We start from the raw sequence: 57671 nt of genomic DNA on the forward strand, positions 1-57671 counted from the left end.
TGCGAACGCAGGTCTCATAGCTTTCCCATGATCTTCCGCTGAAAGCCGTAAACCTCGCGTTTGCCGCCGAACGGCACGAGACGCACCTCGCGCGTCTGGCCCGGCTCGAAACGGACAGCAGTGCCCGCAGCGATGTCGAGCCGCATCCCCCGCGCCGCCGCGCGGTCGAACTGCAACCCCTCGTTCGTCTCGAAGAAGTGGTAATGCGACCCCACCTGGATCGGCCGGTCGCCCGTATTGGCGACCCTGACCGTCACGGCTTTTGCCCCCTGGTTGAGCAGTATGTCGCCGCCTGCCGGAAAGATCTCGCCGGGTATCATGGTCACGCCCCCGCCACGAGCCACAGGCCGGCAAGCGCCGTCAGCCCGCCGCCGATGCGCGCCGCCGTGCGGCCGGCAGCGCCGCCGATCATGGCCGCAAGCCCGATGCCAAGCGCCATGCCGACCGCATGCAGGAGTGAAGTCGCGAAGGCGAAACCGACCGAGAATGGCCATGCGCCCGCTTCGCCGAGTTCACCGCCATGCGCATAGCCGTGGAAGAAGGCGAAGAAACCGACCATCGCCATGCCGGCCGACGCCGGCACCTGAAGGGCGATCATCGCCAGCAACCCGATAACCACGACCGATGCCGCGATCACCGGCTCGACGAAGGGCAGGCCGACACCCAGCATAGCTGCCGCGAAGCCTATGAGCATCGTGCCTACGAACGCAACGGGCACGAGCCAGACCGAGCGCCCACCGAGCAATGCCGCCCAGAGGCCGACCCCGACCATCGCCAGAATATGGTCCGCGCCGAAAAACGGATGCGAGAAGCCCGCAGCGAAGGAGCCGTGCTCCACAGGATCGAGATGGGCGAAGGCCGGCAGCGCGGAGGCCGCGAAAAACAGGGAAACAAGCGAAAAGCGTCTGAGCATGAAAATCCTTTCCCTGATCGAATAAAGTCACGCGGCATCGGGCCAGGGCTTGCAGCCTCCGGCCTTGAACACGCGCACGATGGATGCCGGGTATTTCTCCAGCATGGCCGGCGTGCGGATCGGCCGCGTCACCAGTCCGCCGCCGCAATTCGGACAGATGCCGCCAAGCACATGGCGCGCGCAGTCAGCGCAGAAAGTGCATTCGAACGTACAGATCAGAGCCTCCACGCTGTCGTCCGGCGGCAGATCCCTGTCGCAGCACTCGCATCCCGGTCTGAGTTCCAGCATCGCGTCCTCTCAGCGTATCGGCTGATGAACGGTGACGAGTTTGGTGCCGTCCGGAAACGTGGCCTCGACCTGCACGTCGTGGATCATCTCCGCGATGCCCTCCATCACCTGCTCCCGGCTCACCACATGTGCGCCGGCCTCCATCAGGTCGGCGACCGAACGTCCGTCACGCGCCCCCTCCACCACGAAATCCGTGATCAGCGCGATCGCCTCCGGATGATTGAGTTTTACGCCGCGTTCCAGCCTGCGCTGCGCCACCATGGCGGCCATGGAGATCAGCAGCTTGTCTTTTTCGCGCGGCGTCAGATTCATGCGTTCACGATCAGATTTGCCAGACTTTCGGAAGCGGCCGTCCGTCCATCAGGACCGAGAGGGCCGGGATGAGTTTGGAGCGTAGTTCAAGACCGTCCGTCGCCGCAATCCTCATAAGCAGCTTTCCGCCCCATGCACTGGCGCCGCCGTCGTCGCCGATCGCTTCGCGCACCGGTTCCAGCAGGCATTCGCACTGCTCATCGGCATAGATCGCGGTCGCCATCGCCGCCTGCCCGGCGAGCACGGCGGGCCTGCGCAGTTGCCGGGCAATATCGCCCTCCAGCCGAAGATCGTCGGCGAAAAGCAGTTCGCCGTTCCGCCTTATCCGCCAGCGGTCATGAAAAGCGCCCGAATGCACCGTCTCCCCCATCGCCATGCGGCCGAACAGCACCGCCTCGACCGCCAGAAATTCCGCATCATCGCCGAGATCCACCTCGAAGCGCCGCCGCAACCGGCTACCGTCGAAAAGGATCGTCTCCTGTGGCAGCCAATCGAGCCGCGCACCGCGCCCAACCGTCAGTCTCGCGCTTACCTCCGCCGCGTCCCCCAGCGACCGGTAGACGCGCTCGCAGGCCTGCGTCGTCACGACCAGACCCGCGCGGTCATCCAGCACGATCTCCGTGGAAAAGCGGTCGCCGCCCGCCAGCCCACCCGCCGTGTTGATGAGGATCGCCTCCGGCGGCTGATGGAACGCGCGCGGCAGCCGCGCCTTGGAGGAGCCTTCCTGAAACAGCGTATGCAGCGCAGTCACGTCTCCCCGGCGCCGGAACGCCAGGCGCAGACCCCCGCTGGCGCGCTGCAGCCGGCCAGCCGGGACAGGCGCCTCAAATTGTGAGGTGTCGACGTACATCCGGATCGTCCAGCCCCTCCGCGCCGCCGGTGTAAACCACCTCGCCACGATCCATGATCGCGACCTTGTCCGCAAGCTCGCGCGCGAAATCCAGATATTGTTCCACCAGAAGGATGGTCATGCCCATCGTGTCGCGCAGGAAGCGGATGGCGCGGCCGATGTCCTTGATGATCGATGGCTGGATGCCTTCCGTCGGCTCGTCGAGCACCAGCAGCTTCGGCCGCATCACAAGCGCGCGCCCTATCGCGAGTTGCTGCTGCTGGCCGCCCGACAGGTCGCCGCCGCGGCGCGACAGCATCTGCTGGAGAACAGGAAACAGCTCGAACACATAGCCCGGCACGTTGCGGTCCGCGCGCTTCAGCGGCGCATAGCCCGATTCCAGATTCTCGCGCACCGTCAGCAGCGGAAAAATTTCACGCCCCTGCGGCACGAAACCGATGCCCGACCGGGCGCGATCATACGCCGCGCTCCGGTCGAGCGCCTTCCCCTCGAAGGCTATGCTTCCCGATGTCAGCCGGTTGTGGCCGACGATCGATCTCATCAGGCTGGTCTTGCCGACGCCGTTCCTGCCCAGCACGCACGTGATCCTCCCGGCCGGCACGTCGAGCGACACGCCGCGCAGCGCCTGCGCGGCGCCGTAGTGAAGCGTGGCGTCCTTCACCTCAAGCATGGTGGAGGCTTCAGGCATGACAGGCCACTCCCGTGGTCTGGTCCTCCCGCGCCCCCGTCGCTGCCGCGACGGGGGTGGCGGGCGTGTGCGCCTGCCAGGGGAGGTCGGTGAAAAATTTCACGATGTCGCGGGCAATACCTCTCATCAGGCCCTTCGGGCCACCGCCCGGGACCGAGCCGCTTGTCTCGGTTCGTCCTTCGGTAATCTGTTCAATATTCACCCGCCACCACATCGCTAGCGCCCCAGATAGACTTCGACGACGCGTTCGTCGGCTGAGACGAAATCAAGCGAGCCTTCCGAAAGCACTGAGCCCTCATGCAGGCAGGTGACCCTGACGCCGAGCTCGCGCACGAAATGCATGTCGTGTTCGACCACCACCACCGAATGCGTCTCGTTGATGTCCCTGAGCAGCCGCGCGGTCTCCGCCGTCTCGGCGTCGGTCATGCCGGCGACCGGTTCGTCGACCAGCAGCAGCTTGGGGTCCTGCGCCAGCAGCATGCCGATCTCCAGCCATTGCTTCTGGCCGTGGGAGAGATTGGCGGCGAGTTCATCGCGCTTGTCGCCCAGCCGGATGACGCCGAGGATCTCGTCGATCTGTTTCGCTTCCGGCGTCGAGCGGCGGTGGAACAGCGCCGGGAAGATCGAACGCGGCCCCTTGAGCGAAAGCACGAGATTGTCCTCGACGCTGTGGCTCTCGAACACGGTCGGCTTCTGAAACTTGCGGCCAATGCCCATCATGGCGATGTCGGCCTCATCATGCCGCGTCAGGTCGATCTCGCCATCGAAGAACACTTCGCCGTTATCCGGCCGCGTCTTGCCGGTGATGATGTCCATCATCGTCGTCTTGCCGGCGCCGTTCGGCCCGATGATCGCCCGCATCTCGCCCTTGTCGAGCACCAACGACAGATTGTTGATCGCCTTGAAGCCGTCGAAAGACCGCGAGACGCCGTCCAGGTAGAGGATGGTTCCGCTCTTCGACATCGCGCCTACTCCGCCGGTTGCGGCGCGAGAGCGCCATGCGGCGGCTTCGGAGCCGGGTGCTCCACACGCACCACGACACTTTCGCCGATGTTCGGATCGTCCATCGGCTCCGCCGGGCGCCTGCGCTTCAGTTTCGCCATCCAGTCATCCCAGACACCCAGAACGCCCCTCGGCATGAATAGCGTGACCAGCACGAACAGCCCGCCCAGTGCGAACAGCCAGAATTCGGGAAACGCACCCGTGAAGAAGGATTTCCCGGCATTGACCAGCAGCGCGCCGATGATCGGTCCGACGATCGTGCCGCGCCCGCCGACGGCCGTCCAGATCACCACCTCGATGGAATTGCCGGGCTCGAACTCGCCAGGATTGATGATGCCCACCTGCGGCACGTAGAGTGCGCCCGCTATGCCCGCCATGACGGCTGAAACCGTGAAGGCGAAGAGCTTCACGTTCTCCGCCCGCCAGCCGACGAAGCGCGTGCGGCTCTCCGCGTCGCGCACCGCCACCAGCAGCTTGCCGTATTTCGAGGAGACGATGCGCCAGGTCATGAACACGCCGATCGCCAGCGCCACCGCGCTCGCGGTGAACAGAGCCGAGCGTGTCGAGCCGGCCTGCACGTTGAAGCCAAGAATGTCCTTGAAATCGGTCAGGCCGTTGTTGCCGCCGAATCCCATGTCGTTGCGGAAGAAGGCGAGCAGCAGCGCATAGGTCATCGCCTGAGTGATGATCGACAGATACACACCGGTCACGCGGCTGCGGAAGGCGAACCAGCCGAAGACGAAGGCGAGCAGCCCCGGCACCGCCATCACCATCAGCGCGGCGAACCAGAACTGGTCGAAGCCGTACCAGAACCACGGCAGTTCCTTCCAGTTCAGGAACACCATGAAATCCGGCAGGACCGGATTGCCGTAGACGCCGCGGTCGCCGATCTGACGCATCAGATACATGCCCATCGCATAGCCGCCCAGCGCGAAGAAAGCGCCATGACCGAGCGAGAGGATGCCGCAATAGCCCCACACCAGATCGAGCGACAGGGCGAGCAGCGCATAGCAGAGATACTTGCCGAGCAGCGCCACCATATAGGACGGCACATGGAACGCGCTGGTCGAAGGCAATGCGAGATTGAGGATCGGCACCAGCACGGCGATGCCGAGCAGGACGACGATGGTGAGAAAGATGCGCCGGTCCGCCGCCGCACCCGTGAAGAAGCGCCCCGTCATCATGCTTCCACCGCCCTGCCCTTCAGCGCGAACAGGCCGCGCGGGCGTTTCTGGATGAACAGGATGATCAGCACCAGCACCAGGATCTTGCCGAGCACCGCGCCCGCATAGGGTTCGAGGAACTTGTTGAGCACGCCGAGCGACAGCGCGCCTACCAGCGTGCCCCACAGATTGCCGACGCCGCCGAACACCACGACCATGAAGCTGTCGATGATGTAGCCCTGACCGAGATTGGGCGACACGTTGTCGATCTGGCTGAGCGCCACGCCGGCGATACCGGCGATGCCGGAGCCAAGCGCGAAGGTCAGCGCGTCTACCCATGGCGTGCGGATGCCCATCGATGAGGCCATGCGCCGGTTCTGCGTCACGGCCCGCATCTGCAATCCCCACGGGGTGCGCTTCATAACGTAGAGAAGCGCGAAGAAGACGGCCATGGCGAAGACGAGAATCCAGAGACGGTTCCAGGTGATCGACAGTTCGCCGATCTGGAACGCACCCGACATCCAGGAGGGATTGCCGACTTCCTTGTTGGTCGGGCCGAAGATGGTGCGCACCGCCTGCTGGAGGATCAGCGACACGCCCCACGTCGCAAGCAGCGTCTCCAGCGGCCGGCCGTAAAGGAAGCGGATGACGCCGCGCTCCAGCGCCAGTCCCACGCCGCCGGCAACGAGGAAGGCCATCGGCAGCGCGATCAGCAGCGAATAATCGAAGAGTCCGGGCGCGGAGCCGCGAATGACGTTCTGCACCACGAAGGTCGTATAGGCCCCGAGCATCACCATCTCGCCATGCGCCATGTTGATGACGCCCATGACGCCGAAAGTGATGGCGAGGCCGATGGCCGCGAGCAGCAGCACCGATCCGAGCGAGAGGCCGTACCAGACGTTCTGTCCGGCCGCCCACAGCGCCAGCGAACTGTTGATGCCCGCAATGGCGTCGGACGACGCCTGTTTCAGGCTGCCCTCGGCCCTTGCCTCGAAGGCCGTGAGCAGCGACAGCGCATCTCGGCTGCCCATGGATGCGATCACCGCGATCGCCGCGCGCTTCTCGTCCTCGGGAAGATCGGAAACGAGCACCGCGGAAGCCCGCGCCTGCTCAAGCTTCGCCTTGACCGACGCGACCGTTTCCTTGGCGATTGCCGCATCGAGCGCAGGGATCGCAGCGGGATCGGGGTTTTTGAACATCGTGTCGGCAGCGGCGAGTCGGGTGGCCGGATCGTCGGACCCCAGCGTCAGCGAGCCGAGCGCGTCGCGGATGACGCGGCGCAGTGAATTGTTGACCTTGACCTTGGCGACATCCGTCTTGCCGGCCTCTCCCGCCGTGTCCCCTGTGACCGGATCGGAGAGTTTCACCGTCGCGCCGCTCTCGACGCCTATGAACACGCCGCTGTCGGATTTGCGAATGTAGAGATTGCCGTCGGATAGCGCCGACAGCACGCGTTCGACGCCGGCATCGCCTGTCCCCGCCAGTTCGCGCACGACCGTCTCGGTGTCCTTGAAGTTCTTGGCCGTCGCAAACTTCGCGATGATGGGACGAAGCGTGGCTTCGTCGGCATGGGTTGCGACAGCGAAAAAGGAGAGCAGGAAAAACAGAAGTCCGGACAGGATTCGCAGGGAAACGCCCCCTCTCCGCCGCACGTGACGCAATTCCTCTCGCCCACGACATCGGGGGAGAGGCGACAGGCGCAGCGAGGTGGAGAGGAGGAGGATCATGTCATTCGCTTGCAGGCGGGAGGAGACCTGCTTTCGGGCGGACAGCATCGATCCGCCCAGAAGCATTGTTGCGCAAGGATCAGAGCCTCAGTTCACGCCCTTGCCGCCGCACTTGCCGGTCGCGACGTTGAAGTTGCCGCAGGAGAGCGGAGCGCGCCAGTCGGCGATCAGGTCCTTGGAGTCCGGCAGGTAGTCCGACCATTCGTCTCCGACCACCAGGCCCGGCGTCTGCCAGACGGTTTCCATCTGCCCGTCGGCCTGGATTTCGCCGATCAGCACCGGCTTGGTGATGTGATGGTTCGGCATCATGGTCGAATAGCCACCGGAAAGATTGGGAACGGAGACGCCGATGATGGCGTCGATCACCGCATCCGGGTCGGTGGTGCCGGCCTTTTCGACCGCCTTGATCCACATGTTGAAGCCGATGACATGGGCCTCCATCGGATCGTTGGTGACGCGCTTGTCGTTCTTGATGTAGGTCTTCCACTTCGCGATGAAGTCGGCGTTCTCTGGCGTGTCGACCGACTGGAAATAGTTCCACGCGGTCAGGTGGCCGACCAGCGGAGCGGTGTCTAGGCCAGCCAGTTCCTCCTCGCCGACCGAGAAGGCGACGACCGGAATGTCCTCGGCCTTGATGCCCTGATTGGCGAGTTCCTTGTAAAACGGCACGTTGGCGTCGCCGTTGATGGTGGAGACCACGGCGGTCTTCTTGCCGGCCGAGCCGAAATTCTTGATGTCGGTGACGATGGTCTGCCAGTCGGAATGGCCGAACGGCGTGTAGTTGACCATGATGTCGTCCTTGGCCACGCCCTTGGCTTCGAGATAGGCCTGCAGGATCTTGTTGGTCGTCTGCGGATAGACGTAGTCGGTGCCGGCGAGCACCCAGCGCTCGACGCCTTCCTCGTTCATCAGGTAGTCGACGGCCGGAATGGCCTGCTGGTTCGGCGCCGCACCAGTGTAGAACACGTTGCGCTGGCTCTCCTCGCCCTCGTACTGGACCGGGTAGAAGAGGATGCTGTTAAGTTCCTCGAACACCGGCAGCACAGACTTGCGCGACACTGAAGTCCAGCAGCCGAACACGGCCGCGACCTTGTCCTTCTGGATCAGTTCGCGCGCCTTTTCGGCGAAGAGCGGCCAGTCGGAGGCCGGATCGACCACCACCGCCTCGAGCTTCTTGCCGAGCACGCCACCCTTCTTGTTCTGCTCGTCGATCAGGAAGAGCATCGTGTCCTTGAGCGTCGTTTCCGAAATCGCCATCGTGCCCGACAGCGAATGCAGGATGCCGACCTTGATCGTGTCCTCCTGTGCATAGGCTGTCGCGCCCGACAGCAAGCCGGCGGCGACCGCAGCCGCCCCTACGAATTGACGCACCCCACTCCACATCGTCATTTGTTGTAACCTTCTGGTTTGCTGCACCGCAAAAGAACAGAGCAAGCACCGTGCCAGATTCGAAGAATTTTGCTCCAAAGGGCATTTGTTAAGGAAATACAAACCAGATCGCCGGAATCGAGGCTGCGCTGCGCAAGCTTTCGCACCGCTGCTCAGCCGGCGCATTGTGCAACGCAGCGCCGGGTTGTCTAAAACATAGTCATCCAGGCCGGAATGCCGCCATATTAGGCAATCTTCCTAGGCCTCCGGCAGCCGCAACGCGAACGCGGCGCCTTTTGCCGTTTCGACCACGCTGGCCTTGCCGCCATGCGCGCTGACCAGCGCCGCGACGATCGAAAGACCGATGCCGGTCCCGCCTTTCTCGCGCCGGGTCGTGAAGAAGGGAGCGAAGACACGGTCCCGGTTGCCGGGCGATATGCCTTCGCCGTCGTCCTGCAATGCGACGACGACCTCCTCGTCATCGAGCGTAGCGGCGATCGACAAATTACGCGCGCCGTGCTGCCGCGAATTCTCTGCGAAATTGCCGAGCACGATGGCAAGATTTTCCGCCGACATGCGGCAGCGAAGGTCGCCTCCACCGATCGATATGGACAATCCCGACGGCGGCGCGACAATCTCCATCGCCTCACCGACGGAAGCCGAGACGTCGCCGGCGGCGGAAGCCTCCGCACGCGCAAGCTCCAGCAGGTGGCGCACCAGCCCGGTCAGACGACCGGCGTCGCTGACGATGTTCTGCGAGAAGCGGCGGCGTTCCTCCTCGCTCATCTCCGCGCCGGAATCGCGCAGCAGTTCGGCCGCGCCCTGTATCGAGGTGAGCGGCGATTTCAGCTCGTGCGAGACGTGCGTCGCGAAATTCTGCAAGGAATCCGTGCGCGCCTGAAGCTTGCGCGCCATGTCGAGGAAAGCCGCTCCAAGGAGCGCCATCTCACGCGTGCCATGATGGCTGAGCGGCCGGATCGCCTCGCGGTCGCCGGCGGCGATACGTTGCGTGCGCCCGATCAGCTCATGCATTGGCCTGCTGATGGTGCGCACGAAAAGGAAGCCGATGAGCAGCGTCGTCAGCAGGATTGCGGCGCCGGCCATAGCCACTTTCCTGCGCTCGCCATAAAGATGCTTGATGATGTTGTTGGGCGTGCGGGAGAGGTAGAAGACGCCCGCCACGCGGCCATCCATCACCGCCGGCATCGCCACGAAGACGCGGATCGACGTACCGCGACTCATCGAATAGACCGGTGGCGGATCGCGGTTGAGGATGCGCATGCGCATGGCGCTGGCATAGCGACCCGCGAGCGCCCGTTTCACCTCGGGGATTTCGGCCAGCGACAGACCGATCTCGTCGCTGCCGCCGATCACGGTCCCGTTCGGATCGAGCAGGCGGAAACCGGCCAGCGTCGTCTCCTGCGTCTCGGCCATGATGTCGGTGAGCGCATGGCCCGCCCGCATGAACACCGGCAGGGACGGCATCTCCGCCGTGGTCGGCTGCGGGCGCAGGCCCAGGACATCGTCCGAAGCGAGATCGAGGCCGGGCTCGATGGGATTGTAGGGCTCGCCCGGAGCCGGCAGCGCGTCGGCGGGAACGGCCGCGCCCAGATCGTCCGGCCGGACGCCCGCCTCGCGCAGCTCCCGCACATAGATGGCGCCGAGTGCCGCGCTCTGCGCGATCAGTTCGGATTCGGCCTGCCGGACGAGCTGGTTCTCATAGAGCCGGAAGAAGAAGAGGCCGAACACCGGCAGCGCTAGAACGGCGATCAGGATCACCAGCACGATGACGGAAAGGCGCGGCCGCCACTTCGCCGTCACGCGCCGCACCGCCCGATGCGCAGGCCGACGCCGTGCACGGTCTCGACGCCGTCCTCGCAGCCGGCCTCCTTCAGCTTGCCGCGCAGATTGCGCACATGGCTGTCGATGGTGCGGTCGGAGACGTGGATGTTGCCCGGATAGGCCGCCTGCATGATCTGGTCGCGGTTGAGCACGCGCCCGCCGGCCGCCATCAGCGTTTTCAGCATGGCGAACTCTATTGCCGTCAGTTGCACCGGGCGCTCACCGAAGCTTGCTTCATGCATCCCGATATCGAGCCGCAGCAGGCCGCGCACCAGCGGTTCGGCTTCGGGCTTCTCCTCCTTGCGGCCGCGCCGCAGGATGACGTTCACCCGCGCCACCAGCTCGCGCGGCGAGAACGGCTTGGTGACATAGTCGTCGCCGCCCATTTCGAGGCCCAGAACGCGGTCGATCTCCTCGTCCCGGGCGGAGAGAAATAGAATCGGCACGTCGGAGGTGCGCCGGATCTGCCGGCAGACCTCCAGCCCGTCCATCTGCGGCATGCCGACGTCGAGCACGATCAGCGACGGCTGCAACTCTTCGAACTGACGCAACGCGCTGGCCCCGTCATTGGCGGCATGGACCTGCATGCCGGCCTTTTCCAGCGCGAAGCAGATCACCTCGCGGATATGCGGATCGTCGTCGGCGACGAGAATGCGATGCGCCATATCTATTCCCCCGAAATCTCGCCCTGCCCTTCGGACCCGATCATGGCAGGATGTTGATCGAGGTAGCGCATCAGGCGCCAGCCGCGAAAGGTCCAGCTTCGCCAATCCTGCATGTGCTGCAGATGCGCCGCCGCCATTTCCTCCCGTTTCTCCGAGATCCATATCGGCCATGCCGTATCGGCGGCGGCGAGCAGGCGGTCGATCGCCGGAATGGCCTGCGGCCCGAGCTGCGTGAGGTAATAGGTGTCGAGGTAGATCGACGTCGTTCCCGGCGGCGGGCGATGATCGACGTTCCATTCGGCGATGATCGCGGCGAAGTTGACGAAGCCGCAGGCGTAGAGCGTCACGCCGAGCGTGGCCAGATTGGCCGACAGCAGCCAGTCGTTGGAGCGCCCCGTCGCGATGCGGACGATGATGAGGACCAGTCCCACCGCCACGAGGCCCATCCAGATGAAGGCCGCCACCCGCCAATAGGTCAGCGAGTAGACGTCCACATAGAGGTCGAGGCGCAGGATCGACGAGATCACCAGCATGATGTTCTGCGCCGTCCACACATAGACCAGCACGCGGACCAGCGGATTGCGCCCGGCCTTGCCGCCCTCCCGCGTCGCGACCAGCACGAAGGCGGCGGCGAGCAGCGCCGTGACGATGAGCGGATAGGCGCCGCGATGCGCATAGGCCGCGTAGGTCATGCCGTCCGGCAGCGCGACGCCGCCCCACAGATAGGCGATATCCAGCACGGTCTGGGCGGCGAAAAGCGCGTTGAAGATCACCAGCGCCCGCAGGATGGCGACCTCCCCGACCATCGCGTCGAAAAAATAGCTCGGGGTGCCTGCCTCGCGCGGCTTCACCGGCCCGATCAGATCGGCCACAGGCCGTCGGAGCTGGAACCACGAGACACGCGGCCTGAGAAAGCCCCAGACGACCATGAGCACCAGCATCCAGAAGGCGGTGCGAAACGCGTCGAGCAGATCGAACAGCCGCCAGAGCGAAATCATGTCGAGCCATTTCTCGACGATCGGATTGGCGATGCCGAAAAGCAGCACGAAAACCAGCCCCAGTCCCAGAGGCAGCACCCATGACGCCACGCCCGAGAGACGCAGGCCGCCGGCGACCTTGCGCGACGCCACGCGCCAGCGCACCATGTCGGGCACGAAGCGGAAGGCGACTGCGAGAAGGAAACCGGCGAGCTGCCAGACGATCCGGGCCAGACCGCGCCGCAGGCGTCCGGTGACGGCGAGCGAGAACACCGCCAGCGCGCCGAAGCCAAGCGCTATCGACAGGACGCTGACATTCTCGACCAGCGGCAGGAGCCCGAAGCAAAGCACCAGAGCGGCCCAGGAACTCGTGGCCAAATGCTTGCGCCGCAAGCTTGTCGTTAGAAGCGTGGCCGCGATCAGGGCGAGGAAAAGCGGCAGCGAAATGCCGGTAACCCGCTCGTAGAACAGCAGGTCGGCCACGACGACGAGCAGGGTTGCGGCAAGGAGCTTTGCGCCGAATTTCGGTGCGCCGGTCGCGGGAACCAGTCTTCGATGGACGAGCGCGACGGTCACTGGCGCACCTCGCGTTTCGAAATGTCCACGGGACGCGAGCCGGCAGCGAACACGGACGACGCGCTCACGACGCGGGGCGGCGGATCGAGCCACCATCCATCGGAAGCGAGGCGGGCCGGAAGGCGGCGGCGGAAGGCGGTTATGTCGATGATCGCGCTCATGACGGCATGCTGGCGGCTCCGCCCGAACCTTCTCGGGCCGGGATGAGCAAAAACTCCGGCGCTTCGTGCAGATTTTGATGAGGCCGATCCTGCCGGTGTGGCCGATAATCCCTGGCCAGGCGCCCTCGTTGCCACGCCTGCCTTCGCATCTGGCCATTGTCGAAGAACTGGGAAAACGGGCGATCCTCGGGCCGCTCGTAAAGTTAGCAATGTGCGATCCTCGGATCGCCCGTTCGGCATTCTTCCGGATCAACGCGGCTGTCGCCTGGAGGTCTCGGCTCCCTTTCGGGAACCGAAGGGCCTGACCAACGGCTTGACCCGTTGACCGTCCGCGCCGCCGCATTGCCGAACGGCGCAGGCTGCGACAAAGCAGACCCTTTCCGTGCACATCCGGCCGCCACCCGCGGGACACGTTCCCCCGCGACCAACGGCGCCGGCCCATCTCCGCGCAATCACCGTCATGACCGGCGTTCCCGCAAGAAGGACGAGGGCATTATGGCGCGGGGCCCGCAAGCGGGGAGAAGATCGCGGGGAAGATTCGTGGAAGTGACTGATGTTGCTGGGGGAAAGTTTCGAGAGGCGGCGGATTTGTCCCCGCGTCCGACGCGACATCCGCCGCCGTCTCTTCCTTCTCCCCTTGTGGGAGAAGGGAGCGCGCTTTTCGCCCGGCGTCTCATCCGTCCGTAGCGTTCAGGCATGGATCCTATGGTCGCGCTTCGCTTCGCGGCGCTTGCCATAGGATGACGAAGAGGGGGTGTGCCGGAGAAAGCTGAAAAGGGAAGCGTGCTCGGATGCTAGTCGTCGACAGGGCCGTCTGAGGTCGCTACCTCTGGAAATGGAGGCAGGATAGCGGTTACGGTGACGTCATGACCGGCTATGTCTACATGACCGCGAGCCAGAAACACGGGACGATCTATATCGGCGTGACCAATTCGCTCGGCAGGCGGGTACCGGAACACAAGTCGGGTGCTGGATCGGTCTTCACGGCACGCTACGGCGTGACGCGCCTCGTCTGGTATGAAGAGCACTTCGATATTCGCGACGCGATCCAGCGGGAGAAATCGCTGAAACGCTGGCCGCGCCAGTGGAAGATCGAGTTGATCGAGAAAACAAACCCGGACTGGAATGAGCTGTTCGTCGGTACGGGTTGGTGATAGCCGCTCGTTCTTCCGCATCTCTTTTTGGCGCCATCCGTTCCGCTTCGTCATCCTCGGGCTTGACCCGAGGATCCATGCCTGAACGCCACTGAAGGCGTGGCTGTGCAGGAACGGGCTCGCTTTCCCCGCCGTTTCAATCATCTTCAGCGTTCAGGCATGGATCCTATGGTCGCGCGCCGCTTCGCTGCGCTTGCCATAGGATGACGAAGGGGAGGACGGCCTCGAGTCGACGAAGGGAGAAGGTAAACACCCCCTCAATGCAGGACGAGCACGTCCTTCGACGAAAAGCTGATCTCCGCCGGCTCGCCGACAGCCGGAGGCGGCGTCGAGGGATTGTTAAAGGTGTCGAGAGACACGACGCCGCCGCCGACCCCGACGCGCACGCGGATGACCGAGCCGAGGAAATGCACGTCGGCGATCTGGCCGGTGAGGCTCGCATCGTGATTGGGATTGCGGCCGAGCGCGATCGCTTCCGGCCGCAGCGCCAGCGACAGGGCCTCGCCGGTCCTGGAGCCATTGAGCTTGCCCTTCAGCGAAAGTTCCTGCGAGGCGACCCGGACGGTGCCGGCCGCCGCATCGGAGACCGTGCCCTCCAGCACGTTGAGCGTGCCGACGAAATTCGCCACGAACCTGGTCGCCGGGCGGTTGTAGATCTCGAACGGCGTGCCGACCTGCTCGGCGCGGCCGCCATACATGACGGCGATGCGATCCGAGATCGACAGCGCCTCCTCCTGATCGTGCGTGACGAAGATGGTGGTGATGCCGAGTTTTTGCTGGATGGAGCGGATTTCCTCGCGCAGCGACACGCGCACCTTGGCGTCGAGCGCCGACAGCGGCTCGTCGAGCAGCAGCAGCTTCGGCTTCGGCGCCAGCGCGCGGGCGAGCGCCACGCGCTGCTGCTGGCCGCCGGAAAGCTGGTAGGGATAGCGGCCGCCATACTGGTCGATCGGCAGCTTGATGATGTCGAGCATCTCCTTGACGCGCGCATCCGCCTCCGCCTTCGGCATGCCGGCGACCTTCAGGCCGAAGCCGACATTCTGCGCCACGGTGAGGTTCGGGAACAGCGCATAGGCCTGGAACACCATGCCGATGTTGCGCTGGTTCGGCTTCAGCCGCGTCACGTCCTTGCCGCCGACGACGATCGAGCCGGAGGTGGGGTCCTCGAAACCGGCGACGATGCGCAGCACCGTGGTCTTGCCGCAGCCCGAGGGACCGAGAAAGGAAACGAACTCGCCGCGGCCGATATCAAGGTTGAAGTCCTGCACGACGGTTGCCTGCCCGAAGGACTTCTTGACGTTCCGTATCGACAGATAGGTTTCGGCCATGGGCAGCTTTCCGGTCAGTTCGGTCGGTTTGCGGACTTCGGCGCGAAGCGCGAGAGAACCTGGATGATCGACATGCACCCCCAGGTGATGACGAAGGCGATGATGGCGAGCGCCGCCGGCTCATAGGCCCGGTTGGCGCCGATGTTCTGCAGGTACGGGCCGAAGGCCGGCCGGTTGAGCAGGCTCGCCATGGTGAACTCGCCGATGACGATGGCGAAGGTGAGGAACGCCCCCGACAGCACCGCGATCAGCACGTTGGGCAGGATGATGCGGGCGATGATGGTCGTCCAGCCCGCACCGAGAATCTGCGCCGCTTCCGTCAGTGTTCGCACGTCGATGGTCCTGAGGCCCGTGTCGACGGCGCGGTACATATAGGGCAGCGCCAGCGTCGCATAGCCGATGATGAGCAGGACGTCCGTACCGCGCGCCGTCGCAAGGAAGGGCAGCGGCGAGTTGGAGCCGTACATGCGGATATAGCCGAAGACGATGACGATGGCCGGGATGATGAGCGGCAGGAGCGTGATGAACTCCACCACCGGCCTGAGATACGGCATCCTGAGCCTGATCCAGTAGGCGGTGGGCACCACGATCAGCACGCCGAGGATGATGGTGAAGACGGCGACGATCACGGAATAGCCGAACGTCGCCTGGAAGCGATCGTCGCCGAAGACGATGCGGTAGGCGTCGAAGGAATATTCGCCGCGCCGCATGCGCATCGAGAATTCGAGCGTCGCGATCAGCGGGATGAAGAAATAGCTCGCGCCGACGATGAAGGTGATCCAGGCCCAGATGGAGGAGCGCTTCATTTCAGCCACCTCTCGCTGCGCACGCGGAACCAGATGTAGAAGATGTTGGCAAGGCCGGTGACGACGATCATGCCGAAGGCCAGCGCGTAGCCGAGATGCGGATTGTGCAGCACGTCGCCGCGGATCTGTGCGTAGAGCAGGATCGGCACGATGTTGAGCGACGAGCCGGTGAGCGCATAGGCGGTGGCGATGGCGCCGAAGGCGTTGGCGAAAAGCAGGATGACCGTGCCGAGGAAGGACGGCCACAGCACCGGGATCGCCACCATGCGCCAGTATTGCAGGCCGGTGGCGCCGAGCGTGGCGGCGGCCTCGCCCCATTCCTTCTTCAGCCCGTCTATGGCCGGCGTGATGATGACCACCATCAGCGGGATCTGGAAATAGAGATAGGTGAGCGTCAGCCCCCAGAAGGACAGGATGTTGAAGCCCGTCGTGTAGAGGTTGAAGCCGAACAGGTCGCGCAAGAGCACGGTGACGAGGCCGAGGCGGCCGAGCGTGGCGAGGAAGGCGAAGGCCAGCGGCACGCCGGCGAAGTTCGATGCGACGCCGGAAAACGTCATGGTCGCCGACCGCACCCAGTCCGGCAGGCCGCCGCGCACGATGGCGAGCGCGATGGCGAAGCCCGCCAGCGCGCCGATCACGGCGGAGGCGAGGCTGATGCGGATGGAGATCCAGTAGGCGGCGAGAATGGAGGGCTGCGCCAGCGCATAGATGTTTTCCAGCGTGTATTCGCCGGTATTGTTCTGGAAGGCGCCGATGACGAGATAGGCCGTCGGCAGGATCAGGAACATCAGCGCGAAGATGAAGAAAGGCGCGACGCCGAGCCATTGCAGCGGCAGCTTGAAGCCGCGCGCGTCGGCCTGCGGCGGCACGGGCACCGCCGAGGGGTCGGAAAGGCTGGCCTGGCTCATCGGATCGACCGGAAGGAGCCGGGTGGCCTTTCGGCCGCCCGGTCAATGTGACTACTGGACGTTGGCGCCCACGACGGTGTCCCAGTTCTTGGTGATGACGTCCTTGGCCGCGGCCTGGTCGTCGAGGCTCGGGAACACGGCTGCCTCATAGGCGGCGGCCGGCGGCAGCTTGTCGAGCATATCCTGCGGGATCTTGCCGTTCTTGGCGAGGTCGTTGAAGCGGATCGGGTGGCAGTAGCCGGCGAGCCAGCCGAGCTGTCCCTCGTCCGAATAGAGATACTCCATCCACAGCTTCGCGGCGTTCGGATGCGGCGCGTAGGCGCTGATCGCCTGGATGTAGACGCCCGCGACGACGCCCGACTTCGGCACGATGACCTCGACCGGCGGATTGCCGTTCAGCGTGTCGCGGCCCGCGAGCGCGTTGTAGTCCCAGGTGATGAGGATCGGCGTCTGGCCCTGCGCCAGCGTCGCCGACTTGCCGATCACCGGCACGAAGTTGCCCTTGGCGTTCAGCTCCTTGAAGAAGTCGAGACCCTTCTCGCCGGCCGACTTCGCGTCGGTCGCGCCCATGGCGAGGCCGGCCGCGTAGACGCCCTGGATCGCCTGGTTCGAGGCGCGGGGGTCGCCGGCCAGCGCGACGGCGTTGGCGTATTCAGCCTTCTGCAGGTCGGCCCAGTCGGCGGGCGGATTCGGCACGAGATCCTTGTTCACCTCGAAGGAGAGCACGCCGTAATAGTCGCCGTACCAGTAGCCTTCGGCGTCCTTGGCGCTGTCCGGGATCGAATCCCAGGTCGAGACCTTGTAGGGCTGGATCAGGCCGTCGGCCTTCGCCTGCGGGCCATAGGAGAGACCGACGTCGATGACGTCCGGCGCCTGCGGGCCCTTGTTGTCCTTGTTCGCCTTGATCGCCTCGATCTCGTCGCTCGAACCGGCATCCGGGTTGAGCTCGTTGATCGTGATCTCGGGATACTTCTTCTTGAAGCCGTCGATGACCGCGCCATAGCCGCACCAGTCATGCGGCAGCGCGATGGTCGTCAGCTGGCCTTCGGCCTTGGCTGCGGCGACGAGTTCCGCGGACGGCTCGGCCGAAACGAGCGCCGTCGTCACCATGAGCGACGCGGCGCTGAGGGAAAGGACTTTCCCTGCAAACTTGAACATATGATCTCTCCTTCAAAAAGGCGTCGAACGCGCCTGCGGTGCGGTTAGCGCTGTCACGTGACAGTCCGATGAAACTCAGTTCCCCCCGGCGTCCCAGGCCGGAAAAAGTTAACAACCTTTATGTGCTGGCCGCAATCCGGGAAATTCGTTGCGCGGCTAATAAATCTCGCGGCGTGACTAATTCTTCAGTCCGGCATGGCCGCGATACTTGCTTGCCGGACGAAGCATATCCGGCGGCCCGTCTTGCCGGGCCGCCGGGTATTCCTGACGAGAGTTTTCCGGCGCCGTGCATCGCCCGCGCCGGACCGGCATCAAACCTCTCCGGCCAGCGCCTTCTCGAGCAGACCGAGCGCCGCCTTCTTCGTCAGCTTGACGGGATTGCCGCCGGCGGTCGGATCGACGATCGCCATGTCGGCGATCAGCGTCTTGCGTTTCCTGTCCATGTCGAGACCCTTGACGAGACCCGGCAGCGCATGCGGAACCTTCAGCGTTTTGCGCAGCCTGATGATCGCCTTGGCGAAGCCATCGAAGCCGCCCTTGATGCCGCAATAGGCGGCCAGGCGCTCGATCTTCTCCTCCACCGCCTCGCGGTTGAAGGCGAGCACATAGGGCATGAAGACAGCGTTGGTCATGCCGTGATGGGTGTCGTAGAGCGCGCCGATCGGATGCGACAGCGAATGGATGGCACCGAGCCCCTTCTGGAAGGCGGTGGCGCCCATGGCGGCCGCGCTCATCATGTGGGCGCGGGCGACGAGATCATTGCCGTTGGCGAAGGCCTTGGGCAGGTTCTCGAACACCAGCCGGATGCCTTCGACCGCGATGCCGTCCGCCATTGGATGATAGCCCGGCGCGCAATAGGCTTCGAGGCAGTGGGCGAGCGCGTCCATGCCGGTGCCGGCCGTGATGAACGGCGGCATGCCGGCGGTGAGTTCCGGATCGGCGATGACGATCGCCGGCAGCATCTTCGGATGGAAGATCACCTTCTTGGTGTGGCTCGCCTCGTGCGTGATGACGCCGGCGCGGCCGACTTCCGAGCCGGTGCCGGCGGTGGTGGGCACCGCGATGATCGGCACGATGGCGTCGGCATTGGCGCGCGTCCACCAGTCGCCGATGTCCTCGAAATCCCAGACAGGCCGCGTCTGCTCGGCCTGGAAGGCGATCAGCTTGGCGAGATCGAGCGCGGAGCCGCCGCCGAAGGCGATGACGCCATCATGCTTGCCCTTCTTGAAGGCCTTTATGCCGGCGGTGAGGTTGGATTCCACCGGATTCGGCTTGACGTCGGAGAAGACGCCGTATGGCACCTTCGCCGCATCGAGGATCTTCAGCGTCTTAGCCACGACCGGCAGCTTTGCAAGACCCGGATCGGTGACGAAGAGCGGCCGCTTGATGCCAGTTGCGGCCAGCGCATCCGGCAGTTCGGCTATGCGGCCGGCGCCGAAACGCACGGTGGTGGGATAGTTCCATTTGGAGACGAGCTTGGACATTGGTCTTGCTTTCAAACCTCAGATTTCTTCGCGCAAGTGATAGCTCTTCGGCCGCGTCAGACTGTCGTAGCCGAGAGCCGACAGCGCGACGCCCTTGCCGGTGTCCTTGACGCCGGTCCAGACCAGCGCCGGGTCGAGATAGTCGCAGCGGTTCATGAAGATGGTGCCGGTCTCGATGCGGTCGCCGAGCTTTTCGGCGTGTTCCGTGTCGCGCGTCCAGATCGAGGCGGTGAGGCCGTAGGGACTGTCGTTCATCAGCGCGACGGCCTCCTCGTCGTTGCGCACCTTCATGATGCCGACGATCGGCCCAAAGCTTTCCTCGCGCATGACGCTCATCTGATGGTCGACATTGGTCAGCACTTCCGGCGCGAGGTAGGGCGAGCCTTCCCTGTCGCCGTCGACCTTCATGTTGACATGGGCCTTCGCGCCCTTGCGCAGGGCTTCGGCCTTCTGCTCGCGGATCAGGTCGGCGAAGCGCGCCTGCGCCATCGGCCCGAGCGTGGTCGCAGCGTCGAGCGGATTGCCGACGACGTAATTCTTCGTCTCGGCGACAAAACCTTCGACGAACGCGTCATAGACCTTCTCGTGCACATAGATGCGCTCGATGCCGCAGCAGCACTGGCCGGAATTGAAAAAAGCACCGTCGACCAGATTGGCGACGGCATGATCCATTTTTGCATCCGGCAGCACATAGGCCGGGTCCTTGCCGCCAAGCTCCAGCCCGAGCGTCATGAAGGTGCCGGCCGCCGCCTTTTCGATGGCGCGGCCGCCCGCGACGGAGCCGGTGAAATTGACATGGTCGATCTTGCCGGAACCGAGAAGCTTCTCGGTCTGGGCATGATTCAGCACGACGTTCTGGAACACGCCCTTCGGCAGGTTCGCCATTTCGAAGGCTTTTGCGAAGCGCTCGCCGACCAGCAGCGTCTGCGCGGCGTGCTTCAGGATCACCGTGTTGCCGGCGATCAGCGCCGGGACGATGGTGTTCACCGCCGTGAGATAGGGGTAGTTCCACGGCGCGATGACCATGACGACGCCGAGCGGCGCCTTCCTCACATAGCGCCTGAAGCCGTCCTTCGGGTTGGAGGCCATGACCGGCGCGAGCGCCTTTTCGGCGATCTCGACCATATATTGCGTGCGTTCCCTGACGCCGCCGAACTCGCCGCCATAGCGCACCGGCCGGCCCATCTGCCAGGCGATCTCCGGCACGATCTCGTCGGTCATGCCGACCAGCGCCTCCAGCATGGCGAGCATGTATTTCGCGCGCTCCGTGACCGGCACGCGCGCCCAGTCTTCCTGCGCGGCTCGGGCGCGCTCGACGGCGGCGTTCAGCGCCTGATCGGTCGCCACCGGACGCTCGGCATAGATCGAGCCGTCGATGGGGGATTTGAGTTTGACCGTCTCGGTCATGGTACGTCCTTCCTTCAAATCAAGCGCCGCATCGCCCCTCATCCTTACCCTCTACCCCGTGAAAAACGGGGAGAAGGAGGACGTCAACGTTGCGGCAGTCTCCACTCTCCCCGTCCGACGGAGAGAGGCGCTGGCAGGCGGATGAGGGGCTTCCCTCTTCCGTCGCCTCAGTACCGCTCGAAACCGCGGTGCAGCTCCCAGTCGGTGATGCGGCGGTCATATTCGAGCTGCTCCCACCGCGCGGTGTGGACGTAATGCTCGATCACGTCCTCACCGAACGCCGCCTTCAGCATCTTCGACTTCGCCATGGTTTCGGTCGCCTCGCGCAGCGTCTTCGGGATCTCCGGCAGCTTCGCCGCCTGATAGGCGTCGCCGACAAAGGGTTTTTGCAGTTCCAGCTTCTCGTCGATGCCGGCGAGACCGGCCGCGATCAGCGCGGCGAAGGCGAGATAGGGATTCAGGTCCGCGCCGCCGATGCGGCATTCCATGCGGATGCCCTTCGTCCCCTCCCCGCAGAGCCGGAAGCCGGCCGTGCGGTTGTCTTCCGACCACATGATCTTGGTCGGGGCGAAGGTACCCGACTGGAAGCGCTTGTAGGAATTGATGTAGGGGCAGAGGAACCAAGTGAATTCCTTGGCGTATTTGAGCTGCCCGGCGCTCCACTGCTGGCCGAGCGTCGACAGCGTCCACGGCGCCTTCCTGTCGAAAAAGAGCGGGGTCTTGCCGTCGGCGCTCCACAGCGAGTTGTGGATGTGGCTGGAATTGCCGGCGAGACCGTAATTGTACTTGGCCATGAAGGTGATCGCCTGCCCTTCCTGATGCGCGATCTCCTTGGCGCCGTTCTTCAGGATGACGTGACGGTCGGCCATGTCGAGCGCCTCGGCATAGCGGACGTTGATCTCCTCCTGCCCCGGCCCCCATTCGCCCTTGGAATTCTCGATCGGGATGCCGGCGGCGTTCATCTCGTTGCGCAGCCGCCGCATGACGCCTTCCTCCAGCGTCGTGATGCCGATCTGGTAGTCGCCGATGTAGGGCGAAGCGGTGGACAGATCGTGCCAGCGCTTGGCACGGGCGGAATCGTAGCTTTCCTTGATCAGGTAGAATTCGAGTTCCGACGCGAAATAGCCGATATAGCCACGCTCCTTGAGGCGGGCGACCTGCCGGCGCAGGATGCCGCGTGGCGAGTGCGGCAGGTCCTCATGTGTGTGATGGTCCTGGATGTCGCAGATGACCAGCGCCGTCTTTTCCAGCCACGGCACGCGGCGCATCGTGGCGAGGTCGGGCTTCAGCACGAAATCGCCGTAGCCCTGGCTCCAGCTCGCCGCCTTGTAGCCGGGCACCGGCTCCATATCGATATCGAGCGCGAGCAGATAGTTGCAGCCATGCGTCTCGTCATGGGCGGAGTCGGCGAAGAACGAGGCGAGGAAGCGCTTGCCGAACAGGCGCCCCTGCATGTCGACGCCGCAGGCAAGCACGGTGTCGATCTCGCCAGCTTCTATGGCCTTCTTCAGATCGTCGAGGGAAAGATTTGCGGCCATAAGGCGACTCCGGAAACGTTGAATGGCTGCGGCCGGAAACGCTCCGGCCGCAGCGGTGTTCGGCGATGATCAGCTGTAGCGATAGGGCGCGCCGGCCTTCGTCATCGACTCGTTGTACTTCTTGATGATCTCGACCACCTTGGCCGAACGCGGGCTCTGGGCGGCAACCTCGTCCCAGAACTTGAAAGCCTCGTCCTCGACCTGCTTCCACTCGGCCGCCGGGATGGTGGTGAGTTCGAGCTTGCCTTCGTTGCGGTACTTCGCCTCGCCCGCCCAGTACCAGTGCTGGCGATAGTAATGCGATGCGTCCATCGCCAGCCGGAAGAGCTGCTGAAGGTGTTCGGGCACCGCGTTCCACTTGTCGGTGTTGACGAAATAGGAGCCCGCCCACGCACCCGACAGCGGATTGGTCAGATAGTATTTCAACACATTCGCCCAGCCGACCGTGTGCATCTCGGTGATGCCGCACCAGCAGACGCCGTCGAGCTCGCCGGTCTGGATCGCCGGCTCGACGTCTTCATAGGGCAGCGACACCGGCACCACGCCGAACTTCGACAGGAACTGGCCGCCGGTCGGGAAGGTGTAGACGCGCAGGCCCTTGAGGTCGGCCAGCGAATTGATCGGCTTGGTCGTACCGAAGTTGCACGGGTCCCAGGCGCCGGACGAGAGCCAGGTGACACCGGGGATCTCGGCATAGGCCTCTTCCCAGATCTCCTTCAGCCCGTGCCAGTGCCAGAGCGCCGGAACGTCGAGCGAATAGCGCGATGCCAGCGGGAAGTAGGCGCCGAACACCTTCACGTCGACCGGCGCGGCAGCCGAGTCGTCGTCGCTCTGCGCGGCGTCGATGGTGCCCGACTGCACGGCGCGGAACAACTCGCCCTGCGGCACGAGCTGGTCGGCCGTGTAGAGCTCGATCTCCATCTCGCCATTGGCCGCCTTGTTGAACCAGTCGATCGAATTCTTGACGACATGCTCGGCGAGCGCCGGGCCCGCATAGGTCTGGAGACGCCATTTGATCGGCGCCTGCGCCTTCACATAGGGCGTCGCGAGCATCGTCGCGCCGGCGGCGCCTGCGCCGGTCAGCACGGTCCTGCGGAGGAAGTCACGCTTGTTCAGTCTGGTCTGGTCCGTCATTTCCGGTTCTCCATTGCGCTTGAGTGAACATTGGTGATGGCTGCGGAAGGCATGGCGCTCAGATTCCCTTGTAGAGCGAGGGCAGCCACAGTGAAATCTGCGGGAAGACCATCAGCAGTATGATCGTCAGCACCATGAGAAAGAAGAAGGGGATGATAGACCTGTAAATGTCCACCAGCGTAACCTCGGGCGGCGCCATCGCCCGCATCAGGAACAGATTGTAGCCGAAGGGCGGCGTGATGTACGCGATCTGGCAGGTGATCGTGTAGAGGATGCCGAACCATACCAGGTCGAAGCCGAGCGCCTTGACCAGCGGGATATAGAGCGGCGCGACGATGACCAGCATGGCCGTGTCGTCGAGAAACATGCCCATCACGACAAAGGAAAGCAGCATCAGGATCAGCACCGTCCAGGGAGAGAACTCCCACGTGTCGATCAGCAGCGTCTTCACCGCCTTCACCGCGCCGAGCCCGTCATAGACGGCGCTGAAGCAGAGCGCGCCGAGGATGATCCACATGAACATGCAGGAGATCGTCAGCGTGTTGCGGGTGGAATCCTCGATGACCTTGCGGTTCAGATTGCCTGCCCACCAGGCGGCGCCGACCGACAGCAGCGCACCGACGGCCGAGCTCTCCACCAGGCTGGTCACGCCGGTGAGGAACAGCGCCATCATGACGAAGAAGATCGCCAGCGGCAGGATGCCGGACCTCAGCAGGGCGAACTTCTCCGCCCGCGTGATCTGAGCGCGCTCCTCTTCCGGCAGCGCCGGGCCGATCTCTGGCTGGAGAAGGCAGCGTATGTAGACGTAGACGGCGAAGATGATCGCCATCAGAATCCCCGGACCGATGCCGGCGAGCCATAGGTCGATGACGGGCGCGCGCGCGATCATGGCGTAAAGCACCAGCACGACGCTGGGCGGGATGAGGATGCCGAGCGAGGAGCCGGCCTGGATCACGCCAGTGACCATCACCTTGTCATAGCCGTGGCGCAGAAGCTGCGGCAGCGCGATCGTCGCGCCGATCGCCATGCCCGCGACGGAAAGGCCGTTCAGCGCGGCGATGAGCACCATCAGGCCGATCGTGCCGAGCGCAAGGCCACCCCTGATCGGTCCGAACCAGACGTGGAACATGCGGTAGAGGCCGGACGCCATACCCGATTCCGACAGCATGTAGCCCATGAAGACGAAGAACGGCACGGTGATCAGCGGATACCAGTTCAGCACCTGGAAGGTGGCGTTGAAAGGCATCTCGAAGGAGCCCTTGCCCCACAGCCACAGCGCGGCGGCGGTGCCGACGAAGCCGATCACGCCGAAGACGCGCTGACCGGTGAACAGCAGCACCATCATGGTGCCGAACATGAAGAGCGTGATGAACTCCGAACTCATGCAATCGGCTTCCCGCGCGCGATGGCGACGTCTTTGCAGAAGGCGCTGACGCACTGGAGCAGCATCAGCAGGATGGCGGCGGTCATCACCACCTTGACCGGCCACAGCGGCGGCGACCAGGCCGAATAGTTCTTCTGCCCGTAGACGATCGCGTAGTTGGTGCTGGAAACCCCGCCGCCGAACAGAACGGCCAGATAGAAGATAACGAAGAGGATGGTGACGGCGTCCGTCACCGCCCGCTTGCGCGCCGACAGCCGGTCGTAGAACAGGTCCATGCGCACATGCCCGCCGAGCTGCATCGTGTAGGCGCCACCGAGCAGATAGTAGGCCGACAGGATGAACTGCGACATTTCGAGCGCCCAGTTGATGGGCACGCCGAGAAAGAGGCGCGATGCCGTCGAGGCCAGCAGGATGGCCCCCATGACGAAGAAGAGATACATCGCCACCCTGCCGACGCGGTAGTTCACGGCGTCGACGAAGTGGACAAAGAGGCGAACTGCCCTTGGCACTGATCCTTCCTCTCTAGCTTGAACCGGTCCTGCGGGCATCGGCAGGACGCGCCGCGATGGTATTTTCCACAGTGGCGATCCCGGCGAGGACGGCGGCGAGCCTGTCCGCCCATCTGCGCTGCCCCGCCGCACCCGCGATCTCGTCGTTGCGGATCTCGATCATGGCGCAGGGCAGGCCGCGCGAGCGCGCGTGGCGCTCCAGCGTGTAATAGACGCGGTCGGCTGGCGAATAGGGCTGGTTGTCGCCGACGACGATGCCCCCGGAAACGCCGAACGCCTCGATCATCGGCCGCGACAGACGCTCGTCGTCGTCGTGCAGGATGCCGATGTGCCACGGGCGAGGAATGTCCTTGTAGACCGGCGTGAAGGAGTGGATCGAGATGAGCCACGTCTCCATGCCGTGCCGCAGCCGGCGGGACAGGACGTCGTCGATCGCGTCATGGAAGGGCTTGTGCGCAAGCTCGATGCGCTTGCGGCGGGCCTCGGCGTCGAGGCCGGCATTGCCGGGGATGACCGTCGTCTCGCTCACTTCCGGAATGAGGTCGGGCGCGTCGAAGGGACGGTTGCAGTCGATGACGAGGCGCGAAAGGCCGCCCGCGACGACGGGCGCGTCGAGCAGCTTCGACAGGTGCAGCGAAACCGGAAGCGCCCCTGGGTCCCATGCGATGTGCCGCTCGAATTCGCCAGCATCGAGGCCGAGCGTGCCGTGCTCCGGCAGCAGGCGGTTCGAGGCGTGATCGCAGGCGATGACGACGCGGCCGCGGCCCTCGCGGTTCCACACCTGGACAAGATCGGCGGGACGCACGGCGTCCGTTTCCTCCGACATCATGGTTACGCCTGTCCCCTGAGCGTCGTACCGAACGTTACTTTTCGTGTTCCATTGCGCTCTTGTGGATGATCTCATACAAATCGCCGGAGTTTGTCAAACGGGAAAATGCCGGTTTCAACAGCGGTGCTTCCCGTTGAGGCAAAAGGGAGGGTGGGAGCATGCAGCCGAGTATCGCCGAGATGATCGCCGACAAGGCGGATCAGATGACGGCGGGGGAGCGGCGGGCCGCGCAGACGCTGATCGCCAACTATCCGCTGATCGGGCTGCGAACGGTGGCGGAGTTCTCGCAGCAGGCAGGCGTCAGCTCCCCCACGATCCTGCGCTTCGTGGCGCGGCTCGGCTTCCAGAACTATCCCGACTTCCAGAACAGCCTGCAGGACGAACTGGCCGCGCAGCTCCAGTCGCCCTCGTCGCGGGCCGGGCGCGGCGTGTCCGAACCGGCCGGCGGCGACCGGCCGACCGTCGAGGCGACGGTGGAGAACATACGCGAGACCTTCCGCCACATACCGGCGAAGCAGCTGGCCGAGCAGGTCGAGCTGCTCGCCAACGGCCGCAGCAAGCTTTTCCTGGTCGGAGGACGCTTCACCGATCCCATCGCCCGTTACATGGCGGCGCATCTCACCATCATCCGCCCCAACGTCTTCCATCTGGGCGGGCAGGAAAGCACATGGACCGACCGCCTGCTCGACATGGGCAAGCGCGACGTGCTGATGATCTTCGACATCCGCCGCTATCAGGACGGGCTGGGCAGATTCGCGGAAAAGGCCCACAAGCGCGGCGTGCAGATCATGCTCGTGACGGACCAGTGGCTGTCGCCCATCGCCCGCTTCGCCAAGCATGTGATCGCGACGCGCACCGAGGTGCCGTCCGCCTGGGATTCGTCGGCGGCGCTGTTCGTCGTCGCCGAGACGTTGACCGGAGAGATCACGCGGCATCTTCAGGACGAGAGCGCCGAACGCATGCGCGAACTGGAGAGATTGCGCTAGAGCAAGCTCCATGGGGGGGCTCGGTCTGACGCAAATGTGCGGACCCATTACAGAGATTTAATGTTAGAGGACTACTCACACACCGCGCAAACACCATAAAGAACGGATAGGGGCGTGGGTCTGAAGCCTGACGTGTCGGCCCTCATCGAACGCGAAGGACATTCGCGGGATGAATCCGGAGCTTGGATGAAAGTTTGGAAGCAACTCCTGCTTTGCGCGGTCCTGCTGGTCCTTGCCGCTGGCGCCTGGGCCTATTTCACCGAAACCGGAAGACGGATGCTCGCGGCGGGGGGCATGGACTGGATATTCGCCGCGACCGGCGATGCGGAGCCCGGACAGGCTGCGGGAACCGGCCAGAACAGCCGCAACGACGCGCCGTCCGTGGTGACCATCGCGGCGGCGACCGCCACCATCAACGACCGGCTTCAGGCGATCGGCACCGGCAGGGCGAACGCCACGGTGGTCGTGACGCCCTATGCGTCCGGCCGCGTGACGGAATTCCTCGTCCGGTCCGGCGCCCATGTCGAGGCCGGGCAGGTGATCGCGAAACTCGATTCCGACACCGAGGAGATCGCGCTGGAACGCGCCAGGATCACGCGTGACGACGCGCTCGCCAAGGTCGAGCGGGCGCGCGCCCTGCGCAAATCCAACGCGATCACGCAAGTCCAGCTCACCGAGGCGGAGCTTGCGTTGCGCAACGCGGAGCTCTCCGTACACGACGCGCAAGTCGCGCTTGACCGGCGCTCCGTCGTCGCGCCGATCTCCGGCATCGTCGGCATCCTGCCCATCGAGGCCGGCAACTACGTGACGAGCCAGTCCTCCATCGCCACCATCGACGACCGGTCGAGCATCCTGGTCGATTTCTGGGTGCCGGAGCGCTTCGCCGCGGCCGTGAAGATCGACGCCGAGATTTCCGCGACGCCGCTCGCCAATCCCAAGCAGAGCTATACGGGCGTCGTCTCGGCAATCGACAACCGGATCGACGAGAAGAGCCGGACCCTCTGGGTGCAGGCGCGCATCGCCAACCCGTCCGACTCGCTGAAGGCCGGCATGTCGTTCCAGATCACCATGCGCTTCCCCGGCGAAACCTATCCGGCCGTCAGCCCGCTGGCGATCATGTGGGGCAGCGACGGCGCCTTCGTGTGGAGCGTCGTCGACGGCAGGGTGAAGCAGGTGCCGGTGCGTATCGTCCAGCGCAACACCGAGACCGTGCTCGTCGAGGGAGAGATCAGGGGCGGCGACATGGTCGTCACCGAGGGCCTTCAGAGCGTGCGTGACGGCGACGAGGTGCGGATCGCGAACGCCATCGTGCCGCGCGCCGCCGAGGCCGCCGGGGCGCCCACCCAATGACGGAGCCGATCGCAGCGAAGACCGCAGAGACCGGGATGACGGCGCTGTTCATCCGTCGCCCGGTTCTGGCCTTCGTGCTGAACACGCTGATCGCGGTCGCGGGGCTCGCTGCCTTCTACGGCGTCGAGATCCGAGAGCTTCCCGACGTCGACCGCGCCGTCATCACCGTGACCACGGATTTCGAGGGCGCCGCCGCCGAGACGGTGGACCGTGAGCTCACCGAGCGCATCGAGGGCGGCGTCGCCCGCGTTTCGGGCGTGAAGTCGATCTCGTCCTCCTCCTCCTTCGGCCGCAGCCGTGTCACCATCGAGTTCGGCGACGGCGTCGACCTCAACGTGGCGGCATCCGACGTGCGCGATGCGGTGGGCCGCATCTCGAACCAGCTTCCGGACGAGGCCGACGCGCCCCGCATCGTCAAGGCCGACGCCAACTCCGACGCCGTGATGCGGCTCGCCGTGACCTCGCCGACCATGTCGGTCGAGGACATGACGGTCGTCATCCAGGATCAGGTCGAGGACACGCTGGCCGCCGTTCCCGGCGTGGCCGACGTGCAGGTCTACGGCGATCGCGACAAGATCTTCCGCATCGACGTGGATCAGGCGAAGCTCGCCAGCCTCGGCCTGACCGTTGCCGACCTGCGCGTCGCGCTGGCCTCCGTCGCCTTCGACACGCCGGCCGGGTCGATCACCACCACCAATCAGGACCTGATCGTCCGCACCACCGCCGACGTCACCACGCCGGAGGAATTCGAGGACATCGTCATCGGGGACAACGCCCATATCCGCGACGTCGCGACGGTGACGCTCGGCCCGGACACGGGACAGACGACGCTGCGCTCGGACGGCAAGACCGGCATCGGCATCGGCATCATCCGCGCCGCCGAATCGAACACGCTCGACATTTCGGAAGGCGTGCAGACGGCCGTTGCGAAACTCCAGACCGAACTGCCGGAAGGCATGTCGATCAAGGTGACCAGCGACGACGCCGTGTTCGTCAACGGCGCCGTGCACGAGGTCGAGATCGCGCTGATGCTGTCGGTCAGCATCGTGCTTCTGGTCATCTATCTCTTCCTGCTCGACTGGCGCGCCACGCTCATCCCCGGCCTTTCCCTGCCGGTGGCGCTGGTCGGCACCATCGCCGCCATCTACCTCGCCGGCTTCTCCATCAACATCCTGACGCTGCTGGCGCTGGTGCTGGCCACCGGCCTCGTCGTCGACGACGCCATCGTCGTGCTGGAGAACATCGTGCGGCGGCGCAACGAGGGTCTTGGCCCCCGCGCGGCCGCCGTGCTGGGCACGCAGGAGGTCTTCTTCGCCGTGGTCGCCACGACGGCGACGCTGGTCGCGGTCTTCGTGCCGATCTCCTTCCTGCCTGGCCAGACCGGCGGCCTGTTCCGCGAGTTCGGCTTCGTGCTCGCCATCGCCGTCACGCTCTCCGGCGTCGTCGCGCTCACGCTCTGCCCGATGCTCGCCTCGCGCATGCTGGGCAGCGCCTCGCTGCACCATGAAGGCGGCCACGGCATCGGCGCCCGGATCGGCGGCGCGCTGAGCGGGCTTTACCGGCGCTGCCTGCACGTCTGCCTCGACGCGCCCCTGATCGTGCTGCTGGGGGCGGCCTTGTTCGCCGGCGGGGCCTTCTCGCTGTTCGGCACGATCCGGCAGGAACTGACGCCGACGGAGGACCGCTCGGTCGTGCTCCTGCGGCTCAACGCGCCGCAGGGCGTGAGCCTGGACTACACCACCTCGCAGATGCGCCGGCTGGGCGAGCTCATCCAGCCGCTGCGCGATTCCGGCGAGGTGATCAGCACCTTCGAGAACACCGGCCAGAACGGGCAGACCAACAGCGGCTTCATGGTCGTGACGCTGGCGCCATGGCATGAGCGCACCCGCAGCCAGCAGCAGATCCAGACCGAGATCCTCGACCTCGCCAAGCAGGTGCCGAGCCTGCGCGCCTTCGCCATCAACCCGAACAGCCTCGGCATCCGGGGGGCCGGCAGCGGCCTGCAATTCGCGCTGGTCGGCAACGACAGGCAGAAGCTCGGCGAAGCGGCGACGAAGATCATCGACGCGATGCGCGACGACCCGCGTTTCCAGCAGGCGCGGTTGACCGTGGACCCGACGCAGCCGCAGCTTTCCGTGGTCATCGACCGCGCCCGCGCTTCCGATCTCGGCATCGACATCACCGGCCTCGCCAACACCATGCAGGCGATGCTCGACGGCAACAACATCGGCGACGTCTATATCGGCGACCGCAGCTTCAACGTGAAGCTCGTCTCCTCGACCAATCCCGTCAACGATCCGACCGATCTCGAAAACATCTTCCTCAAGACGAGCGACGGCCGCTACGTGCCGATGTCGACCATCGCGACGCTCTCCGAGCGCTCGGTGCCGCCGTCGCTGTCGCGCGAGCAGAGGCAGCCGTCAGTCGGCATCGCGACCAATCTGCGCGGCGACTTCGCGCTCGGCGACGCGCTGCGCGAGGCCGAGCGGATCGCCACGCCGCTGCTGCCGCCCGGCGCGCGCGTGCTGCCGCTGGCCGAGGCCGCGACGCTCAACGAGACCAACAGCGGCATGATCACCATCTTCGGCTTCGCGCTGGTCATCATCCTGCTCGTGCTCGCCGCGCAGTTCGAGAGCTTTGTCAGCGCCATCGTCATCATGGCGACGGTGCCGCTGGGGCTCGCCTGCGCCATCATCGCGCTGATCATTACCGGCACCAGCCTCAACGCCTACAGCCAGATCGGCCTCGTGCTGCTGGTCGGCGTCATGGCCAAGAACGGCATCCTGATCGTCGAATTCGCCAACCAGCTGCGCGACCGCGGCCTCGGCGTGCGCGAGGCGATCGAGCAGGCGGCCAACATAAGGCTGCGGCCGGTGACGATGACCATGATCTGCACGGTGCTCGGCGGCGTGCCGCTGGTGCTGGCGAGCGGCGCCGGCGCGGAAGCCCGCATCGCGCTCGGCTGGGTGATCGTCGGCGGACTGGGGCTGGCGGCCATATCGACGCTCTTCCTGACGCCGGTCGCCTACCTGCTGCTCGGCCGCTTCATCACGCCCAAGGTGCACGAGGAAGCCCGCCTGCGGCGCGAACTGGAAGAAGCCGCCTACAACGACATGGAGCCGGCGGAGTAGCGCCGGCCGCGATGCCTGTCGCGCCCCCTCACCTGCCTGCCGGCGAATTCCGGAATGGCGATTCGATACCCCATGACATAGGTTTCGCGCCGCTCTATCTGTGCGCGCGAAACGCATCCGAGGACGCCTATGCAAACCGTCACCCTGGAGCATCTCCAAAACTCCGTCGGCAAGGAAATCGGCCTGTCGCCCTGGCGCGAGGTGACGCAGACCATGATCGACCTGTTCGCCGACGCGACCGACGACCACCAGTTCATCCATTGCGATCCGGATCGGGCGGCTCGCGAGACGCCGTTCGGCGGCACCATCGCGCATGGCTTCCTGACGCTGTCCCTGCTTTCGACGATGACCTACGAGACGCTGCCGCCGCTGGAAGGGGGCGGCATGGCCATCAACCAGGGTTTTGATTCGATCCGTTTCATCACGCCGGTGAAGACCGGCTCCCGCATCCGCACGCGCTTCGTGCTGGCCGAGACCAAGGTGCGGCCGTCCGGCTGGGTGCATGTCAATTACGACGTCACCATCGAGATCGAGAACGTGATGAAACCCGCCCTGACGGCGCGCTGGCTCACCGTCATTGCGCCGAAGGAGCAGCCGCAGTGATTCTGGCCGGTCGTCATCGATCACAGAACCGGGATTGCAGCCTTCCGCCTTTTGACGCATTGCTGCCGGATACATTCCGACGAAGGAGACGCGCATGCCGGCGGTGACCATCATCGTGGAGTTCGAAACGGTCGAAGGAGCCGCGGCGGAGTTCGAGCGCATCGTCCTCGACCATGCGCAACGCACGCTGATCGAGGAACCGGGCTGCCTGCGCTTCGAGGTGTTTCGCCCCTTCGATGAGGATGGCAGGCCGAAGCCGGACTGGCTGGTCGTCAACGAGCTCTATGCCGACGATGCGGCGGTGGCCGCCCATCGGGCCAATCCGCGCATGGCCTCGCTTGGCAATGCGATAAAGCCGCTGGTGAAAACGCGCCGCGCCATCAGGGGACACGCGCTGGATGAACCGCCTGCCGAAGAGGGCAAGCGGCCGGAAGAACTCAACGCCGCCAACGACGACTGAGCCTGCTACTTTCCCGTCGTGCCCTTCGGCAAGGGCCTGCCGGGAATGGCGGTCGAGGTCACGGACACCGGATCGCTCGCCGGGAACGTGTCCTCCAGGCCTTCGTCAAGTTCTTCCTCGATGATGTCTTCGTCGTCCGGACGGTCTTCCGGCGGCAGGACATCCCTGGGTGGCTTCGAGTTTGGCATGCGGCATTCTCGCCGCAACCGGACGGAATGGAAAGCCCGAAACGTCCGCCGCGTCTCTTCACGCGCAAAACGTGATCGCCGCTTCCGTCAGAATGTCGGCCAGCGTCTCGACGGAGCGGATGTCAGTCCATTCGGTCGCTGCATGCGCACCGCCGCCATCCGCGCCGAACATGACGCAGGGAATGCCCGCGCCTTGCAGGATGGCGCAATCGGTCCAGAAGGGCTCGCCGCGCCGCACCGGCGCATGCCCGAGACTGCTTGCCGCAGCCTTGTCCAGCGCCGCCACCACCGGCTCCGTCTCCGCCACCTCGAAGGGCGGACGGCTGAGCCCGGTCGACAGGCTGGCTCGAAAATCTGGGTCGACCGCGGCGATGCCGTCGATGATGGCCTGAAGCTCGGCCGCCACCGTCTCCGGCGTCTCACCGGGTATGGTGCGGCGTTCGAGCGAGATACGGCATTCGGCCGGATAGCTTGAGATTTCCTCGCCGCCGCGGATCAGCGAGGCATGGACCGAGCCGGATTTCAGCAATGCGTGCGAGGGATGGGCGCGCAGCCGCCGGTCGTACGCCTCCAGCGCGACGAGGAATTTTCCGGCCTTGGCGATGGCGTCGATGCCAAGCTCCGGCCGCGAACCATGGGCCGCGCGGCCATGCACGGCGACATCGAACCAGACGAAGCCGCGATGCGCGACGGTGAGTTCCAGATGGCTCGGCTCGGTCACGATTGCCGCGTCGGCCCTGAACCGCGTTGTCACCTCCGCCGTGCCGAAGGAGGCATATTCCTCGTCGGCGACGCAGGCGACCAGAATGTCGCCCCCGACGCCTTTGGCCTTGGCGCGGGCGGCGGCCACCATCATCGCCGCCACGCCGCCCTTCATGTCGAAGGAGCCGCGCCCGTAGAGCCTGCCGTCGCGGACGGACGGATCGAGCGCGTCGCCGTCATAGCTGCCGATGGAGACCGTATCGATATGACCGTTGAACATCAGCGACCGTCCACCACCGGCGCCGCGCGCAATGCCGACGATGGACGGACGTCCTGCATGTTCCTCGACGCGATGCACCTCGAAACCGCGCTCGGCCAGCCATTGCCCGCAGAAATCCGCGATCGCCGCCTCGCCGGCGCCGCCGGGCACGAGATCCGGATTGACCGAGTTGATGGAGACGAGGCGCTTCAGGAGTTCGATCGGATCGTCGCTCATGCGGCCATTTCCTCGGACTTGTGGCCGACGATCGCCTCGTAGATGGCGGGATCGGTGGCGCCTTCGCTGTTGAAGACAAGGATGCGGGAGGCGGGGCCGAGCGCCAGATGCGCCCGCGCGGCCGGATCGGCCATGCAGGCGAGGAAGCCTGCGAGCCCGGTGCCGCCGCTTTCACCCGAAACGATGGCGGGATCGCCGGCGGCCGGTTCGGCGAGACGCCGCATCACGGCGGGCGACGCCTGCTCCTCCAGCGTCACATAGCCGTCCGCCAGATGCCGCAGCACCTCCCAGCCGAGCGGCGACGGGGTGGCGCATTCCAGCATCGCCATGATTGTGGGCTCGCCATGCGGGATGGTGACGGAACGCCCGGCCTCGGCCGACGCATAGAGGCACGCCGCGCGGGCGGGCTCGACCACCACGATCCTCGGCGCAGCCGTCCCGAGCCGCTGCGCGGCATAGGCCGCGACGGCGGCGGCCAGCCCGCCGACGCCGGCCTGCAGGAAGATGTGGGTGGGCGGCTGCGGCAGGGCGTCGAGCGCCTCGCCGATCATCGTCGTATAGCCCTGCATGACGCTGAGCGGGATCGCCTCGTAGCCCTCCCACGCCGTGTCCGAAACGACGGTCCAGCCATGCTTCGCCGCCATCTCGGCCGACAGTGCGATGGAATCGTCGTAGGAGCCTTCGATGCGGTTGATATGCGCGCCGAACGCCGCCATCGCCGCCGCACGGCCTTCCGATACGCCGGCATGGATGAAGATATCGCAGCGCGCCCCGGCCAGTTGCGCGCCCCAGGCGACGGAACGCCCGTGATTGCCGTCCGTGGCGCAGCAGAAAGTCATGCCGGACGCGATCTCCCGGATTTCCGGCTTCGCCAGATCCTCGGGCCGGACTTTTCGGCCAAGCCGCTTCGCGGCCTCCTCCAGCACAAGCGAGACGACCGCATAGGCGCCGCCCAGCGATTTGAAGCTGGAAAGGCCGAACCGCCGGCCCTCGTCCTTCACATGAATGGCGGCGACGCCCGTCTCGCCCGCCAGTCCGCCAAGCGCATGGAGCGGCGTCGGCGCGTATCCCGGAAAGGTGGAAAGCACGGCGCGGGCGCGCACCCTCCCCTCCTCGCCAAGCGCTTCCATCAGCATGGCGCGCGGCGGCGGCCCTTTTTGCGAAATCGGCAGGAACATGATGCCTCCATGAATGACGGCGGGAACATATCCCGGCTGCTTTGGGAATTGGCTCCTCATTTCGCCAGTCAGGCGGGACATTGTTGCATAGGCGGAGCGCATGAAGCACAAGCAGCCCGGGACGGAGGCAAGGCGTGACGCTCGACAAATTCGACCTGAAGATCCTGGCGCTACTGCAAAAGGACAACCGCATGCCGCAACGCGACATCAGCGCGGCGGTGAACCTTTCCTCGTCTTCCGTGAACCGGCGCATCGCGGCGATGGAAGAGGCCGGCGTGATCCGCGCCAACACGGCCGTGGTGGACCCCGCGAAAGTCGGCCGGCCGATCACCATCATCGCCGAGGTGACGGTGGAGAGCGAACGGCTCGACCTGCTCGACGCGGTGAAGAAGAGGCTCATCGACTGTCCGGCCGTGCAGCAGGTCTACTACGTCACCGGCGAGGTGGATTTCGTCGCGATCCTGACCGTCGCCGACATGGACGAATATGTGCGCCTGTCGCGGGAATTGTTCTTCGCCGAGGGCAATGTGAAGAGCTTTCGCACGCTCGTCGCCATGGAGCGCGCGAAGGTGTCGCTGGCTGTAGAACCGCGCCGAGGTTAAGCCGCGGCGTCGCGCGCGGCCTCCGACAGGAAGGTGAAGCAGTAATCCGAGAACGAGCGCCAGCATTCGACGCGGAACGCGTCCTCGGTGGTGCGCAGGAGCACGATCTCGATCTTGGCGAGCACGGTGCGCGAGCAGGCGCCGACCGGAAAGGCGGAAAGCGCCAGATCCTGCGGGCAACCGGCATTCAGCGTCGCCTCGCAGCCCTTGCCGCTGACGGAGAAGGCGACATTCCGATGCGAGACGCCGACGGCGGAATGAAGCTGCGATACGGATGCGCAATCGGCCAGTGGATCGCCGCCCGCCTCGTCGATCACCAGCCACTCGTCCGGCCCGAGCCAGAGCGCGGTGCGGCCACCGCTGGCAGCGGAGGTCTTCGGCTTTTCGGGCAGTTTCACGCCAAGCGCCTTCGACAGCGCAGCGACCGAAGCGGCCGGCGCGCGCAGCGAGATACGTTCGGCCGGCGGCAACACCTCGACGCGCGCGGCGACGCCGGAATAGGCGCGGCCGGCATGGGCGGGGCGGCGAAGTGCGATGTTTTCGGGTGTCGCGGAGCGCACCGTTTTCGCACGCGATGCGACCGTTTTCGCGGGCCTTGCCGCAGAAGCAGCACGCGTCTTTCCCTCTGCCGGAGCAGCTTTCTTAGCCATTGAGGCGCTCCCCCTTCTCGTCGAAGAACACCATGCCGGTCACTTCCACTTCTATCGTACGGTCGGGCATGGGCACGTAGAGCGTCTGGCCCATGCGGTCGTTTCCGCCGGCGACAAACGCCAGCGCGATCGAGCGGCCGCAATTCTCCGACCAGTAGCTCGACGTGACATGGCCGATCATCTTCATCGGGATCGCCTGCTCGGGATGCTCGACGATCTGCGCGCCCTCTTCGAGCACGGTCTTCGGGTCCTTCGTCTTCAGCCCGACGAGTTGCTTGCGGCCGGGCGCGACGAGATCTGGCCGCGTCAGGCCGCGGATGCCGACGAAATCGGTCTTCTTCTTGCCAACGGCCCAGTCGAGCCCGGCGTCGTTCGGCGTCACCGTGCCGTCCGTGTCCTGGCCGACGATGATGTAGCCCTTCTCGGCACGCAGCACATGCATCGCCTCGGTGCCGTAGGCGCAGGCGCCGTGCTTCTGGCCCTCCGCCCACAAGGCTTCCCAAACCGCCTGCCCGTAATCGGCCGGCACGTTCACCTCGAAACCGCGCTCGCCGGAAAACGACATGCGGAAGAGCCGCGTCGGCACGCCGCAGATCCTGCCCTCGCGCACCGACATATGCGGCATGGCCGCATCCGACAGGTCGATGGCCTCCACCAGCGGCTCGATGATCTTTCGCGAGTTCGGCCCCTGCACGGCGATTGTGGCCCATTGCTCCGAAATGGATGTCAGCCAGACATCGAGATGCGGGAACTCGGTCTGGAGGTAATCCTCCATCATGTTCATGACGCGGGCGGCCCCGCCCGTGGTCGTCGTGACATGGAACCGGTCCGGCGCAAGCCGCCCGACGACGCCGTCGTCATAGATGAAGCCGTCCTCGCGCAGCATGATGCCGTAGCGGCAGCGGCCGGGCTCCAGCTTCTGCCACGGATTGGTGTACATGAGTTCCATGAACGTCGCCGCGTCCGGCCCGACCACCTCGATCTTGCCGAGGGTGGAGGCGTCGAACAGGCCGGCGCTCTTGCGCACCGTCACGCATTCGCGGTCGACGGCGGCGCGCATGTCCTCGCCGGCGCGCGGAAAATACCAGGCGCGCTTCCACTGGCCGACATCCTCGAACACCGCGCCGTTCGCTTCCGCCCACGGATGGATAGCCGTGCGGCGCGTCGGGTCGAACAGGGCCCCTTGCGCGTGGTTGACGATGGCCCCGAAGGTGACCGGCGTATAGGGCGGGCGGAATGTGGTGAGCCCGACCTCGGGAATGTCCTTGTCCAGCGTCTCGGCCGCGATGGCGAGGCCGTGCATGTTTGACGTCTTGCCCTGATCGGTCGCCATGCCGTTGGTGGTGAAGCGCTTGACGTGCTCGATGGAACGCATGCCCTCGCGCACCGCCTGCCTGATGTCCTTGGCGGTGACGTCGTTCTGGAAATCCACGAAGGCCTTGACCGTCGCGTCCGCGCCGGCGCCCGGACCTGAGCCGAGCATGCCGCCGGCCCAGTTCTCGGCAGAACCCACTTTCGGCCTTTGGCCGCCGCCGGAGGTTCCGCCGGCCAGCTTCGCGGCCTCCTCGCCGGCCTCAAAACCTTGGGCGACCGTCGCGGCCAGCGTGTCGGTACCGTTGCACGCGCCGACCGAGACGCAATCCTGCGCGTAGGTTCCCGGCAGGAAACGCTTCGTCGCATCGTCGAAGGCGACCTTGCCGCGCGACTGCGAGAAAAGATGGACGGACGGCGTCCAGCCGGCCGAGACGAGCAGCGCGTCGACCGGGATGGTGCGGCCCGCGCCGCCATTCTTCGGCTGCACGGTCATGGAGGAGACGCGCAGCTTGCCGCCCGCCTTGACCACGGCGCGGCCCGGATTGATCTCGATGCCGAGCGCCCGCGCCTCGTCCACGACCGGGCCGCTCGGCTGGTCGCGCAGGTCGACGATCGCCGCGATGTTGACGCCCGCCTTCTTCAGGTCGATGGCCGCGGCATAGGCCGAATCATTCGCTGTATAGACGCCGACATTGCGACCGACGGCGACGCCGTAATGGTTGAGATAGGTGCGCGCCGCCGAGGCGAGCATGACGCCCGGCCGATCGTTGTCGGCGAACACCATGTGCCGCTCGATGGCGCCGGTGGCGAGGATGACGCGCTTCGCCCGGACCTGCCACAGCCGTTCGCGCGGCAGTTCGCTGCCGGGAGCCGCGAGATGGTCGGTAACGCGCTCGGCAAGGCCGACGATGTTCTGCGTGTAGTAGCCGAAGGCCGTCGTACGGGTCAGCACGCGGACATTGTCCATCGCCGCAAGCTTCACGGCTGTTTCCTGCGCCCAGTTCCAGCCGTCCCTGCCGTCTATGGCAGCGCCTTTCTCGAAGCGCAGAGCGCCGCCGAGCTCGGCCTGTTCGTCGGCGATGACGACGAGCAGGCCGGATTCCGCAGCCGCAAGCGCGGCCGCCAGGCCGGCAGCGCCGCCGCCGATCACCAGCACCTCGCAATGGGCGAAACGGCCGGCATAGTGGTCCGGATCGGGCTGGTCGGGTGCGACGCCGAGGCCGGCCGCGGCGCGGATGTTCGGCTCATAGATGTTCTTCCACGCCTGCTTCGGCCACATGAATGTCTTGTAGTAGAAGCCGGCGGAGAAGAAGGGCGAGGCGATGTCGTTTACCGCGCCGACGTCGAAGGCGAGCGACGGCCAGCGGTTCTGCGATACACTTTTCAGCCCGTCATAAAGTTCCTGCACTGTGGCGCGTACGTTCGGCGTCTTGCGGGCGGCGTCGCGCTCGACGGTGACGAGCGCGTTCGGCTCCTCAGCGCCTGCCGACAATATGCCGCGCGGCCGGTGATATTTGAACGAACGGCCGACGAGATGCACGCCGTTGGCGAGCAGCGCCGAGGCGAGCGTGTCGCCGGCAAGCCCCGTGTAGGACTGGCCGTCGAAGGTGAAGCGCGCCGTGCGGGCGGGCGTGAGGCGGCCGGCGCCGGCGATGCGGTGATTTCCGGCCATCACGCCTCTCCCTTCTTCGGCGCCCGCTTGCGCGCAGGCTTCTTCTCGTTGAGCTGGTCCGGCGGACGGTTGGCCCATGCGGCCGGGCCGGACGATGCGGCGGAAATGTCCGGCTTCGGCTCGCCGGCCTTGTAGGTCATGACGAACTTGTCGGTGATCGTGTCGCGCACGGCGTTGAAGAAGCGCGCGCAGCCATGGATATGCCGCCAGCGCTCATAGACGATGCCCTTCTCGTTCGAGCGGATGAAAAAGAACTTTTCGAAGTCGTCGTCGCTGATCGCCGCCATATCCGCCGGACGCGCGATATGCGCCTCACCGGCGTTGCGGAATTCGAGTTCCGGACGTTCCTCTTCGCAGTAGGGGCAGCGGATGAGAAGCATGGCTTTGTCCTAGAGTTCCCCCGGGCCGATCTGCGTGCCGCGCGGCTGTTCGCACAGGCGCGCGCCGAGCGATTCGAACGGCGCCATCAGGCGGATGAGATCGGCGATGTCGCCGCCCTTGCGCATCAGACCGCCGTCGCCGAGATTGCCGAAGGCGAGGTCGAAAGGGTCCGTCGAGACGATGACGGTGCGGAGGTCCGCGGCGTCGAAATCATCCTCCACCGGCATTTCGGTAAAATAGACGGCCGGCCGGCCGACGACGAAGGCGCAGGTCAGATAGCCCTCGTCCACCGTGAACGGCCATTCCTTCTCATGATCGGTGCGCGCAATCTTCTGGAGCCGGAAATCGTCCTCGCTCGGAATGTGGAAAAAATCGCGCTCGCCGACAGCGACGACGGGCAACTGCTCGGCCATGAGCAGCGGCGCGGCGACCGCGATCGCGGCGGCAAGAGCCGGCATCAGTGGGCGACCGCGGCGGCGGCCGCCTCGTCGATCAGCCGGCCGGTCCTGAAGCGCTCCAGCGTGAAGGGCGCGTTTATCGGATGCGGCTCGTCGCGCGCGATCGTATGCGCGAAGACATGGCCGGAACCCGGTGTCGCCTTGAACCCGCCGGTGCCCCAGCCGCAATTCACATAGAGGCCCTGAACGGGCGTCCTGGCGAGGATCGGCGAACGGTCCGGCGTGACGTCGACGATGCCACCCCATGAGCGCAGCATCTTCATGCGCGCGAAGATGGGGAACATCTCGCAGATCGCGTCCAGCGTGTGGTTGATGATGTGCAGCCCGCCGGCCTGCGAATAGGAAGTGTACTGGTCGGTGCCGGCACCGATCACCAGTTCGCCCTTATCGGACTGGGAAATATAGGCGTGGACGGTGTTCGACATGACCACGCAGGGGAAAACCGGCTTCACCGGCTCCGACACGAGCGCCTGCAGCGGATAGGATTCGAGCGGCATGCGCACATCCGCCATCTGCATGATGACCGACGTATGGCCGGCGGCGACCACGCCGACCTTCCTCGCGCCGATAAACCCCTTCGTCGTTTCGACGCCCGCCATGCGGCCATCGGCGGCGCGCCGAACGCCGGTCACTTCGCAATTCTGGATGATGTGGACGCCGCGCGCACTGGCGCCGCGCGCATAGCCCCACGCCACCGCATCGTGGCGCGCGGTGCCGCCGCGCCGCTGGAGCGTTGCGCCCACGACCGGATAGCGGGCGTGACGGGAAATGTTCAGCGGCGGGCAGAATTCCTTCGCCTGCTCGGGCGTCAGCCACTCATTGTCGATTCCGTTCAGCCGGTTGGCATGGACGTGACGCTTCAGGACCTGCGTGTCGTGAACGCTGTGCGCCAGCATCATGACGCCGCGCGCGGAATACATGACGTTGTAGTTGAGGTCCTGGCTGAGCCCGTCCCACAGTTTCAGGGCGTGGTCGTAGATGCCGGCCGATTCGTCGTAGAGATAGTTGGAGCGTATGATGGTGGTGTTGCGGCCGGTATTGCCGCCACCGAGCCAGCCCTTTTCCAGCACCGCGACATTGGTGATGCCGTGCTCTTTCGCAAGATAGTACGCGGTCGCCAGACCGTGACCGCCGGCACCGACGATAATGACGTCATATTCGGATTTCGGCTCGGGCGAGGACCATTGGGCCTCCCAGCCCTTGTGCCCGCGCATGGCCTCGCGCGCGATCGCAAATACCGAATACTTCCGCATGCCGCCTGCCTTGTGCCGGTAAAAACGGCCGTCGCCCTGCTGCGAACGCCCGACCGCTTTTATCACTAGCCAAAACCGCGTGCCACCCTTGCGCTATTTGCGACGGGACGTTGCGAATTGCGACGGAAATCCCGACCGAAGCGAAAAGCTCACCCGAACCTTCGCTGCGCGTCGAGCGCCAGCCCCAGCCCGACACTGCCGAAGACATCGCCCCTGACAACGCGCGCCTGCGGAAAGCGCCGGGCAATGGCAGCGTGTACCGCCGGAATGCCGGTCGAACCGCCGGTCATGAACAAGGTGTCGATCCGCTCCGCAGAGAGCCCGGCGGCCTTCAGCGCCGCATCGACCGTCGCGTCGATACGGCCGACAGCGGTCCCGATCGCCTCGTCCAGCATTGCCGGATTGCTTTGCACGATCACCTTCTCGCTGCCGAGACCAAGATCGATCGCAGCCGCCCTGCCGCCGGCAAGCTCGATCTTGGCGCGTTCGACGCGGCCGGCCAGCGCGTGGCCCTGACGCTGCTGGACGATGTCGATCATACGATCGAGCAGTTCGGGTCGTGCCGCATCGTAGCGGATCTGCCTGAGATCGCTCATCGCCTTGTTCGTGTAGAGCGAGTTGATGCGCTGCCATGTGGCGAGGTCGAAGAAGTAGGAGACAGGCAGGTTGCGCTTGCTGTCCTTCGTCGGGGTCATATAGCCCAGTTCCGGCATGACGCGGGCGACGCTGAGCAGGCGGTCGAAATCGGTGCCGCCGACATGCACGCCGGTATTGGCGAGCACGTCCTCGCGACGGTCCGCCCTGCGCCGCGCCTCCGGCGATACACGCACGATTGAGAAGTCCGACGTGCCGCCGCCGATATCGGCGATCAGCGCGATCTCCTCGCACTCCACTGTCTGCTCGTAGTCCATGGCAGCCGCGATCGGTTCGAACTGGAACTCGATGTGGTGAAAACCCTGCTTGCGCGCCGCCTTCTCCAGCTCGTCCTGCGCCGCGCGGTCCGCCGCCTCGTCCTCGTCGACGAAATGCACCGGGCGTCCGAGCACGATATGCTCCACATCGGTCCCATGTGCGGTATCGAGATGCGATTTGAGATGGCCGAGCACCAGCCCGATAATGTCGGAAAACGGCATGGTGCGCGCCTTGATGCGCGTTTTCTCGTGGATCAGCGAGGTTCCGAGCACGCTTTTCAGCGCCCGCATCAGACGTCCCTCGGAGTTGAGCGTGTAGTCCTCGATGGCGCGGCGACCGAAATAGGTATGCCCGTCCTCGAAATTGAAGAAGACGGCACTTGGGATCGTCACCGCCGCGCCCTCGACGGGCACGAGTCGCGCCGTGCCGTTGTCGATGATCCCGACGGTGGAGTTCGACGTGCCGAAGTCGATGCCGCCAAAGGCAGGTTTCATGATCTCGTCCACTGTCGGGGAATTTTTCGCGGACGCGCCGTTTAGGCAAAATGCAGGGCGCTGTCGACCCGCAATCGTCCGTTGCAGCACAAGGCGCGGCGCTCCGACATCTTCATACGGATGCCGACAGGTCGGCGGAATGGTTAAGGTTAAAAGCGCGATTCGTTCGCCGGCAACGGAAAAATCGGCGATATACGCTGACCGCCGAAGCCTTGGCGGCCGGATTGGACAGGTCGCCGGATGCGCGGGACGCTTGGTCTTGTGATGTCGCTGCTCTGCAGGCCTGTAACGGTCGCGGGCGCATTCATCATCGTCATGACGGGACTTTATGTCCTCGAGAAGATCCCCGCGAACATGCCGTTCGTCGGCTTCATCGTCATCGCCATTTCGGCCTTCGTCTTCCTGCTGTCGCGAAAGCCCTATCTGGCCGCCTATACCGGCATGGCGACGGTTTCCATCATCGCCATCAGTTCGGCGGTGAAGTACCGGCTGAAGGGTTTCGACCTGCATGTCTTCGACTTCACCTTCACCGGCGAGGACCCCGACGCCATCCGGTTCCTCGTCGAGAAATACGCCTATCTGATCGTCCCGGTCTTCGTTCTCATTTTCCTGGCCGTGATCTTCCTCGTGGTGCTCGGCTTCTGGGAAAAGCGCGGGAGCACCGCCTGGCCGGTGCGGCTGGCGCTGCTTGCGGCGTCATGCCTGGGCATCTATGTCGACTATCCGCTGGCGCCCGACGAGCCGCGCTATTTCCACTATCTCGGCGGCTTCAACGCCTCGTCCTTCTTCGTGTCGACGCTGGACCTCCAGTACGCGCTCAGCCAGAGCCAATTCGCCGGGTTGATGCAGCAGGTGCCGCCGCAGCCGCCCTATGCCGGCGAGACGGATTGCGGCGACATGAGCAATCAACCCGACATCTTCATCGTGCTCAGCGAAAGCGCCACCAATCCGGAGAATTTCCCGCAGCTGAAGGTCGGCGACCTCTTCAAGCACGCCTTCCTGTCGCAGGACGGCAAGTTCCATCCGATGTATGTCGAGACGTTCGGTGGCGGCACCTGGGTCTCGAACCTCTCCGTCATGTCCGGGCTTTCGACCGCCGATTTCGGCGTACAGGCGCCCTATGTGACGACGGTGCTCGAAGGCAAGGTGCACGGCGCGCTGCCGGAAGTGCTCGCCGGATGCGGCTACCGGACGGTCGAGATCACGCCGGTGAACCATAATTTCGTGAACGAAGGACCGTTCATGGAATCGATCGGCTTCCAGAACGTGCTGGACTCGAAGGACATCCACGCGACCCTTTATGCGCATCGCGACGAGTTCTACTTCAAGGCGGCGGAAGCCTTAATAGAGGAACATCACCGCAAGGGCGGCGGGCCGCTGCTGCTCTCGCTGAAGACCATGTTCCCGCACTCGCCCTACAACGAGCCGCTGGTGAGCGAGAACAAGCTGCCTTTCGTAAAATTCGGCGGCGACGCCGCGACGGACGAATACATGAACCGCATGCTGACCGGCCAGCACGACTTCCAGCGCTATCTCGAAGCGATCAGATCGATGACGACGGAGCGCGGCTCGGTGGTGCTCGAATATGGCGACCACCAGTCGTACATCACCAAGAACCTCGTGGACGAGCAGTTCGGCGGCAATTCGCTGCAGGATCTGCGCTCGATCGCCTACAAGACCTATTTCACCGTGCATTCCTTCAACTACGACGTCGACATGAAGGCGTTCGGCGACGGCCCTCTCGATATCGGCTTCCTCGGCGCCGCGCTGATCGAGGGCGCACATCTGCCGCTCTCGCCCATGTATCGCGAGCTCATCGCGCTGAAGGACCTTTGCCAAGGGCGCTTCCACGATTGCAAGGACCGGGCGGCGGTCGATCGGCATCTGCGGCGGCGCGTCGATTCCGGCCTGCTGGACGTTCTGCCGGCGCCGGCCGCGCCGGTCATCGCCTCGGCGACGGCGGGAACTGTGGGAATCGACAAGGCACGCCTTCGCCAATAGCGGAAGTTGGTGCTAGAGCCTTCTATGGACCCTGCCATAGCTTGAAGCCCGACATGAAAGTGGACGTGAACATGGGGGTCGCGGGAAGCAAGCCCGCGGCGCTCGATCTGGAGGAGTTGCTGGCCACGCGCCTGCTGGTGCAGGGCAATTCCGGCTCCGGCAAGTCGCACCTGCTGCGCCGCCTGCTGGAGCAGAGCGCGCCCTGGGTGCAGCAGTGCGTCATCGACCCGGAAGGCGATTTCGTCACGCTGGCCGACCGATTCGGCCATCAGGTGGTGGATGCGGCGCGCACCGAGACCGAGCTGACGCGCATCGCCGGGCGCGTGCGGCAGCATCGCGTCTCCGTCGTTCTGAATCTCGAAGGCCTCGATGTCGAGCAGCAGATGCGCGCTGCCGCAGCCTTCCTCGGCGGCATGTTCGACGCCGACCGCGATCATTGGTATCCGGTGCTGGTCGTGGTCGATGAGGCCCAGCTGTTCGCCCCGGCGGCTGCCGGCGAGGTGTCGGACGAGGCGCGAAAGCTGTCGCTGGGCGCCATGACCAATCTGATGTGCCGTGGCCGCAAGCGCGGGCTCGCCGGCGTCATCGCCACCCAGCGGTTGGCCAAGCTCGCCAAGAACGTCGCGGCGGAAGCTTCCAACTTCCTGATGGGCCGCACCTTCCTCGACATCGACATGGCTCGCGCCGCCGACCTGCTCGGCATGGACCGGCGCCAGGCCGAGCAGTTCCGCGACCTCGCGCGCGGCCATTTCGTGGCGCTCGGCCCCGCCCTTTCGCGCCGGCCGCTGCCCATCGTCATCGGCGCTGTGGAAACCTCGGCGCGCTCGACCAGCCCGAAGCTGACGCCGCTGCCCGAAGCACCACAGGACCCGCGCGACCTGATCTTCACGCCAGGCCCCGACGAGGCCACACGCCCGCTGCGGCGGCCTCCGCCGCCTCCGCCCATGCCGACCGCCGACATACTGGAGCAGCTTGCGCGCTCGGTTCCCGTCATCGAGAAGCCGGCGCAGCCGGTGTTCGACATCATCGACGAGGCGGAACGGTCGGCCGGCATAACCGCCGTGCTGCGCGAGATTCTCGACGACCCGGACGCGGCGTTTCGAGCCGACGCGGTGCTCTATCAGGACTTCCTCGTCCGCTGCCGCATCCGCCGCGTGCCCGGAGAGCCGCTGAATCTCTCCGCCTTCCGCCGGGAACTGGCCGTGGCGAAGGCCGGCGTCGACGCCGACACGGCGCGTGGCGAAAGCTGGTCGGCCGCGCTTGCCTTGTCGAAGGATATACCGGAGGATCTGCAGGGCGTCTTCCTCATGGTGGCGCGCGCCGCGATCGCCGGTGAGCCCTGCCCGTCCGACGCCGCGCTGGCCCGCGCCTATGGCAGCCATTCGCCGCGCCGGGCGCGCCGTCTGCTCGCCTATTTCGAGGAACGCGGCACGCTTGTCGTGCGCACCGATTTCCACGGCAGGCGCGTGCTGGCCTTCCCCGATCTCGGCTGCGAGACCGCACCGGGCGACCCGGATGCGCCCGACGACCGCGCGGCGACGCGCGACGCGGCGGAATAAGTCCGGATGCTCAAGGAATTGAACGCGCGGGCCTCGACAGGCGGCCTTGATTCTGCTATCAGCCGCGCCAATTCGCGATGGGAGCCGTCGCGGAGGCGTGTGGCTATACGGCCGCTGCCCGCTTGGAACTCAGGCGCCTTGGAACTCAGGCACCATCGCCCGGAACCGGTTTAGACAGGAGCATACGTGCAGGTACTCGTCCGCGACAACAATGTCGATCAAGCACTCCGCGCACTGAAGAAGAAGATGCAGCGTGAGGGCATTTTCCGCGAAATGAAGATGCGCGGCCACTACGAGAAGCCGTCCGAGAAGCGCGCCCGCGAAAAGGCTGAAGCCGTCCGCCGCGCCCGCAAGCTCGCTCGCAAGCGTGCCCAGCGCGAAGGCCTCCTGCCGGGCTCCCCGCGTCCTGCCGCCGCTGCGCAGCCGTCTCGCGCGCCGCGTTCGTAAGCGCCAAGTTTTCGTCCCTTTCGGGATATAGCGACAGAGGTGGGGCGATTGGAAAATCGCCGCCACCTTTTTGCTTTGCGGCCGAAAGGCCGAAGGTCTGACGGATGGCTGATGCGAGGCGGTGCCTCGGCGTCGGAGTGGGAAAGCCGGATATGAAATCAACAGCAGCCGAGCCAATGACCGCGTGGCGACGTCCAGCCGTGGCCGCGCTGCTTCTTCTGGCGTCCGCTCTTGCCGCCTGCCAGTCGAGCCCGGTCAGCGATCTCGCGACCATCGACCGCGCGCAGTCCTCCGACGAGAACATCTCCTCGCTCAGCGCCGTCATCGACCGCAATCCGCGCGATCCCGAGGCCTACAATGTGCGCGGATCGGCCTACGGACGCGGCGGCAAGTATCGCGAGGCCCTGCGCGACTTCGACAAGGCGATCGAACTCAACCCGAACTTCTACCAAGCCTACGCCAACCGCGCGCTCATCTACCGCTACACGGGCGATCAGGCGAAGGCGCTGTCCGACTACAACCGCGCCATCCAGATCAATTCGAGCTACGACACGGCCTATATCGGCCGGGGCGATCTCTATCGCCGTGCCGGCCAGACCCAGAACGCCTTCAACGATTTCCAGAAGGCCATCCAGCTCGACACCACGGACGGCCGCGCCTACCACCGCCGCGGCCTGATCTACCAGAGCCAGGGCCAGCACAATTTCGCCATCGAGGATTTCTCGACGGCGATCTCGCTGTCGCCGGAATCGCCGGAACCCTACAACGGGCGCGGCGTCTCCTATCTGGCGCTGAACGACGACGACAACGCCTTCGCCGACTTCAACATGGCGATCAAGCTGAACGACCGGCTGGCGGAAAGCTGGGCGAATCAGGCGCTGGTGTACGAAAAGCGCGGCGACAAGGCGCGCGCGTCGAAATCCTTCGCCCGGGCCGCGCAGCTCGACCCGAACTACCGTCCGGCATCGGACGGGCTGGCGCGCACGCGGGGCGGTTGACCTGTCTCCCCGAATGAAGGTGATCGCCATGTGCAGATCGCTCGTCACCCTCGCCGTCTTCCTCGCGACGCTTGCTCCCGTCCATGCGCAGCAGGGCGGCGTCGAACTCGGCCTGCTCGACTGCGTCATAGAAGGCGGCACCGGCTTCATCCTCGGCTCCACCAAGGACGTGCGCTGCACGTTCGAGCCGGCCGACAAGCAATGGGCGCCGGAAGCCTATTTCGGCGTGATCAACAAGTTCGGGCTGGATGTTGGCTACACAGAGGCGACGATCATGCGCTGGGCGGTCCTGGCCTCGAGCAGCAACATCTACGCGCCGGGCGCGCTGGCCGGCGATTATGTCGGCGCAAGCGCCGAAGTCACGGCCGCTGTCGGCGCGGGCGCGAATCTTCTCGTCGGCGGTTCCGGCCAGACCTTTACCCTGCAGCCGCTCAGCGTTCAGACCCAGACCGGGCTAAATTTCGCGGTCGGCGTCAGCCAGTTCCAGCTGCGCAGCGCGGGCAACTGACGTTGGATGCACGCGGCGCCTGACCGCCCTCTGGCAGAATAAAGCTTGATCGACTGGCCCAAGGAGGGGCCGGAGAACGGGCTTGAGCTCGACCGGACTTGAGGTTCTACAAGACCCGCCTGACCGATGCCGGCCCGGCGGGGATGACTGCCCCGGGGTCTCACGGCAGATTTCAGGGAGTTTCCGCGTGAACGACCAGACAGCAGAGCGGGTGGACTGGCGCGCGCTCTGGGCGAGCGGCGATCTCTTCCGCTTCTGCTTCGTCAGCCTCGGCATCCTCCTGCACGCCACCAACGAGACGATGGTCGCGACCGTCATGCCGGCCATGGTGGGCGAGCTTTCCGGCGTTGAACTCGTAGGCTGGTCGCTGGCCATCTACGAACTCGGCGCCATAGTCGCCGGCGCTTCCGCCGGACGCATGATCTCCTACGTTCCGCTGCGCACCAACATGACCGTCGCGGCGCTTCTCTACGCCACCGGCGCCCTCATTTGCGCGACGGCGGCATCGATGCCCATCTTCCTCGCCGGGCGGCTGGTGGAAGGCCTCGGCGGCGGCGCGCTGGTGTCGCTTGCATTCGTTTCCGTGGAGAGGCTGTTCCCGCCGAGAATCTGGCCGCAGCTCTTCGGTATCATGTCGGCGATCTGGGGCGTGGCGGCGTTCGGAGGACCGCTGCTGGGGGCGATCCTGTCCGAAGCCTTCTCATGGCGGTGGGCCTTCGGCGTGTTCACGCTGGGCGGCGCGGCCATGGCGGCGGCAAGCTTTCTGGTGCTCGACACGCCCGAGGCGCGTCGCGCCAGCGGCGGCAACCGACTGCCGCCCTTTCCCTATCCGGTGCTGACCGCATTGGCGCTAAGCATTATTCTGGTCGCCAGCGCCGGCGTGAACATCCAGCCACTGCGCTCGGCGCTGCTTCTTTGCCTCGGGCTTGCGGGGCTGGCTCTCTTCTTCCGGCTCGACAGCCGCAACGCCGCCGCCCGGCTCTTTCCCTCACGCCTGTTCGACTGGCGCACGCCGCTCGGCACGGGCATGACCATGGTGGCGGCATTCTCCATCGCCACCTGCTCCTTCGGCGTCTACGGCCCCCTGCTGCTGACCACGCTGCATGACGTTCCGCTGCTGACGACCGGCTACATCATCGCGGCCGAATCCATCTCCTGGTCGATCCTCTCGATCCTCGTCGCCAACGCGCCGCCGCACCGCGAACGCGCCATCATCGTCGCGGGCGCTCTGATGATCACCGCCGGCATAGCCGGCTTCGCCTATTCCGTGCCGGCCGGAACCCTGTGGCTGATCCTGTTCTGCGCATTGCTGCAGGGCGGCGGCTTCGGCGTCGCCTGGCCCTTCGTCACGCGCGTCATCGTGGCGGCGGCGAGCAAGGATGAACGGACGATCGCGTCGGGTGCCGTGCCGACCATGCAGCGCATCGGCTACGCCATCGGCGCCGCAATCACCGGCATCATCGCCAATGCCGCCGGCTTCGAGACCGGCCTCAACCGGGAAACCGCCGGCCATGTGGCGGCATGGGTTTTCCTCGCGTTCCTGCCGCTGGCGCTGTTCGCCTGCGCCGCCGCGATCCGCGCCTCGGCCAGCGTCCAGCTGGAGCCGACGGCCGGCGCGTAAAGCTTCTGCGAGGGAACCATCGGGCGATCTCGGGCTTTCTGCCCCATCGAATGCGGCGGAAACCGAAAGGAGATTGCCATGAACACCAAAGCTATCACGCTGGCCGGCGCGCTCGCGCTTTCCACGATTCCGATGGCCGGCAATGCCGCGAGCGGCGTCGAGGCCGGCTGGCTGGATTGCGTCGCCGACGGCAGCGTCGGCTTCGTCGTCGGCTCGACCAAGGAGGTGCGCTGCACGTACACTCCGGCGGACAAATCGCTGCCGCCCGAAATCTATACCGGCTCCATCAACAAGTTTGGCGTCGACGTCGGCGTGACCGGCGCGACCGTGATGCAGTGGGCCGTCATCGCCGCCAAGTCCGATGCCTATGAGCCCGGCTCGCTCGCCGGCACCTATGTCGGCGTCACCGGCGAGGTGACGGCGGCGGCAGGCGTCGGGGCCAACACGCTGGTGGGCGGCACGTCCAAGGGCTTCACGCTTCAGCCCGTCAGCACCACGCAGCAGGCCGGGCTGAATTTCGCCCTAGGCGTCGCGAGCTTCGAACTGACGCCGGCCGGCTGATTTGAGCGCCTCCGCAACGGAAAACGGGGCCTGCCTGGCCCCGCTTTCCTGAATGAACGGGCCGAGCAGGCCGCTCAGTGATCCATGGCCTTGACGATTTCCTCGGTCATCTTCTTGGCGTCGCCGAGCAGCATCATGGTGCCGTCCTTGTAGAACAGCGTGTTGTCGATGCCGGCATAGCCGGAGCCGAGCGAGCGCTTGACGAACAGGCAGGTTCGCGCCTTGTCGACATCGAGGATCGGCATGCCGTAGATCGGCGATGACTTGTCGTCGCGCGCCGATGGGTTGGTGACGTCGTTGGCGCCGATGACATAGGCGACGTCGGCCTGCGCGAATTCGGAGTTGATGTCCTCCAGCTCGAACACCTCGTCATAAGGCACGTTCGCCTCGGCGAGCAGCACGTTCATATGGCCGGGCATGCGGCCGGCGACGGGATGGATCGCATACTTCACCTCGACGCCGTTGGCCTTGAGCTTGTCGGCCATCTCGCGCAGCGCATGCTGTGCCTGTGCGACCGCCATGCCGTAGCCCGGCACGATGATGACCTTCTGCGCGTTCATCATCAGATAGGCGGCGTCGTCGGCCGCGCCGGTCTTCACCGTGCGCTGCACGCCGTCATCGGCCGCAGCCGCCGTCTCGCCGCCGAAGCCGCCGAGGATGACCGAGATAAAGGAGCGGTTCATGCCCTTGCACATGATGTAGGAAAGGATCGCGCCCGAGGAGCCGACCAACGCGCCGGTGATGATGAGCGCCAGATTGCCGAGCGTGAAGCCGAGAGCCGCCGCCGCCCAGCCGGAATAGGAGTTGAGCATCGACACCACGACCGGCATGTCGGCGCCGCCGATCGGGATGATGAGCAGCACGCCGAGCACCAGCGAGGCGACGACGATCAGCCAGAAGATGGTAGTCGACTGCGTCACCACCAGCGCGACGATCAGCGCGACGAGCGCCGCACCGAGCACGATGTTGATGAAATGGCGGGCCGGCAGCAGGATCGGCTTGCCCGACATGCGGCCGTCGAGCTTGAGGAAGGCGATGACCGAGCCGGTGAAGGTGATGGCGCCGATGGCGACACCGAGGCTCATCTCGACCAGAGCCTGGCCGTGTATGTCGCCGATCGTGCCGATGCCGAAGCTCTCCGGCGCATAGACGGCGGCAGCCGCCACCATCACGGCGGCAAGGCCGACGAGGCTGTGGAAAGCGGCGACGAGCTGCGGCATCGACGTCATGGCGATGCGCCGCGCGACCACCGCGCCGACGCCGCCGCCAATGGCGAGGCCGACGACGATGAGGCCGAGCTTGCCGGCCGTGGGCAGCGCGAGCGCCAGCGTCGTGGCGATGGCGATGCCCATGCCGACCATGCCGTAGAGATTGCCCTTGCGGCTGGTCGTCGGATGGGACAGGCCCCGCAGCGCCATGATGAACAGGACGCCGGAGACAAGATAGAGGAAGGAAGCGAGGTTCGCGTTCATCGGGAGGCGCTCACTTCTCTTTCTTCTTGTACATGGCAAGCATGCGCTGGGTGACGAGGAAACCGCCAAAAATATTCACGGAGGCCAGCACAAGCGCGACGAAGCCGAAGCCCGTTGCCGCGCCCGAGAGCGAGATGCCGACCGCCAGCAGCGCGCCGACCACGATGACCGAGGAAATGGCGTTGGTGACGGCCATCAGCGGCGTGTGCAGCGCCGGCGTCACCGACCAGACGACGTAGTAGCCGACGAAGATCGCCAGAACGAAAATGGCGAAGCGGAAGACGAAGGGGTCGATCGCGCCGCCCGAAAGGGCGTGAGCCGTGCCGCCGGCGACATCGGCGGCGGCAGGTGCGTTCTCGACGGCGGCGCGCACCGCCTCGACCGCCTGGTCGAGCTGATCAAGCGTCTTTTCCAGCGTGGTCTTTTCCATCACGCAGTTCCCTTCTTCGAAGCCGTCTTACGGGCCGCGGGCTTCTTCGCCGGAGCAGCGACATCGGATTTTGCGGCCGCGGTCGTGGCAGCCGGCGCGTCGACCAGCGCCTGCGCGGCGGCGAAGTTCGGATGCACGACCTTGCCGCCGTCCGTCAGCATCGTCGCCTTCACCAACTCGTCCTCGCGATTGACGGCGAATGCCTTGGTCTGCTTGTCGACCATAGTCTCGAGGAAGGCATAGAGGTTCTTGGCGTAGAGCAGTGAGGCGGAGGCCGCAACGCGGCCGGCTACATTGAGATGGCCGACGATCTTGACGCCGTTCTCCGTGACGACGATTTCGCCCGGAACCGCACCCTCGACATTGCCGCCGCGCTCGACCGCGAGATCGACCAGCACCGAGCCCGGCTTCATCGACGCCACCATGGCGGCCGACACGAGCTTCGGCGCCGGACGGCCCGGAATGAGCGCGGTTGTGATGACGATGTCCTGCTTGGCGATATGCTCGGCGGTCAGCGCCGCCTGCTTCGCCTGATATTCCTTCGACATCTCCTTGGCGTAGCCACCCGCCGTCTCGGCCTGTTTGAACTCCTCGTCCTCGACGGCGATGAATTTTGCGCCGAGCGACTGCACCTGCTCCTTCACAGCCGGGCGCACGTCGGTCGCCGTCACCACGGCGCCAAGGCGGCGCGCGGTCGCGATCGCCTGCAGGCCGGCCACGCCGACGCCCATGATGAACACCTTCGCCGCCGGGACCGTGCCTGCGGCCGTCATCATCATCGGCAGGGCGCGGTCATACTCTGCGGCCGCGTCGATCACCGCCTGATAGCCGGCGAGATTGGCCTGCGAGGACAGCACGTCCATCACCTGGGCGCGGGTGATGCGCGGCATGAACTCCATGGCGAAGGCGGTGACGCCGGCCCGGGCCATCGCAGCGACCGCGGCGTCGTTGCCGTAGGGGTCCATGGTGGCGATCACGACCGCACCCGGCTTGTAGCCCTTGAGCTCGGCCTCGCCCGGCCGGCGCACCTTGAGCACCACGTCGGCGCCGCCCGCGTCGGATGCCTTGCCGATCTCCGCGCCATTGGCCGCGAAGTCGGCGTCGACGATGCGCGAGGCAAGACCGGCTCCCGCCTCGACAACCACGTCGAAGCCGAGCCCCTTCAGGCGCTTCACCGTCTCCGGCGACGCCCCCACGCGCGGCTCGCCTGACAATTCCCTTGGAATGAACACTCGCGACGCCAACGCCCTCTCCTCTCCCGGCAGAGCTCATGCAAAGTCGGGGCTGCGAGCCTCAGCGCGGCAGCCCCTTCCATGAACAACTTCAACTAGCGCAGGAAATACCCGCCCACCGCGCAGATCAGCACGAACAGGATCGTCGCAGAAATAAAGCCGCCGCCGCCGAAGAAGCCGAACGCCATCGCGATCATCAGCGCAACGCAAACCAGCGTGCCGTATTTGGCCAGCCCGATGAAGACATTGTAGGTCTTCTCGTGCTCGGCATAGTCCATCTGGGCACCCAGTTCGACCGGCCCGGTCGGCGCATGATCCGCCATGGCAAAACCCCTTCTCTGGCTCGTTCCGCGCTGATAGCGAAAACACCATCCGAGGGCAATGGGACGATTGCCGCAGCAAGGCGGAAATCACGGGCAATGAAGGGTACTCCAGCCCGTTTCCCGCACGGCGGAAAATCAAATCGATTTGTGTCCGGACGCCACGGCTGGGCGGCTGGCACTCTCCTTCGCCGCAGGAGTCCTTTCACGCCAGCCAGCGCTTGCGCCGCTTGTAGTGCTTGACGTCCCGGAACGACTTCCGCCCTTCGCCGCCGACGCCGAGATAGAATTCCTTCACGTCCTCGTTCTGGCGCAGCGACGCCGCATCGCCGTCCAGCACGACCCGGCCCGACTCCAGGATGAAACCGTAATTGGCGTAGCGCAGGGCGACGTTGGTGTTCTGCTCGGCAAGCAGGAAGGAAACGCCCTGCTCCTCGTTCAGCCGCTTCACGATCTCGAAAATCTCCTCGACCAGTTGCGGCGCGAGCCCCATGGACGGTTCGTCCAGCAGGATCATCTTCGGCTTCGACATCAGCGCTCGCCCGATCGCCGTCATCTGCTGTTCGCCGCCCGACGTGTAGCCGGCCTGGCTCGCGCGCCGGACCTTGAGGCGCGGAAAATACTCGTAGACGAGGTCGAGATCGGCGCGGATCGCCGCATTGCCGTCGCGGCGCGTGAAGGCGCCCGTCATCAGATTGTCCTCGACCGACAGATGGCCGAAGCAGTGCCGCCCCTCCATGACCTGGATGCAGCCGCGCTTGACCAGACGGTCGGGCGACAGCGCCTGAACCTCTTCGCCGTCGAACACGATGGAGCCCTTCGTCACCTCGCCGCGTTCGGCGCGCAGGAGATTCGAGATCGCCTTGAGCGTCGTCGTCTTGCCGGCGCCGTTGGCGCCGAGCAGCGCCACGATGCCGCCGCGCGGCACGGCGAGCGACACTCCCTTCAGCACGAGGATGACATGGTCGTAGATCACCTCGATGTTGTTGACGGAAAGGATGGGGGCGGCAGCCGTTCCCTCCCCCCTGAGAGGAGGGTTGTCCGAACGACCGGGTGGGGTTCTTTCTGCCGTGCTCGACATCGCTCCGCCAATCATACCGTGGTGGTGACGCCGGAGAGGTCGTCCGCGTAGTGCTCGGCGCGAACGACCGCACCCGACCCTTCGGGCCACCCTCCCCTCGAGAGGGAGGGAGCGCCGCTTACCTCACTTGCACTCGCTGTTCACCGGCCAGGGCTGGTTGGCGTCGGCATATTCCTTGGACGCCTTTTCCGCTATCGGATCGATCGCGGCGCGGTCGGCCTGCAACAGGTCGGACGCCTTGACGAACTTGGCGCCGTCCCACTCCAGCATCCAGCCGCCGGCATGGCCGGTATGGTTCGAGCAGCTTGTCGAGAAGGGCGGGATCATACCCTCCGCGCCGAGTTCCTTCAGCCGCGCCTCGTCGAGCTTCAGGTTTTCGAGGCCCCAGCGCAGCTGTTCGGCGTTGACGACCTTCGCGCCGAAATGCTCCTGCGCGACCTTCACGCCCTCGGCCAGCATCAGCGAGATCATGACGCCGCGCTGGTAGAAGACCCAGTCGAACTCGCCGGTGTCGCGGTTGATCATCGAATGTCCCGCTTCGACGACCAGCTGCTTGATGTCCTTCATGATCTTGGATTCGCTGTTGGGCAGGCTCCACGACAGGCTGCGGTAGCCCTTGCCCTGCTCGCCGACGAGCTTGAGGTCGCCGTCGAGGCCCGACCACCAGATGCCGATGAACTGGTTCATCGGATATTTGGTCTTCACCGCTTCCGTGATGGCGCCGGCGTTCATCGCGCCCCAGCCCCACATCAGCACGAAGTCGGGGCGTTCGCGGCGGATCTGCAGCCACTGCGCCGACTGGTTCTGCATCTCCTTGACGCCGACCGGGATCGGCAGCAGCGTGAAGCCGTGCTTCTGGGCCAGCGCCTCGATCAGCGGGATCGGTTCCTTGCCATAGGGCGCGTCGAGATGCAGGAGAGCGATCTTCTTGCCCTTCAGATTGTCGAGATTGCCGTCCGAAATGGCGCTTAGGATCATCGACGCGCCGTCCCAGTAGGACGAAGGCGGATTGAAGGCCCACTGGAAGGTCTTGCCATCCTGCATCGCCGAGAAGCCGTAGCCGGGCGCCAGGATCGGGATCTTGTCGACATTGGACTTCGGCAGCACTTGCAGCGTGATGCCCGTCGACCAGGGCTGCGTGACGATGGCGCCTTCCGCCTTCATCTTTTCATAGCACTCGACGCCCTTCTCGGTGTTGTAGCCCGTCTCGCATTCCTCGTAGCCGAGCTTGACGCCGTTGACGCCGCCGTCGCGCTCGTTGAGCATGATCATGTAGTCGCGCTGCCCGTTCATCAGCGGCGTGCCGGTCGCCGCGAACGGACCCGTGCGGTAGGAGAGGTTCGGCAGTTTCACCGCGTCCTCGGCGCTCGCCGGCAGCGCCAGTGCCGCGCCAGCCGCCAGCATCCCGGCGGCGACGGCAAGTTTCCCAAAAGTCTTCATGTCGGTTCCTCCACTGTTGTCGTTTCAGTTTCCACGGTCGCAACCCTAATGAGGGAACGGCCACATGATGAGTTTCTCCCGGATGATCGCCCAGAACCGCGCCAGCCCATGCGGTTCCACGATGAGAAAGAGGATGATCAGCGCGCCGATGATCATGACGTTGAGATGTTCCGCCGTCGCCGACGCGATGGGCAGGCCGAGGGCAGCCGGCAGCGTGCCGAGCACCACCGGCAGCGCCACGATCAGGATCGCGCCGAGGAAATTGCCGAGCACCGAGCCCAGCCCGCCGATGATGGCGATGAACAGCACGCGGAAGGAGAGCGGTATGTCGAACACCGTGGGTTCCGCCGCGCCGCGCCACAGGAAGACGAACAGCGCGCCCGCGATGCCGACGATGTATGAAGACACGGCGAAAGCCGAGAGCTTGGCCTTCATCAGGTTGATGCCGACGAGCTCGGCCGCGATGTCCATGTCGCGCACCGACTTCCAGATGCGGCCGATGCGACCGCGCGTGATGTTGATGGCGAGCCACGTCACCACCGTCACCACGCCGAGCACGAAGAAATACTGGGTGAGCGGCCGCGCGTTGGGGCCCGCCATCGTGATGCCGAACATATCGATATTGGCGACCTGGATCGCGCCAGACGTGTTGTAATTGTAAAGCCATGCCCACTTTTCGAACAGCCAGACCAGGAAGAACTGCGCGGCGAGCGTGGCGATGGCGAGATAAAAGCCCTTGATCCTCAGCGACGGGAGGCCGAAGGCGACGCCCACCGCAGCCGAGAAGAAGCCCGATAGCGCGATCGCCGCGATCAGGTTGAGGTCTGGGAAGATCGTCGTCAGCTTGTAGCAGGCATAGGCGCCGACACCCATGAAAGCGCCCGTGCCGAGCGAGAGCTGGCCCGCATAGCCGGTCAGGATGTTCAGCCCGAGTGCCGCCAGCGCGTAGATCAGCACCGGGATCAGCAGCGCATTGATGGCGAAATCGCTGGCGGTGGCG

Annotated in this window: 56 protein-coding genes (2 of these 56 only partly in view); 14 read left to right on the forward strand and 42 right to left on the reverse strand. The window is 65.3% G+C overall.

All coding sequences use genetic code 11. From position 1 onward, the window contains the following. From M9955_01415 to M9955_01485, 15 genes are all read right to left on the reverse strand, one after another. On the reverse strand, positions 1–18 hold the 5' end (the start) of the coding sequence (locus M9955_01415; protein ID MCO5080295.1) for a lysozyme inhibitor LprI family protein. Its footprint begins 390 nt before the window's first position; 18 of the gene's 408 nt are visible here — the first part of the coding sequence; it begins with the start codon at positions 16–18; its stop codon lies beyond the left edge, outside the window. Beyond that, positions 15–320, reverse strand: a complete 306-nt coding sequence (locus tag M9955_01420; GenBank protein MCO5080296.1) for an urease subunit beta — start codon at positions 318–320, stop codon at positions 15–17. The genes M9955_01415 and M9955_01420 overlap by 4 nt, the downstream gene beginning before the upstream one ends. A gap of 2 nt (positions 321–322) precedes the next feature. Then, positions 323–913 carry a HupE/UreJ family protein gene (locus M9955_01425; GenBank protein MCO5080297.1) on the reverse strand — a complete coding sequence of 197 codons (591 nt, stop codon included), beginning with the start codon at positions 911–913 and terminating at the stop codon, positions 323–325. A 27-nt stretch (positions 914–940) separates the two neighbouring features. Beyond that, a complete protein-coding gene (locus M9955_01430) occupies positions 941–1201 on the reverse strand; it encodes a DUF1272 domain-containing protein (GenBank protein MCO5080298.1) in 261 nt (86 codons plus the stop codon). A 9-nt stretch (positions 1202–1210) separates the two neighbouring features. Then, positions 1211–1513 carry an urease subunit gamma gene (locus M9955_01435; GenBank protein ID MCO5080299.1) on the reverse strand — a complete coding sequence of 101 codons (303 nt, stop codon included), beginning with the start codon at positions 1511–1513 and terminating at the stop codon, positions 1211–1213. Between the two features lie 10 nt (positions 1514–1523). Beyond that, positions 1524–2264, reverse strand: a complete 741-nt coding sequence (locus M9955_01440) for an urease accessory protein UreD (protein MCO5080300.1) — start codon at positions 2262–2264, stop codon at positions 1524–1526. A 73-nt stretch (positions 2265–2337) separates the two neighbouring features. Next, on the reverse strand, positions 2338–3033 hold the full coding sequence (gene urtE, locus M9955_01445) for an urea ABC transporter ATP-binding subunit UrtE (GenBank protein ID MCO5080301.1): 696 nt from the start codon (positions 3031–3033) through the stop codon (positions 2338–2340). A 234-nt stretch (positions 3034–3267) separates the two neighbouring features. Further along, positions 3268–4014, reverse strand: a complete 747-nt coding sequence (urtD, locus tag M9955_01450; GenBank protein ID MCO5080302.1) for an urea ABC transporter ATP-binding protein UrtD — start codon at positions 4012–4014, stop codon at positions 3268–3270. Between the two features lie 5 nt (positions 4015–4019). Next, a complete protein-coding gene (urtC, locus tag M9955_01455) occupies positions 4020–5237 on the reverse strand; it encodes an urea ABC transporter permease subunit UrtC (protein ID MCO5080303.1) in 1218 nt (405 codons plus the stop codon). After that, positions 5234–6868: an urea ABC transporter permease subunit UrtB gene (gene urtB / locus M9955_01460; protein MCO5080304.1), complete on the reverse strand. Its 1635-nt coding sequence runs from the start codon at positions 6866–6868 to the stop codon at positions 5234–5236. The genes urtC and urtB overlap by 4 nt, the downstream gene beginning before the upstream one ends. A gap of 162 nt (positions 6869–7030) precedes the next feature. Continuing rightward, positions 7031–8332: an urea ABC transporter substrate-binding protein gene (gene urtA, locus M9955_01465; protein ID MCO5080305.1), complete on the reverse strand. Its 1302-nt coding sequence runs from the start codon at positions 8330–8332 to the stop codon at positions 7031–7033. A 237-nt stretch (positions 8333–8569) separates the two neighbouring features. Next, positions 8570–10132: an ATP-binding protein gene (locus M9955_01470; protein MCO5080306.1), complete on the reverse strand. Its 1563-nt coding sequence runs from the start codon at positions 10130–10132 to the stop codon at positions 8570–8572. Beyond that, positions 10129–10818: a response regulator transcription factor gene (locus M9955_01475; GenBank protein ID MCO5080307.1), complete on the reverse strand. Its 690-nt coding sequence runs from the start codon at positions 10816–10818 to the stop codon at positions 10129–10131. Before M9955_01475 ends, M9955_01470 begins: the two co-directional genes overlap by 4 nt. Before the next feature lie 2 nt (positions 10819–10820). Beyond that, positions 10821–12371, reverse strand: a complete 1551-nt coding sequence (locus M9955_01480; protein MCO5080308.1) for a DUF4173 domain-containing protein — start codon at positions 12369–12371, stop codon at positions 10821–10823. Next, a complete protein-coding gene (locus tag M9955_01485; protein ID MCO5080309.1) occupies positions 12368–12532 on the reverse strand; it encodes a hypothetical protein in 165 nt (54 codons plus the stop codon). Before M9955_01485 ends, M9955_01480 begins: the two co-directional genes overlap by 4 nt. An 866-nt stretch (positions 12533–13398) precedes the next feature. On the opposite strand from M9955_01485, the gene M9955_01490 reads away from it, so the two are divergent. Then, complete coding sequence (locus M9955_01490) at positions 13399–13686, forward strand: GIY-YIG nuclease family protein (protein ID MCO5080310.1); 288 nt, start codon at positions 13399–13401, stop codon at positions 13684–13686. 257 nt (positions 13687–13943) lie between these two features. Here the strand turns inward: M9955_01490 and M9955_01495 are convergent, their stop codons facing one another. The 11 genes from M9955_01495 to M9955_01545 all read right to left on the reverse strand — a co-directional run bounded on the left by M9955_01495 (position 13944) and on the right by M9955_01545 (position 26168). Further along, positions 13944–15014, reverse strand: coding sequence for an ABC transporter ATP-binding protein (locus tag M9955_01495; GenBank protein ID MCO5080311.1), 1071 nt, complete (start codon positions 15012–15014; stop codon positions 13944–13946). Positions 15015–15028: 14 nt separating this feature from the next. Then, a complete protein-coding gene (locus tag M9955_01500; GenBank protein ID MCO5080312.1) occupies positions 15029–15820 on the reverse strand; it encodes an ABC transporter permease in 792 nt (263 codons plus the stop codon). After that, positions 15817–16728: an ABC transporter permease subunit gene (locus tag M9955_01505; GenBank protein ID MCO5080313.1), complete on the reverse strand. Its 912-nt coding sequence runs from the start codon at positions 16726–16728 to the stop codon at positions 15817–15819. Before M9955_01505 ends, M9955_01500 begins: the two co-directional genes overlap by 4 nt. 51 nt (positions 16729–16779) lie before the next feature. Continuing rightward, entirely contained in the window at positions 16780–17886 is a 1107-nt protein-coding gene (locus M9955_01510; GenBank protein ID MCO5080314.1) for an ABC transporter substrate-binding protein, read from the reverse strand. A 311-nt stretch (positions 17887–18197) separates the two neighbouring features. Then, the gene (locus tag M9955_01515; GenBank protein MCO5080315.1) at positions 18198–19370 is read right to left on the reverse strand and encodes an iron-containing alcohol dehydrogenase; all 1173 of its coding nucleotides are present in this window, start codon (positions 19368–19370) and stop codon (positions 18198–18200) included. Between the two features lie 18 nt (positions 19371–19388). Then, positions 19389–20777: an aldehyde dehydrogenase family protein gene (locus tag M9955_01520; GenBank protein ID MCO5080316.1), complete on the reverse strand. Its 1389-nt coding sequence runs from the start codon at positions 20775–20777 to the stop codon at positions 19389–19391. Positions 20778–20944: 167 nt separating this feature from the next. Next, the gene (locus tag M9955_01525) at positions 20945–22315 is read right to left on the reverse strand and encodes a glutamine synthetase family protein (GenBank protein ID MCO5080317.1); all 1371 of its coding nucleotides are present in this window, start codon (positions 22313–22315) and stop codon (positions 20945–20947) included. A 69-nt stretch (positions 22316–22384) separates the two neighbouring features. Then, complete coding sequence (locus M9955_01530; protein ID MCO5080318.1) at positions 22385–23449, reverse strand: TRAP transporter substrate-binding protein; 1065 nt, start codon at positions 23447–23449, stop codon at positions 22385–22387. Positions 23450–23507: 58 nt separating this feature from the next. Next, a complete protein-coding gene (locus M9955_01535) occupies positions 23508–24833 on the reverse strand; it encodes a TRAP transporter large permease subunit (GenBank protein MCO5080319.1) in 1326 nt (441 codons plus the stop codon). Beyond that, a complete protein-coding gene (locus tag M9955_01540; GenBank protein MCO5080320.1) occupies positions 24830–25342 on the reverse strand; it encodes a TRAP transporter small permease subunit in 513 nt (170 codons plus the stop codon). Before M9955_01540 ends, M9955_01535 begins: the two co-directional genes overlap by 4 nt. Before the next feature lie 13 nt (positions 25343–25355). Then, positions 25356–26168 carry an N-formylglutamate amidohydrolase gene (locus tag M9955_01545; protein MCO5080321.1) on the reverse strand — a complete coding sequence of 271 codons (813 nt, stop codon included), beginning with the start codon at positions 26166–26168 and terminating at the stop codon, positions 25356–25358. 161 nt (positions 26169–26329) lie between these two features. On the opposite strand from M9955_01545, the gene M9955_01550 reads away from it, so the two are divergent. The 5 genes from M9955_01550 to M9955_01570 all read left to right on the forward strand — a co-directional run bounded on the left by M9955_01550 (position 26330) and on the right by M9955_01570 (position 32701). Continuing rightward, positions 26330–27157, forward strand: coding sequence for a MurR/RpiR family transcriptional regulator (locus tag M9955_01550; protein ID MCO5080322.1), 828 nt, complete (start codon positions 26330–26332; stop codon positions 27155–27157). A gap of 186 nt (positions 27158–27343) precedes the next feature. Continuing rightward, positions 27344–28507: an efflux RND transporter periplasmic adaptor subunit gene (locus tag M9955_01555; GenBank protein ID MCO5080323.1), complete on the forward strand. Its 1164-nt coding sequence runs from the start codon at positions 27344–27346 to the stop codon at positions 28505–28507. Continuing rightward, positions 28504–31638: an efflux RND transporter permease subunit gene (locus M9955_01560; GenBank protein MCO5080324.1), complete on the forward strand. Its 3135-nt coding sequence runs from the start codon at positions 28504–28506 to the stop codon at positions 31636–31638. Before M9955_01555 ends, M9955_01560 begins: the two co-directional genes overlap by 4 nt. A gap of 129 nt (positions 31639–31767) precedes the next feature. Then, the gene (locus M9955_01565; protein ID MCO5080325.1) at positions 31768–32241 is read left to right on the forward strand and encodes a MaoC family dehydratase; all 474 of its coding nucleotides are present in this window, start codon (positions 31768–31770) and stop codon (positions 32239–32241) included. A 94-nt stretch (positions 32242–32335) separates the two neighbouring features. Next, positions 32336–32701, forward strand: a complete 366-nt coding sequence (locus tag M9955_01570) for an antibiotic biosynthesis monooxygenase (GenBank protein MCO5080326.1) — start codon at positions 32336–32338, stop codon at positions 32699–32701. 5 nt (positions 32702–32706) lie between these two features. Here the strand turns inward: M9955_01570 and M9955_01575 are convergent, their stop codons facing one another. From M9955_01575 to M9955_01585, 3 genes are read right to left on the reverse strand one after another with little or no spacing between them, the layout of a single operon-like run. Beyond that, entirely contained in the window at positions 32707–32889 is a 183-nt protein-coding gene (locus M9955_01575; protein MCO5080327.1) for a hypothetical protein, read from the reverse strand. Positions 32890–32947: 58 nt separating this feature from the next. Then, on the reverse strand, positions 32948–34087 hold the full coding sequence (locus M9955_01580) for an ArgE/DapE family deacylase (GenBank protein ID MCO5080328.1): 1140 nt from the start codon (positions 34085–34087) through the stop codon (positions 32948–32950). Then, complete coding sequence (locus M9955_01585) at positions 34084–35265, reverse strand: diaminopropionate ammonia-lyase (GenBank protein ID MCO5080329.1); 1182 nt, start codon at positions 35263–35265, stop codon at positions 34084–34086. The genes M9955_01580 and M9955_01585 overlap by 4 nt, the downstream gene beginning before the upstream one ends. Positions 35266–35456: 191 nt before the next feature. On the opposite strand from M9955_01585, the gene M9955_01590 reads away from it, so the two are divergent. Then, entirely contained in the window at positions 35457–35867 is a 411-nt protein-coding gene (locus M9955_01590; protein ID MCO5080330.1) for an Lrp/AsnC family transcriptional regulator, read from the forward strand. Here the strand turns inward: M9955_01590 and M9955_01595 are convergent. From M9955_01595 to M9955_01620, 6 genes are all read right to left on the reverse strand, one after another. Then, positions 35864–36517, reverse strand: a complete 654-nt coding sequence (locus tag M9955_01595) for a sarcosine oxidase subunit gamma (protein ID MCO5080331.1) — start codon at positions 36515–36517, stop codon at positions 35864–35866. The genes M9955_01590 and M9955_01595 overlap by 4 nt on opposite strands. Continuing rightward, positions 36510–39503: a sarcosine oxidase subunit alpha gene (locus M9955_01600; GenBank protein ID MCO5080332.1), complete on the reverse strand. Its 2994-nt coding sequence runs from the start codon at positions 39501–39503 to the stop codon at positions 36510–36512. Before M9955_01600 ends, M9955_01595 begins: the two co-directional genes overlap by 8 nt. Beyond that, positions 39503–39883, reverse strand: a complete 381-nt coding sequence (locus M9955_01605) for a sarcosine oxidase subunit delta (protein MCO5080333.1) — start codon at positions 39881–39883, stop codon at positions 39503–39505. The genes M9955_01600 and M9955_01605 overlap by 1 nt, the downstream gene beginning before the upstream one ends. Before the next feature lie 9 nt (positions 39884–39892). Further along, the gene (locus tag M9955_01610) at positions 39893–40342 is read right to left on the reverse strand and encodes a hypothetical protein (protein MCO5080334.1); all 450 of its coding nucleotides are present in this window, start codon (positions 40340–40342) and stop codon (positions 39893–39895) included. Next, positions 40342–41595, reverse strand: a complete 1254-nt coding sequence (locus tag M9955_01615; GenBank protein ID MCO5080335.1) for a sarcosine oxidase subunit beta — start codon at positions 41593–41595, stop codon at positions 40342–40344. Before M9955_01615 ends, M9955_01610 begins: the two co-directional genes overlap by 1 nt. 149 nt (positions 41596–41744) lie before the next feature. Beyond that, the gene (locus tag M9955_01620) at positions 41745–43001 is read right to left on the reverse strand and encodes an Hsp70 family protein (protein MCO5080336.1); all 1257 of its coding nucleotides are present in this window, start codon (positions 42999–43001) and stop codon (positions 41745–41747) included. A gap of 240 nt (positions 43002–43241) precedes the next feature. Here M9955_01620 and M9955_01625 point away from each other — a divergent pair, with 240 nt between their 5' ends. From M9955_01625 to M9955_01655, 7 genes are all read left to right on the forward strand, one after another. After that, the gene (locus M9955_01625) at positions 43242–45002 is read left to right on the forward strand and encodes a sulfatase (protein ID MCO5080337.1); all 1761 of its coding nucleotides are present in this window, start codon (positions 43242–43244) and stop codon (positions 45000–45002) included. A gap of 53 nt (positions 45003–45055) precedes the next feature. Then, a complete protein-coding gene (locus tag M9955_01630) occupies positions 45056–46561 on the forward strand; it encodes an ATP-binding protein (protein MCO5080338.1) in 1506 nt (501 codons plus the stop codon). Positions 46562–46747: 186 nt separating this feature from the next. Then, positions 46748–47008, forward strand: coding sequence for a 30S ribosomal protein S21 (rpsU, locus tag M9955_01635; GenBank protein ID MCO5080339.1), 261 nt, complete (start codon positions 46748–46750; stop codon positions 47006–47008). 152 nt (positions 47009–47160) lie between these two features. Continuing rightward, positions 47161–48006, forward strand: coding sequence for a tetratricopeptide repeat protein (locus tag M9955_01640; GenBank protein MCO5080340.1), 846 nt, complete (start codon positions 47161–47163; stop codon positions 48004–48006). A gap of 28 nt (positions 48007–48034) precedes the next feature. Next, on the forward strand, positions 48035–48514 hold the full coding sequence (locus M9955_01645) for a DUF992 domain-containing protein (protein MCO5080341.1): 480 nt from the start codon (positions 48035–48037) through the stop codon (positions 48512–48514). A 187-nt stretch (positions 48515–48701) separates the two neighbouring features. After that, entirely contained in the window at positions 48702–50135 is a 1434-nt protein-coding gene (locus M9955_01650) for an MFS transporter (GenBank protein MCO5080342.1), read from the forward strand. A 78-nt stretch (positions 50136–50213) separates the two neighbouring features. Continuing rightward, entirely contained in the window at positions 50214–50696 is a 483-nt protein-coding gene (locus M9955_01655) for a DUF992 domain-containing protein (GenBank protein MCO5080343.1), read from the forward strand. Between the two features lie 74 nt (positions 50697–50770). On the opposite strand, the gene M9955_01660 is transcribed toward M9955_01655, so the two are convergent. From M9955_01660 to M9955_01690, 7 genes are all read right to left on the reverse strand, one after another. Continuing rightward, positions 50771–52168: an NAD(P)(+) transhydrogenase (Re/Si-specific) subunit beta gene (locus M9955_01660; GenBank protein MCO5080344.1), complete on the reverse strand. Its 1398-nt coding sequence runs from the start codon at positions 52166–52168 to the stop codon at positions 50771–50773. Positions 52169–52178: 10 nt separating this feature from the next. Next, positions 52179–52598 (reverse strand): proton-translocating transhydrogenase family protein, encoded by a 420-nt coding sequence (locus M9955_01665; protein ID MCO5080345.1) that lies wholly within the window; start codon positions 52596–52598, stop codon positions 52179–52181. Then, positions 52598–53842: a Re/Si-specific NAD(P)(+) transhydrogenase subunit alpha gene (locus M9955_01670; GenBank protein ID MCO5080346.1), complete on the reverse strand. Its 1245-nt coding sequence runs from the start codon at positions 53840–53842 to the stop codon at positions 52598–52600. Before M9955_01670 ends, M9955_01665 begins: the two co-directional genes overlap by 1 nt. Positions 53843–53925: 83 nt before the next feature. Next, positions 53926–54153: an aa3-type cytochrome c oxidase subunit IV gene (locus tag M9955_01675; protein MCO5080347.1), complete on the reverse strand. Its 228-nt coding sequence runs from the start codon at positions 54151–54153 to the stop codon at positions 53926–53928. 202 nt (positions 54154–54355) lie between these two features. Beyond that, a complete protein-coding gene (locus M9955_01680; GenBank protein ID MCO5080348.1) occupies positions 54356–55231 on the reverse strand; it encodes an ABC transporter ATP-binding protein in 876 nt (291 codons plus the stop codon). 123 nt (positions 55232–55354) lie between these two features. Then, the gene (locus M9955_01685; protein MCO5080349.1) at positions 55355–56671 is read right to left on the reverse strand and encodes an ABC transporter substrate-binding protein; all 1317 of its coding nucleotides are present in this window, start codon (positions 56669–56671) and stop codon (positions 55355–55357) included. 45 nt (positions 56672–56716) lie between these two features. Next, positions 56717–57671 carry the 3' portion of a branched-chain amino acid ABC transporter permease gene (locus M9955_01690; protein ID MCO5080350.1) on the reverse strand. The gene runs 122 nt beyond the window's last position, so the window shows 955 of its 1077 coding nt (coding positions 123–1077); its start codon lies beyond the right edge, outside the window; the stop codon is at positions 56717–56719.

This window comes from Rhizobiaceae bacterium (assembly GCA_023953845.1).
Lineage (GTDB): Bacteria > Pseudomonadota > Alphaproteobacteria > Rhizobiales > Rhizobiaceae > Arvimicrobium.

Coding starts and splice junctions, on each gene's coding strand:
- M9955_01420 (MCO5080296.1), bottom strand. CDS start 320: ATGATACCCGGCGAGATCTTTCCGGCAGGCGGCGACATACTGCTCAAC.
- M9955_01425 (MCO5080297.1), bottom strand. CDS start 913: ATGCTCAGACGCTTTTCGCTTGTTTCCCTGTTTTTCGCGGCCTCCGCG.
- M9955_01430 (MCO5080298.1), bottom strand. CDS start 1,201: ATGCTGGAACTCAGACCGGGATGCGAGTGCTGCGACAGGGATCTGCCG.
- M9955_01435 (MCO5080299.1), bottom strand. CDS start 1,513: ATGAATCTGACGCCGCGCGAAAAAGACAAGCTGCTGATCTCCATGGCC.
- urtE (MCO5080301.1), bottom strand. CDS start 3,033: ATGCTTGAGGTGAAGGACGCCACGCTTCACTACGGCGCCGCGCAGGCG.
- urtD (MCO5080302.1), bottom strand. CDS start 4,014: ATGTCGAAGAGCGGAACCATCCTCTACCTGGACGGCGTCTCGCGGTCT.
- urtC (MCO5080303.1), bottom strand. CDS start 5,237: ATGATGACGGGGCGCTTCTTCACGGGTGCGGCGGCGGACCGGCGCATC.
- urtA (MCO5080305.1), bottom strand. CDS start 8,332: ATGACGATGTGGAGTGGGGTGCGTCAATTCGTAGGGGCGGCTGCGGTC.
- M9955_01475 (MCO5080307.1), bottom strand. CDS start 10,818: ATGGCGCATCGCATTCTCGTCGCCGACGACGATCCGCATATCCGCGAG.
- M9955_01485 (MCO5080309.1), bottom strand. CDS start 12,532: ATGAGCGCGATCATCGACATAACCGCCTTCCGCCGCCGCCTTCCGGCC.
- M9955_01490 (MCO5080310.1), top strand. CDS start 13,399: ATGACCGGCTATGTCTACATGACCGCGAGCCAGAAACACGGGACGATC.
- M9955_01495 (MCO5080311.1), bottom strand. CDS start 15,014: ATGGCCGAAACCTATCTGTCGATACGGAACGTCAAGAAGTCCTTCGGG.
- M9955_01500 (MCO5080312.1), bottom strand. CDS start 15,820: ATGAAGCGCTCCTCCATCTGGGCCTGGATCACCTTCATCGTCGGCGCG.
- M9955_01505 (MCO5080313.1), bottom strand. CDS start 16,728: ATGAGCCAGGCCAGCCTTTCCGACCCCTCGGCGGTGCCCGTGCCGCCG.
- M9955_01510 (MCO5080314.1), bottom strand. CDS start 17,886: ATGTTCAAGTTTGCAGGGAAAGTCCTTTCCCTCAGCGCCGCGTCGCTC.
- M9955_01515 (MCO5080315.1), bottom strand. CDS start 19,370: ATGTCCAAGCTCGTCTCCAAATGGAACTATCCCACCACCGTGCGTTTC.
- M9955_01520 (MCO5080316.1), bottom strand. CDS start 20,777: ATGACCGAGACGGTCAAACTCAAATCCCCCATCGACGGCTCGATCTAT.
- M9955_01525 (MCO5080317.1), bottom strand. CDS start 22,315: ATGGCCGCAAATCTTTCCCTCGACGATCTGAAGAAGGCCATAGAAGCT.
- M9955_01530 (MCO5080318.1), bottom strand. CDS start 23,449: ATGACGGACCAGACCAGACTGAACAAGCGTGACTTCCTCCGCAGGACC.
- M9955_01535 (MCO5080319.1), bottom strand. CDS start 24,833: ATGAGTTCGGAGTTCATCACGCTCTTCATGTTCGGCACCATGATGGTG.
- M9955_01545 (MCO5080321.1), bottom strand. CDS start 26,168: ATGTCGGAGGAAACGGACGCCGTGCGTCCCGCCGATCTTGTCCAGGTG.
- M9955_01550 (MCO5080322.1), top strand. CDS start 26,330: ATGCAGCCGAGTATCGCCGAGATGATCGCCGACAAGGCGGATCAGATG.
- M9955_01555 (MCO5080323.1), top strand. CDS start 27,344: ATGAAAGTTTGGAAGCAACTCCTGCTTTGCGCGGTCCTGCTGGTCCTT.
- M9955_01560 (MCO5080324.1), top strand. CDS start 28,504: ATGACGGAGCCGATCGCAGCGAAGACCGCAGAGACCGGGATGACGGCG.
- M9955_01565 (MCO5080325.1), top strand. CDS start 31,768: ATGCAAACCGTCACCCTGGAGCATCTCCAAAACTCCGTCGGCAAGGAA.
- M9955_01570 (MCO5080326.1), top strand. CDS start 32,336: ATGCCGGCGGTGACCATCATCGTGGAGTTCGAAACGGTCGAAGGAGCC.
- M9955_01575 (MCO5080327.1), bottom strand. CDS start 32,889: ATGCCAAACTCGAAGCCACCCAGGGATGTCCTGCCGCCGGAAGACCGT.
- M9955_01580 (MCO5080328.1), bottom strand. CDS start 34,087: ATGAGCGACGATCCGATCGAACTCCTGAAGCGCCTCGTCTCCATCAAC.
- M9955_01585 (MCO5080329.1), bottom strand. CDS start 35,265: ATGTTCCTGCCGATTTCGCAAAAAGGGCCGCCGCCGCGCGCCATGCTG.
- M9955_01590 (MCO5080330.1), top strand. CDS start 35,457: ATGCCGCAACGCGACATCAGCGCGGCGGTGAACCTTTCCTCGTCTTCC.
- M9955_01595 (MCO5080331.1), bottom strand. CDS start 36,517: ATGGCTAAGAAAGCTGCTCCGGCAGAGGGAAAGACGCGTGCTGCTTCT.
- M9955_01600 (MCO5080332.1), bottom strand. CDS start 39,503: ATGGCCGGAAATCACCGCATCGCCGGCGCCGGCCGCCTCACGCCCGCC.
- M9955_01605 (MCO5080333.1), bottom strand. CDS start 39,883: ATGCTTCTCATCCGCTGCCCCTACTGCGAAGAGGAACGTCCGGAACTC.
- M9955_01610 (MCO5080334.1), bottom strand. CDS start 40,342: ATGCCGGCTCTTGCCGCCGCGATCGCGGTCGCCGCGCCGCTGCTCATG.
- M9955_01615 (MCO5080335.1), bottom strand. CDS start 41,595: ATGCGGAAGTATTCGGTATTTGCGATCGCGCGCGAGGCCATGCGCGGG.
- M9955_01620 (MCO5080336.1), bottom strand. CDS start 43,001: ATGAAACCTGCCTTTGGCGGCATCGACTTCGGCACGTCGAACTCCACC.
- M9955_01625 (MCO5080337.1), top strand. CDS start 43,242: ATGCGCGGGACGCTTGGTCTTGTGATGTCGCTGCTCTGCAGGCCTGTA.
- M9955_01630 (MCO5080338.1), top strand. CDS start 45,056: ATGAAAGTGGACGTGAACATGGGGGTCGCGGGAAGCAAGCCCGCGGCG.
- M9955_01640 (MCO5080340.1), top strand. CDS start 47,161: ATGAAATCAACAGCAGCCGAGCCAATGACCGCGTGGCGACGTCCAGCC.
- M9955_01645 (MCO5080341.1), top strand. CDS start 48,035: ATGTGCAGATCGCTCGTCACCCTCGCCGTCTTCCTCGCGACGCTTGCT.
- M9955_01655 (MCO5080343.1), top strand. CDS start 50,214: ATGAACACCAAAGCTATCACGCTGGCCGGCGCGCTCGCGCTTTCCACG.
- M9955_01660 (MCO5080344.1), bottom strand. CDS start 52,168: ATGAACGCGAACCTCGCTTCCTTCCTCTATCTTGTCTCCGGCGTCCTG.
- M9955_01665 (MCO5080345.1), bottom strand. CDS start 52,598: ATGGAAAAGACCACGCTGGAAAAGACGCTTGATCAGCTCGACCAGGCG.
- M9955_01675 (MCO5080347.1), bottom strand. CDS start 54,153: ATGGCGGATCATGCGCCGACCGGGCCGGTCGAACTGGGTGCCCAGATG.
- M9955_01680 (MCO5080348.1), bottom strand. CDS start 55,231: ATGTCGAGCACGGCAGAAAGAACCCCACCCGGTCGTTCGGACAACCCT.
- M9955_01685 (MCO5080349.1), bottom strand. CDS start 56,671: ATGAAGACTTTTGGGAAACTTGCCGTCGCCGCCGGGATGCTGGCGGCT.